Consider the following 57,671-nt stretch of genomic DNA (forward strand, 5'->3'; position numbering starts at 1 on the left):
CACACGATATTGATTTTGTACCTATTTGGCTGCTGCTTGCAGTATCTCCTAAATATTTCTTTTCTTCATCAATATTTACTTGTATTACATTTGCTTCATCTTTGTTAACATTAAAATATTTAAGCATATCACTCTTCTGTGATTCTGTAAGGTCTCCACCTAAAGTAACAACTTTGTATGCATCTGCATGGACTATATTTCCTGGTACAAGTAACATGGACAACATCATAAATGCTGCCAATAATTTACTCATTAACAATCTAATTTTCATATTTAAAACTTCCTTTCTTATTTTAAATATTGTAAATTTATATCATTAATATAATATACACTACATTAGGCAATAAAAAAAGTCCCAAAATAAATATGTATCAAAAACTTTAAAAATTGTAAGTATATTATCTTTTTTTAAGTCAATATTAAAAATATGGGTATCAAAATTTAAATATTCAAGAAGGTAAAATGCAATGTCAGATGAGTTACTTTTTCAACAAATATATAATAAAGCATATACAATTGCCAATAAATATAGAACTGAATCTATATATTCTGTTCCAATAGCACTTCAACTAATAAATTTTTTTGGGAAAGAGAATATTAAATGGTTCTATAAGATATGTAATAGAATCCAGAAACAATATAATTAAAAAGACTATTGCACTAAGAAAGTTTATCTAATACTTACTAAATCTTAATGCAATAGTCTCTTTGTTATTTTATCTTACTACTATAATCCCTTCTCGTAAGCTTCAATCATCTTTTTAACCATTTGGCCTCCAACAGAGCCATTTTGTCTTGAAGTCAAATCACCATTATATCCATTTTTCAGATCAACTCCAACTTCTTTTGCTGATTCCATTTTGAATCTGTTTAATGCTTCCTTAGCTTCTGGCACCACTAATTTATTAGTATTACGTGACATTTTTAATTCCTCCTTTTAAAATTTATATTTTGTAATAACTTATTGTAATAGTAGTTTGTACGTTTATTAAAAAAATACTCAGGAAATTACTTATCATTAATACATATTTGTCCAATCTTTAATTTTTAATTTAAAATCATGCTGCCTTTCTTTCATTTTTCTGTAATTTTACATTATAAACAATAGATGCTATTAAACCAATGATTCCAATTATAAATGCTGCAAATACAGCTCTTGAAAATCCAATAAATAGTGCAGTGCTCTTACTTGCACCCTTTAGCAAAACTACTGTTTTCTCTGCTGACTGAATTCCACCTAATAAAGAAGATCCTATACTAGCTGCTATCTGCATTGAAGTATTTACAATTGCTACACCATGTGCATTCATGTTTGGTTCTAAAGTTGCTAGTGCTGAAGTCTGTGCTGGAGACATCGTAAAAGCAAGTCCCTGATAAATAATAATATGAAATATGACAATAAACAAGAGTTTAGTAGATGAATTACAACACGAAAGTGAAAAAAGTGCAATTGCCGTTACAATAAATCCTGCTGGAAGCATTATTCTTACACCATACTTATCTAATATTTTACCGCTAATATTAGTAGACATGGCATTTAATAATATACCTGGAAGAAGCACCAGAGCAGAAATCATACTAGAACAGTAGAAAGCTCCTTGTAAAAAAGACGGCATAACAGTATTTAAAGAAAAGTTAATTAACATAGCTACAAAAACCATCACAACACCTAATGTAAATCTTGTGTTAAAAAATGGTTTAAAGTTTAATAAGGGTTCTTCTAATCCTTTTTGACGATACACAAATGTCGCTATAATTAAAATACCTATTATTATGCAAGCTATTCCTATAAAATGAGAACTCATAACACAGCTAATTCCATATAAAAGTGCAGCAAGTCCAAGTGTAGACAAAATTACGGATATAATATCAAGATGTGGTCTTGTAAGTTCTGCAATATTATCCAGTACAAAAACTCCAAGGATAATAGAAATTATAACAAGTGCAATAAAAAGTATAAAGACCGCCTTCCATTGAAAAAACTGTATAATAATACCAGATATGCTTGGGGCAAATGCAGGTCCAAGTGTAATACCGCAGACACACAGCGCCATTGCCATTCCAATCTTATTACGTGGTGCAATAATCAAAACAGAATTCATCATAATCGGAATCATCATTCCTGTACCAACTGCCTGTATCATTCTAGATACCAATAATATAGGAAAATCAGAAGCAATAAAACATCCAATACTTCCTATAAAAATAATACCCAATGCTCCTAAAAACAGTTTTCTTGTTGATATACTTTGATATAAAAAAGCTGTAACAGGAACCATAACAGATGTTACAAGCATATATCCAGTTATTAACCATTGAACCGTTGCAGATGAAACAGCCATATCATGTGCAATAGGAATCAATGCCACATTTAAAATGGTTTCATTAAATGTAGCTACAAATGCACTAAAAACCAGTACACCTACGCTTATCCATGGATTTTTCTTTTTTGTTTCCTTCAAAATAATTGCCTCCTCGATTGAAAATAATTTTGAAAAATTGTTGGCCTAGCCAACATTAAAAATATCACTAATTATTAAAAATGTCAATATAAAATCTAAAAACCCAGGTTTACAAAGTATAAACTTGGGTTTATAATAATATAATAATAGGAAATATTGTTTTAACACCAACAATTTTGAGGAAGGTTTTATTATGAATATCTTGAAGGAAATATCATTATTACATCGTAAAATGGATATGGTTTTAAATCTTCGTATAAAAAAATATGGACTTTCTATTTCTCAATACATATTTCTTCAATGTATATATGACACAGGAGAAATGACTCAAATTGATTTATGTAAAAACCTTGATTTAGATAAAAGCACAGTTGCTAAATCTTTAGCCAGACTTGAGAAAAATGGATTAGTTAGTAAAAAAGTTAATCCCGCAGATATACGTTCAGTTCTGGTTTCTCTTACTCCATCAGCAAATGCTCTTATTCCTGAAATACAAAAAATATGTAATAAATGGATAGATGATGTCACTTCAGATATGACGGAAATAGAAAAAGATGTCTTTTTAAAATTAATCTGTAAGGCATCTAATAGAGCATGTAAATTATATGAACAATCTACTTATTCATCTCTTGACTTTGAATGATTATATGCATTGTCTTTATCTGATATTAAAACATCATCTTCAAGCTTATTATCCTTTATATCTGTAATTTCAGATTGAGTCAACAATTCCAAACACCTAGATACTTTGTTATTGACTATTTTCACTGATAATAATAAGATTACCATTCCACCATATATTGCAATTGGCTCAAATATACCAGGAAGCAGCTGTGAAGATAGTAGTTGTGTGATAACAGTATACGCTGGGTATCCCTGAGCAACATATTGTTTTACAGTTTCGGAAAACAAATAAACATTATTTGAAATAGATGCCACCATAAGAATTGCAACAATTGCAGCTGCAAGATTCAAACTTTTTGAAAGAGACCATTTTTTTGATTTCCTCGATTCATTCTTTTTTTTAATTTTCATAATAAAAATCTCCAATTCTGTATTTTAATTTTAGGTTTATTGATTTATAATTTCTTTTGAAACCCAATCTATTTATTAAGTATATTACCCAAAGATTGTTTCATTGAGATGGCAATATTGTTAACAATTTATTACTATTACATTTTATAAATTTAAGATATAACTAATAATATATTTTTATCCTTAAGATTGCACCCATGCTGGGCGCACACAAAAAATGACTTTATTTTTACATAAAGTCATTTTCGTTTCGACAAAAATTAGGGGAATATTAATTTATAGAGAAACATTTTTTATTCACATTTCATCTACTTTATTATTATATGGTTTTATTTTTAATTTATTCACAAGTGCTTTGTTTTTTAATATATTTTTAAATATAAAATATCCAATCACCATAACAAAAAGCTCTCCTATCGCTTGCATAAAAAATGTATATAAAAAAGGTGTTTTATATAAAATATAAAGTTCCAGGTCAACAAAAATTGTTCCAAAAACAGGCCATATAATTGCAACAGCCATATTCTTTGTTTTCCACATTGCATACGTTGCTAAAAGTGTCGCAAAACTTCCAACAAAAACATCAACTATACTAAAGCTATAGAAATTAGCAATCGCACATCCAAGTGTAAGTGAAATTATATAAAATGGATCTACAAATGCTAAAAAGTTTAAAATTTCACTTATCCTAAATCCTATAGGTCCAAAGTAAGAAAATTGCCCCAGTGCAATAGTTGAAACTATGTATAGTGCAGCAACTAAAGATATTTTCACAAGTTTACTAGTCTTATTCACTTAATTTGCCTCCAACTCCATCTAAATCTGAATTACATCTTATATCTATATCATCTAATACCTCAACTCTATCGTAATAACTTGTTTGAATTAATTTGAAAAGTTCACTTTCATAAAACTTTTCTATAAGGGAATTATTTCTCTTTACTTTTGTAGTATTTTCGCAGAATATATTTATTGTAACACGTTCAAAATAATCCAATGCTAAATATAAATCCTTTCTAAGTCCTTCTACAGTTTGATTTTCCATACCAAATAATAAGTTTACCCAATCAAAATTTTCAAAGTTGCATGCTCTTCTATTTCCAATGCCTTTATTCAATACGTTCTCCCTATATTTTATATTAAAGCTCTCAGCCCCAACTATAAATTTCAAATCTGTAGGTGCAAAATATTTTCTAAATAAATTTATATCATTTTCATACTTTACATGGCTTTCCATAATAAGTTGTTTTATGTTTTTATTCCTACATAATTTTATGAGTTCAAATATAGTTGCAACATCTAATTCACTTGCACTTCCAGAGTTCATCACTTGAAGAACTCCATATTTTCCAGTAACCTTTGAAAGTATTTCATGATTCAATTTATGATTTCGAAATGCACTTACATCTCGATCTAGATGATAATCACAAAACACACACCTTCCCCAACAACACCCGCTTCCTCTGAGAAGCACCACTTCTCTTGGCAGCCTCTTAATCACTTCTCCATATCTCTTTAATTTAGGTAAATTCTCCATATTTCCTCCCGATATTGTATGATTAAATTTTAAAATACATCAATATAAAATATATAAAACAAGACATGGAACTACCCTGATATGTAAAATAGATTTTTAACACAAAATAAAAAGGCAGTAAAATTACCACCTTTGAATTACAAAATAGACTATTTTCATAGTCAATCCATAGTTTTATTTATAGACAGGATGGTTCCGAACTGTCATTTATGTAATTTTATATATTATAGAACCAAGTAGTAACTCATTTTACACTATCCAATTTAAATAGTTACATATTTAATATTATTTTGATTTTGCTCTATTAGCTTTTTTAAGTCTTCAAAAGAGATCCAAACCGTTGCAGTATTATCATTAGGATGAACTCCAAGCTTATCTTTACCTATAAGAGTCTTATCAAATACTACTTCTACGGAGGCATTTATATCATTTATTACTCCAAGTGGTGTTACTTCCCCTTTCTTAAGCTTCAAATATTTATCAAGTCTTTCAGCTGATGCAAAACTAAGCCTTGTGGAACCCAATTGCTTTTGAAGACTTTTTAAATCAGCTTTCTTATCTTTATCTAAAACTACAAGAAAATGTCTTTTACCTTTTTCATCTCTAAGAAATAAATTTTTACATACATCTCCTTTGTCAGTAATCCCCAAATCATCCATTTCCTCTATTGTAAAAACAGCCGGATGGTTTGTAACTTCATATTTAATATTTAATTCATTTAATTTCTCAAAAACTTTTTCTTGCTCACTCATTAATATTTCCTCCTATTATTTAAAATTATATTTAAATTAATCGATAATGTAAATTTGTCATCTTATATTCAAATTTTATGTATATATTTCCGTATAAAATATAGGGTTTGTAATTCCAAGCTTAGGTTATACGTAAGCTTTCATTTATAAACCCTATACCTATTTATAGGTTTTACAATACCTTGATTAGATATCCATTTTATATACATATTCGACACTTATAAAAAAAGACCTTCTTTAATTATATTTATTATTTCTAGCCAGTAGCTTTTCATTAATAACCAGCAGCAAAATTCATACTAATCACAAAACAAATTACTCAATAAGAATAAATACAGGTAATAGTATTAATTTTATTAGTAACACTTCTGATGTAATCATCCTATTGTTTCTTATATCGTCTTTTATATAGTTACGAATCTTTGATTAGCTGTTGATGATTTCCTTTATACTACAATAATTATTGTAAATTTAGATTTTTTATAAAATATTCGTTTATATTAATCCTCCTTATATTATATTGATTGACATTTAATTATTCAAATGGTAATATTGTGTTATGATATCATCGTAATACGAGGTACTTTAATTATGAATAAACAAATTATGAAAGGAAGTATCGATATACTTATTCTTATTTTAATAAACAAAAAGGATTTATATGGATATAAAATTTCAAAAATTATTAAAGAAAAAAGTAATATGACTTACTCTATGGGTGAAGGGACATTATATCCTGCTTTAAAAAGATTAGAGGGTAAAAATCTAATTAAATCCTATTGGCAGAATAACAATTCAACTTATAAGCGAAAATATTATTCAATCACACCATTAGGTAAAAAAATTCTACAAGAGAGTCTAAATGAGTGGAACAAAATAACCAAATTAATAAATAATTGTATGGAGGATTAACTAATCATGTTGGATTTTAAACAATTTGTAGAAGACATTATTGATAAAAGAGGTATTAATGAGAATGATAGTTTAGAATTAAAAGATGAAATCCTATCACATCTTTCATTACTAAAAGATGAATATTTAGAAAAAAGCTATAACGAAGAGGAAGCCATTAAATTGTCAATTAAAAATTTTGGTAATTCTAATTTGATAGGTAATAATCTGAAATCAAATCTTCCTTCTAAAAATAAATATTATAAATTTAACTTTAAGAATATGATTAAGCTTATTTGTAATATGATTTTACTTTATTTAATTCTTGTATTCTTTTTTGCATGCATTATAAGTAAAAATATAAATTCTAAATATTTCTCAATAGTAATTCCTTTTATACTAACTATTTTTTCTTTTTTATATATAAACATAAAAATAAATAATACTAAAAGTGCTATAAAAAGCATTATCATATGTAATATATCTTCATTTATAATCATAAAATTACTTTCAACTTTTATTTTATTTATTGCGGTAGTATTATTTGGTAGTCCATTTAATAGATCACTTTTATGGTCATTATTTTCGTATTTAATTATTCATATATTTATTTCATTTATGCCATTTGTTACATTTACTATATCTTCAATAATATTTACAAAATTATCTAATAAGATTATTTTTTCTAAAATTAGGAACATATATGAAACTAAACTTACTTCCGTTTTGTTTTTTTTCTTATCAATAGTATTATTAATAAGTTTTTACATGCTTCCAAATAGTAATTTAATACTAAAAGGAATATTAATGAATTTAACAAACTCAAAAATCATACAATTTCATAAAAATATATTATATTTGGTTGTTAATGAAAATATATTAATTCCTAATATTGGTTTAATCTTCTTATTATTTTTACTAATCAAGCTTTTTATGTTAATTTATAAAAAAGGTATTAAAAGCATATTTTAATTTGACTAACTTATTGTAAATATTATTAAAATATAAATGTTTTTAAGTATAAATATTACGAAGTGCACTGTAAATAAGCATACTAGAAATTAAAAATCTCAAAAAAAGTATTGGAGGAAATCAAATAATAAAAAATGTAAACCTGAGTATAGATGAAGGTGAAATTTTAGATTTATTAGGTGAAAATAAAGACCATTCATTTTTTCGAGTGGTCTTATTTCTGATATTTGTTCTTTTTGCAAGAAATCTGAGCCCATGGATTCCAAAGCAAATATTCATACAAGTATTTAGGATGTACTCCAAATTGGACACTAGAATTGATAATAGTAGTTTATAATCTTCTTATCAATTCCCATATCCATATCATGATCTCATGTGGAATAAATTTAGCTGCTATTCTATGAATGAAACATACTGGTCCTGGAGTTGATACCGGAAGTCCTATTCTACTGTCATTAAGTGCCATAGCTGCCACACTTTTTACTTTACTTGAAAATATGAAATTTCTTATCTTTCCTTCACCCTCACTATGTTTTGCCTTAGGAATAAATTCAGTATCCTTAATCCAGTAAGGACAAACTGCTGTTACATGTATACCTCTCGGAAGCAATTCTATTCTGAGTGCTCTGCTGTACCTGTAAAGAAATGCCTTGGTAGCTGCATATATGTTTAAATATTGAAAAGGCTGGAAGGCAGCTGTAGAACAGATTTCCATAATACGGCTTTTCTTTTTCATGTATGGTAATACCGCTATAGTGACATCAACAGCAGCACGACAATTTAAATCTATCATATTATCACTGTCCTGGCGGCTTATATCCTTATAACTCCCTATTTTACCGAAACCTGCTGAATTTACCAGCATATCTACCTGCGGTTTTCGAGTTTCCAAACATTCAATTAAATAATCAATACTTTCTTTTTTAGTAAGATCAAGAGATAAAATCTGAATTGGAATACTAACTCTGTCAGCCAATTCTTTAAGACGTTCTTCTCTTCTAGCAATAACCCAAATTTCACTGATATTTTCTTCTTTAGAAGCAATCTGACAAACAAACTCTTTACCAAGCCCACTTGAAGCACCAGTTACTATAGCAATTCCCATTTTAATCCTCCTCATGATTTATGGGTTTGTAATTCCAGGCTTACGTATAACTTAAGCTTTCATTTATAAACCCTATAAACACTTTTCTATGACTTTATATATTATTATACTCCTCTTATCTATTTGTATTAAAAAAACTCCAACTTAAGCTTAGTTGGAGTTTATTTGCAATATTTTAATATTAATCTAGAAGCGGTACTTTGTGAGATATTTAAATATCTAGCTACTTTATAAGAACTCTTATATATTTTTCTTGCTTTTTTTATAATTTCCGCTTTATAATTGTCCATAGTTTCATTCAAATCATATACTTCATATAGCATAGAATCAGTTTGTTCTATAATATCTATCTTTGTATTCTCCCCATCAATTTTAGGCAATTCTATAACATTACCAGATAAATTTTCTAAATCTTTTTTAGAAATTATATAATCAGGAAAAGGCGCGCCTATTACTGATATCTCCAAAAAATGCTCAAGTTCCCTTATATTTCCGGGCCAGTAATAATTACTTAGCACTGCTTTAGAATACTCAGATAATTTGATTCTAGTATCATATTTATTATTAAATAAATTTAAATAGTAGTTAAGAAGCACATCTATGTCTTCTCTTCTCTCCCTAAGAGGTGGAATTCTCACTACTCCAAGAGCCAATCTGTAATACAGATCTTCCCTGAACCTCCCTTTCTTTACTAATTGGAGCAAATCCTTATTTGTAGCTGCAATTATTCTGATATCTATTTTTTTTGGATGGATTGCTCCTACAGGAATATATGTTTTTTCTTGAACCAGCTGCAGCAATTTTGCCTGTACTGTAAAAGGAAGTTCTCCAATTTCATCTAAAAAAAGTGTACCTGAATTAGCCTGTTCTACAAGACCTTCTTTCCCACTTGAAGACGCCCCTGTAAAACTTCCTTTTTCATACCCAAATAGTTCTGATTCTATTAATTCCTCCGGTATGGTAGTACAATTTATAGTCACGAAAGGCCTATTCTTCCTTAAGCTTAAGTCATGTATCCTATTTGCCAGGAATGTTTTTCCTGTGCCTGATTCTCCAAGCAGCAGCAAATTTACATCTCTAATAGATAGTTTATCTATACTAACCAGCAGCTCTTTTATTTTTTCGCTTCTAAATTCCATTGAATTTACTGAGTTTGTGGTATTGAAATATTCATTCTTCTTTTTAAATTTTCTAACTTTACGGTTTATTGACTGAATTGAATTTTTAAGTTGGGTGGCTTCACTTATATCCCTGCAATTTTCAACTACATATATAACCTCATGGTTTTCATTTAATATGGGCTTAAGAGTATTTAATATGGTCTTTTCAGTTGCAGTATGCTGTTCAAAACTTATAGTCTCCTTTGATTCAATGACTCTGTGGACCATAACCCTGTCAACTAATCCTTGCTTTTCAAGAAAACTTGCATCTTTCCCTAATATATCTTTTCTATCAACACCATAGTGTTCTTCAAAAGCCCTATTGCAATAAATTGCAATTCCTTTTCCATCCGTGACAAAAATTTCATCAAAGGAGTTTTCCAGTACATATTCAAGAAATCCATTTGTTTTTCCATCCAATCTAATAATATAAACCTTACAGTCTGAACATTCAGTTACATATAATTTTCCTTGATCTATAATTCCAAGATAATCTTTAATGTTTTTTCCTTTAAGCTGCGAATTCTTTAAAATGCTTTCAGCTAAAGTATTAAAATCTCGAATTACTCCATTTAAATCTGTTATGATCAGTCCTGAAGAATAAATATTCAATACCAACAAATATCACTCCTTCGCAAATATATATAATTTCAAAAACAATTTAACATTCCAAATTAAAATATACCTTTTTTCTTCATATTTTCATATTCGTCTTCACTTAAATTAAATATTTCTTTATTGTGCTGTCCTAGTAACGGAGCTGGAAAATCAACGTTTCCAGGGGTTCCTGACAGCTTAATTGTTACTCCTTGAAATTTTGTTTTACCCATAGTTGGATGTTCAATTTCAACCATCATATTTCTCGCCTTTATCTGGGGCTGCTCAATAGCTTCTTTCATATCAAGTACAGGTCCACAGGGAAGTCCTGCACTATCAAAAAGCTCCTCTATATATTTTCTCTTTTTGGTAGACGCCCACTTTCTTATAACATTTTGTAAATCTCCCACATAATTTTTACATCTCAGATCATTAGTCTTAAATTTTGGATTCTCTAAAAGTTCTCTGTGTCCTATGGTTTCACAAAATATATTAAATAACTTATCATTGCCTACTCCAATAGCTACATATCCATCTTCTGCCTTAAAAATATCAAAAGGTGCAATAGAAGGATCTATATTCCCCTGTCTCTGAGGTATTTCACCTCCGACAGTGTAGTTAACAATTCCATTCTCAAGCAAACTGAAAATAGTGTCAAGCATGGCAACATCAATCTGCTGTCCCTTGCCTGTCTTTTCTCTTGAATAAAGTGCCATTAAAACCCCTAAACACAAAAATACTCCTGTTACATTATCTGCAATTGAGGGTCCAACCTTAGTTGGTGGTCCATCAGGAAATCCTGTCATATTTACCATTCCACCCATTGATTGTGCTACTATATCATAGCAAGGTCTATTTGAAAGTGGTCCTGTCTGCCCGAAACCAGAACTAGAGCCATATATGATTCGTGGATTTATTTTTTTAAGCGTATCATAATCTACTTTTAATTTTTTTGCCACCCCGCCTCTATAATTTTCGATAACAACATCTGCATCTTTCACCAGATCATAAAACATTTTAAGGGCCTCTTCATTCTTCAAATTCAGAGTTATTCCTTTTTTATTTCTATTTACAAAAGCAAAAAAACCGCTTTCACCACTTTTTTTATCAAAAGGCCCCCAAGTCCTGCATTGATCTCCACGGGGAGATTCAATTTTTAAAACTTGAGCCCCATGATCTGCCAACATCATTCCACAAAAAGGTCCGTTATAAGCATGGCACAATTCCAGTACCTTAATTCCATCAAGAGCTTTAGTCATTTTTATCCTTCCTTCTAAAATGATTTAAAATTTATAGGTTCACGATTTGCCTTATAAAGGCAAATCGTGATTTTTTTACAAGTATTATATATTATCAATCTAATTTAGAGGGCTTATCTTGAGGTCCTCTCTGAAATTCTTTCTCATACAAAACTACAGATTTTCATTATTCTCTTTATTCTCCTTGCTTTCCTTTCCAGCTGCTGAAAAAAGTAAACTTCCAGATTTATCACATGCAAGACCTAAAAATATTCCAATTAATATCGAAGGAATAATGTAAAGATTTCCTCCTGCAGCAAAGGTTGAAAAAGATCCGAAGAAAGCTCCAGGTATATAAGATAATATTTTTATCTTGCTCTGTATACACATAAGAAAAGTTATCGCAGTAGTTAGAAGTACAAAAACAGCTGTAGAATCAAATATACTACATAGTTTTATTGATATAAGCGCATATAAGGCTCCTGTCATAGTAGTGCAGATACAGGATTTTACAGCTTCTTTGCCTTTCTCAGGATTTGCAAAATAAGATGTACAGCCTGCAAATCCTCCCCATACCAATAAGTTTGCAAATCCTGCAACCAAGCCCCACAATCCACACAACAAAGCTGTCATAAGGCTTAATGAAAATATATAACTCATTAACTCACCTCATCATTCATAACAGTGTTTAACAACTACATTATGAGATTTTCTGCCCTCTTTCCATTTTACTTCTCCTGGAAGTATACAATCTTGAACAGGACAAACATTCATGCATAAATGGCAGCCTACACAGTTATCCTTTATAGTAGGTTTTCTTTTTTCACTATCCCAGTCTATAGCTTGATGTGATCCATCAGAGCAGGAAATATAGCATCTTCCACATCCAATACATTTATTCTCATCTATATGTGGCACTATCTGAAAATCACGATCCAATTCTTCCGCAGGGATTATCTTTGGAATAGCATTTCCAACTAATTCCGAAAGACTCTTTATACCTTTTTCCTCCATGAAATATCCAAGACCGCTTATCATATCTTCAACAATTCTGTAACCATACTGCATTACTGATGTAGTAACCTGTACATTTTCACAGCCTAAAAGTATAAACTCCAGTGCATCTCTCCAGGTTTCAATTCCTCCAATACCCGATACCGCTATATGTCTTATTTCACTATCTTGCTTTAGATTTGCTATAAATCTCAGAGCTATAGGTTTTATAGCTGCACCAGAATATCCGGATATAGAAGATTTTCCATCTACTACAGGCATTCCGGTATAATTTTCAAGGTCTATGTTTGTAATCGATTTCACTGTATTGATAGCAGAAATTCCTTTAGCCCCAGCTTTTACTGCTGCCCTTGCAGGTATCTCCATTGAGGTTATATTAGGTGTCATTTTAGCTATAACAGGAATTTTTGTACTCTCTACTACAGCCTTCGTATATTTATATACCAAATCAGGATTTGTGCCTACATCTGATCCCATAGAATGGGAAGTCATTTGTGGACATGAAAAATTGCATTCTATTAGATCTGCTCCAGCATCTGTAACATTTTTAGCCAGCGTTTTCCATTCATCGCTGTTTTCCCCCATAATACTAATTGCCATAATTTTATTAGGATACTTTTTTTTGAGTTTTCTTATATCCTCACAATTTTCCTCCATAGACTTTTCAGATATCTGCTCCATATTTTTAAAACCTGTCCATGCAGAAGTATTTCCGTTTATATCAAATCGTGGTGAACACTCATCTGCTATAAAAATACCAACAGTTTTGAAGAATACCCCTCCCCATCCTGCTTCAAAAGCTTTGGAAATCATCTCATAATTACCTGCAACGGGTGAAGAAGATAGGAAAAATGGATTTTCACAGTTTACTCCAAGGAAATTTATAGATAAATCTTTTTTCATGATTATCTTCCCTCCTTTTTAGAGACGTCGAAATATTCAATAATTTCATTTGCTGCCTCTTTTCCCTCTTTTACAGCTTGCACCACAGTAGCTCCGCCATTTTTAAAGTCTCCTGCAATAAAAACATTTTCCCCAAACTTAGTCTCTCTAAATCCCTTTTCACAGGTCTGGCCTATAGCAAATATAATCTCATCTGCTTTTATCTTCATTTCAGAATATCCATCTCTTGATTTACACTTTAGAGCCTCTACTTTTCCATCTTTTCCGAGGATCTCTTCAGGTGCAAATTCTGTAATTATTGGTATTCCCATATCTTGAGCATACTTAAGTTCAATAATGCCTGCTGGTGCCTCCTCAATACTTCTTCTGTATACTATAGTCACCTTTCCATCTGTAAGTTGCCTTGCAGTTGTAGCACAATCCAGTGAAACATCTCCAAGCCCTATAACTACAACATTATTTCCAAGTTTTATTTTTCCTCTATTTATTCTGGCATCTTCTAAAAATTCTAGTGCTCCTTTAACTCCTTTAAGATTACTTCCTTTAATTTCTGGGATCTTTGTTTTAGAAAGACCTATTCCTATAACTACAGCATCGAATTTTTTCGAAAGCTCATTTATTTCCTTAGGTTCCACATGTCTATTAAATACAATTTCTACTCCCAAGTCTGTCAAGCACTTAATATCCTGATTCACAACTTCCTGGGGAAGTCTGGATGGAGTTATCCCATGAGATAACATACCACCAGGTATACTCTTTTCTTCAAGAATAGTAACATTGTATCCTTCAAGCGCCATCTTTGCAGCACAAGCTATTGATGCGGGTCCGGAACCTATACAAACAATTTTTTCCTTTTTGGAGGCCTTACAGGGTTCTAAAATTTTCATATCATACAGTTTCTCATATCCAATAGCAAATTTCTGCAGATCTCCTATTTGTATAGGCTTGTCTATTCCTGTACGACTGCAGGCACTTTCACATAATTTATCATAGGGACATACCATGGCACAGGTGGCACCTAAAATATTATTTTTTCTTATAGTTTCAGCGGCACCCTTGAAGTTTTTAAATCGTATGGAGCGTATAAATTTACCAGGATCCGTTTTTGCCGGGCATTCTCTGCTGCAAGGTGCATCCTCGCAGAGCATACACCTCCCCGCTTCTTCTAAAGCTGCCCTAACATTATATTCTTTCTTGTACTGTTCTTCATAATCTAATTTAACCACTTCAGTCATACTTTTCCCTCCAATTATAATAAATATCTTTTCTTAAATTACAGTGCATTTTCCTCTTCTTAAGAACTCTCCTCTTCCTTCTTTTCCTGTATATTCTCCGTCTTCTGCAATAACTTCTCCTCTTGAAAGTGTCATAACTGGATAACCGCTTAATTCAAATCCTTCAAAAGGTGTATAATCAACATTTTCATGGAGCATGTTAACTGTTACCTTCATTTTTTTATCAGGATCATAAATAAACATATCTGCATCTGATCCTACAGCTATAGTTCCCTTCTTAGGATACATTCCATATATTTTTGCAGGATTTGAAGCTGTGACTTCAACTATCTTTTCGAAACTCAATCCATTTTTAGGACCATATGTTAACATAAGTGGCATTCTAAGTTCTATTCCTGGAGCTCCATTTGGTATTTTACTGAAATCATTTATACCCAATTCTTTCTGTTTCATAAAGAATGGACAGTGGTCTGTTGATACAGTTTGCAGATCTCCTTCTCTAACAGCCCTCCATAATTCACTCCAATTGGATTTATTCCTAATAGGTGGTGACATTACATATTTTGAACCTCCAAAATTCTCTTCATGGTAACATTCCTCAGAAAGGAGCAAATACTGTGGACATGTTTCTCCCATTACCGGAAGTCCTTTGGCTCTGGCTGCCCTGATTTCCTCTACAGATTCTTTACAGCTGCTATGAACAACCATGAGAGGAGCTTTTGCTATCTCTGAAAGAACAATTGCCCTGTTAGCTGCCTCTCCTTCAATTACAGCAGGTCTTGAAAGAGGATGATATTCCGGTCCTATTTTCCCTTCTTTTAAGAATTTTTCCGTCAAATATTTTATTACATAATAGTTCTCACAGTGTACTCCTATTATAGCTCCTTCATTAGATGCAGTTTTAAGTATTTTTATCAGATCATCATCTTCAACCCTCATATTATCATATACCATAAATACCTTGTAACTACTGTATCCTGCCTGCACCATTTTAGGTATCTCTTCGAGAGTTTTACCTTTTGTATCAGTTACTGCAATATGAATTCCATAATCAATGCAAGCTTTACCATCAGCTTTTTCTCTCCATATCTTAGCTGTATTTTCCAAGGTATCTCCAATAGGCTGAATTGCATAATCTATAACAGAAGTTGTTCCACCTACAGCAGCTGCCCTTGTTCCTGTTAAAAAATTATCACTGGAGAAGGTGCCTCCAAAAGGCATATCCAAATGTGTATGTGCATCAATTCCTCCCGGGAAAACATATTTTCCCTCTGCATCAATTACCTTTTTCGCATCTGAATCTGCCATTTTTAAAGATATCTCTTCTATCTTGCCATCCTTTATTCCTATATCTCCTTTATATCTGTCAGAAGCTGTAACTATAATCCCATTTTTAATTAAGGTATCAAATTTTCCCATTTACATATCTCCCCTTTTAATAAAGTTTTACTGTGCATCTATATTTAAAATAGCATTAAGCAGTACATTAGCTCCCTTTAAACAGTTCTCAACCGGAGTGTATTCGATTTCACAATGACTATGCCCATCAATACTAGGTACAAATATCATACTTGTAGGCACTACATCTGCTGCGTATTGTGCATCATGTCCTGGGCCACTATACATTCTCTTGCTCGAATATCCAAGATCGTCTACAGCCTTCGCAACTGCTTCAACATTGTTTTTATTGAATACCACTGTGTTACGACCCCAAAGTTCTTCATAAGAAACCTCACATTTGCTAATTTCTTTCGGAATTTTATTTATTATATCAACTACTTGACTTATCACCTTAGGATCCTGATGTCTTGCATCCAGAGTAAATTTCACATCATCTGGTATTATTGTATGGATATTTGGCGAACAAGTTATTCTTCCGGTAGTGTATACCAATTTACTATCCAATTTATCTAACTCATTGTGAAGCCATATTATAGCGTTAGAAGCTGCAAATAGAGCATCCTTTCTGTAACTCATAGGAGTTGTACCTGCATGGTCTGCCTGCCCTTTAAATGAAAATTCATAATTTACCATGCCACATACACCTTCAACTATACCTATATCTTTCTTCTCTGCATCAAGTACTGGTCCTTGTTCTATATGCAATTCAAATAATGCCTTCACATTTTTAGGATCCATTCTATTTTTAATGTCACCCTTATATCCACTTGCCTCAAGTGCCTCTTTAAATGCAGTTCCTTTTGTATCTTTAGATTGAAGCATTTTCTCTTTCTCAAATTTTCCTGTTATAACGCCTGATGACATCATTGCAGGATCAAAACGAGCTCCTTCCTCATTGGTCCATACTATTACAGTTATTGGATGTCTGTGAGGTATTTTTTCAGTAGTTATTGTTTCAACAGCTTCCATAGCAGTTAAAACTCCAAGTACTCCATCATAGTTACCTCCCTGGATAACTGAGTCCAAATGAGATCCTGTCATAATCCATGGTAATTTCTCATCTCCAGGAATGGTAGCATATATATTTGCCATATCATCAGTTACAATATGAGCACCCATTTTTTTCATTCTATTGCAAAATTCAGTTCTGGCTTCAAGTGCAGCAGGTGACAAAGATAATCTTGTAATTCCACCTCTTCCAGTAGCTCCAAACGTGCTAAAAGTTTTAATTTTTTCCTCAAGCCTTTTTTCATTACATTTAAACATAATCATCTCTCCTTTAAATAATATTTATTTAATAAACAATCTATTTACAATATCTTGATATTAATCTGTGGACAGTACTCTGTGAAATATTTAAATATTTAGCCACTTCATAGGAACTCTTATATACCTTTTTCGCCCTTCTCACAATTTCCGCCTTATACCTGTCTATGATTTCATTCAAGTCATATATTCCATGTGTATAGAATTAGTCTGTTCTATAATATCAAAGTTATTCTTTTTAAAGGTCCGGTAATACTTCCCGTCAGAACTTCCTTAGGAATTATATAATTGGGAAAAGGTGCACTTATAACTAAAATCTCTAAAAGATATTCAAGTTCTCTTATGTTGCCAGGCCAAGAGTAATTATTCAATATTGTTTTTGAATATTCAGATAAATTTATCATGATATTGTATTTAATGTTAAACAAGTTTAAATAGTAATTAAGCAGTATGTCTATGTCTTCTCTCCCTAAGAGGTGGAATTTTAACTACTCCAAGGGCCAATCTGTAATACAGGTCTTCCCTGAACCTGCCTTTCTTTACTAATTGGAGCAAATCCTTATTTGTAGCTGCAATTATTCTGATATCTATTTTTTTTGGATGGATTGCTCCTACAGGAATATATGTTTTTTCTTGAACTAGCTGCAGCAATTTTGCCTGTAATGTAAAAGGAAGTTCTCCAATTTCGTCTAAAAAAGGTGTACCTAAATTAGCCTGTTCTACAATTTATAGTCACGAAAGGTTTGTTCTTCCTTAAGCTTAAGTCATATATCCTATTTGCCAGGAATGTTTTTCCTGTGCCTGATTCTCCAAGCAGCAGCAAATTTATGTCTCTAATAGATAGCTTACCTATACTAACCAGCAGTTCTTTCATTTTTTTACTTTTAAATTTTACTGAATTTACTGAGTTTGTGGTATTGAAATACCCATTCTTCTTTTTTAATTTTCTGACTTTACGATTTATTGATTGAATTGTATTTTTTAGTTGAGTGGCTTCACTTATATCTCTGCAATTTTCAACTACATATATAACCTCATGGCTTTCATTAATGTTCTTCAAAAGCCCCCATTGCAATAAATTGCAATTCCTTTTCCATCCGTGATAAAGATTTCATCAAAGGAGTTTTCCAGCACATATTCAAGAAATCCATTTATTCTCTTACCTAATATAATAACACAAATCTTATAATCTGTACATTCGGTTACATACAATTTCTCCAGATCCATATACATGCTTTCAAGAAAAGTAACTTTATTTTCTGGATTCATATTTAAATATAGCGACTATAGATAAAATAGGATTTTCTAAAACATCCACAGAACTTTCAAAAGGAGCGTCTTCAGGTTTAGTAATTACAATGTAAGATCTACACTCAATAGTTATTTCATTTTCTTTACTTTCAATTATTCTTCCGACAAATTCCATATAATCTCCCGCATGAACAGGATAAAACAGTCTTACATTCGGTACGGCCTTACATCTTCCTATATTTCCAAACTTTTTTGAAGCTATACTATCAGCCAAATCTCCCATAAGTGTTATTGATCTGGAACCATTTACAATGCCGCCGCCATAGAATTCATCCTTTGAAGACATTCTATACCTAAAAGAGTATGTCTTAATACTTTCCATGTTTTTTCCTCCCTAATTAAACATTGACTGCATATTTTACAGTTTAACTTCTCTCCAGGGGTCCCTTATAATCCCATCAGGTTGTTCTCCCCTCTGTAATTCTTTTTTCACTACTAAAATACTTGTGGCTTCAGCAATTAATTTAGGCTTCTCAAAATATGTCATAAGTTCTTTCGGCACATTGCCCTTATTTATTCTCCATGTAGGAGTTGCAATTTTATACGTCTCAAGTCTTATGGTTCTTGAAGTGTTCCCGGACTTAATTAATGTAGCTTTGAATTCCAAGTAATCTCCCAAATATACATCCTCATAAAATTCAGCATTATGATATCCAAGACAAAGGGATTCATCTCCAAAACATAGAATCATAATTTCAGTTTCTACATCTCCCCAGTAGTCAAATTGTCTGGTGACATTTATAATTCCCCGATCATTTGCAAAATCTTCAGTTGAAATTTTTTTATTTAATACAGCTGTTTCTCTCATAATTACCTCCAAAAATCTAAAATATACCTTCCTTCCTCATATCCATATTCTTATTCACTTAAATTAAACAATTTCTCATCATATTGTCATGTTGTCCTAAAAGAGAAACTGTAAAATCATGTTTCCCGAATTTCCCCATCATTTTAAACCTCATTTTATACATGGTCGATTATAAGAAATTCGGGATTTACACACTCACAAGCTAATTCTAATAAATACTAGTCTATTTTAAATGCTTTATCTTGAACCCCTCTCTGAAACTCTTTCTTAACTACCAGAGTTCCTGTTGCTCTACCACAAAGAAGTGGTTTTTCCAGCACATTTGCTGCCGATATAGCCATGTTTTCATCTCTTGTAAGTTCAATATATTTGTATGCCTCAAACTTACAAGTTCTGGAACTTTTTCCTTCTTCCTCTATCCATCCTACATATTCCATGAAATCTCCTGCATAAACAGGTGCTGTAAATTCAATATCCTTATAACCTGCAAACAAGCTTTCATCTCCATCATTTCTTATCATCAATTCTGTTCCTACATCTCCCCAGAAATCCACTATATGTGATCCATTTACTAATTCTCCTGCATAATGTGCCTCTCCTGCAGACATTCTAACTTTTAAACTTACCTTTTTACCTATCATTTTAAATCCCCCTTAAATATAAATTTTATTTAAAAATGCTTCCACTTACTACCAGTTGTTGAATTTCATTAGTTCCTTCATAAATCTGAGTTATCTTTGCATCTCTCATCATTCTTTCCACATTGTAACCTTTCATGTATCCATTCCCACCAAGCATCTGTACAGCTTCAGTTGTAACTTCCATTGCAGTATTCGTACAAGCATATTTTGCCATAGCAGCAGGAACAGTATATGATCTTCCATTATCCTTTTCATAAGCTGCTTTATATAAAAGCAGTTTCGCTTGCTCAATTTTTATTTTTAATTCTGCCATTTTAAATCCCAGATACTGATTTTTATACAAAGGCTTGCCAAACTGCTCTCTTTCCATTAAATACTTTCTTGCAATTTCAAATGCTCCTTCTGCAATTCCTATTCCTTGGGCTGCGACTCCCATTCTTCCTCCATCAAGAGCATTCATAGCTATTTTAAATCCTTTACCTTCTTCTCCTATTAAATTCTCTTTTGGTATCTTAACGTTTTCAAAGAAAACCTCTGAAACTTTTGCAGAACGTATACCCATTTTATTCTCTATTCTTCCAATTCTTATTCCTGGCGTATTCATTTCAACAATAAATGCAGATAATCCCTTAGTTTTAGCTTCCGGATTAGTAGAGGCAAATACAATACAGTAATCTGCTAAAGGCCCATTTGTAGTAAAACACTTTGATCCATTTAAAATGTAATAATCATTTTCTCTTTTTGCCTTCGTTATAACTCCTGATGCATCCGAACCTGCATTTGGCTCTGTAAGACCAAATGATCCTAGAGACTTTCCTGAAAAAACTAGAGGTAGATATTTTTTCTTCTGCATTTCTGAGCCAAAATTATTTATACAGCCTCCATACAAGGATGTACATACAGAATATGAAATTCCCATAGATGCATCAACTTTAGATATTTCCTCAATAGCAAGCACATATTCCATATATCCTGCACCGGATCCACCATATTCTTCAGCATACGGCAAACCAATTAACCCTGTCCTACCTAACTCTCTATATGCTTCTATAGGATATTCACTATTTTCATCTCTTTCTAAAACACCTGGAAGCAAATAATCTTCTGTTAGTTTTTTAACTGTATCAACGACTTGCTTTTGCTGAGCCGTTAATTCAAAGTTCATTAAAAACACCCCTTTCTAAGAATTCTTTGTTTTTAAATATGTTCATCTACATATTAGAGCAACTTATGTGCCAATCATAATTTTGTGTAATTCAAATACAGTCTTTTATATGTAGAATCAATAATAGCAATTATCCTTAAATAAAAAAGTTATTAGAAAGCAGTGTTATATTAATCTATATAAGTCAATGTTGAATTATTTATGCAACCCAATACTGAATTTTTAAGTCATAAATGAATTGTTTTATTTATAAATTAATTTTTGATAAGACCACTGATATAAAAATTACTATACATCCAATAATCATCTTTTTAGTGAATACTTCTCCTAATAAAAGTACAGACAATAACAGACCAAATACTGATTCCAGTGATATGAGTATTGATGTATGTGTATCAGAAGTATATTTTTGTGCAACATTTTGAATTGAAAATGCAATAGTAGTATTAAATATTACAAGATATAATATTCCAATAACAGCTTTATTATCTATCACGTCAATATTAGGTTCAAATATTAAGGCACTTATAAGCGTAAGTAATCCTGCAGTTACTAATTGAATGGTAGTCAATTGTATTGGATCAATATCTTTAACATAAATACCTATAAACACTATTTGAAAGGCAAACACCAAAGCATATAATAACGTTAGACCATCTCCATAAGCTATAGAAAAATCTTGTTGTAAACTTAAAAAACCAATTCCAATTAACATCATAAAACCTGCTAATATAGAATTAATAGTCGGCTTTTTTTTAGTTAATATCCATGAAATAAATGGGACCAATACAGTATATGAGGCTATTAAAAATGCTTGTTTTCCTGCTGTAGTATATTTAAGACCCACAGTCTGAAGTGTTTGTCCAACGTACAAGAATATTCCGATAATAACGCCCGCCGATATGGTTTTTCTACCTATCTTTCTTATTTTATTAAAAAATATTATCATAATAAGTAATCCAGAACACAAAAATCTAAACGATAATAGATACAATGGGGTAATACTTGATAAAGCTATTTTGGCAGCTATAAAGCCTCCTCCCCATATAACAGCAACTAATAACAGAGAAATATCTGCAATTAAAGATTTTTTCTTCATTGATAAATTTTTCATTTCTATGCTCCTTTGTCTATTACATAATAAAAAGTCTACTATAATATATTAATAGTTATATAATATCAATTCCAATAGTTTTTCTCAATATAAGGTGCAAAATGCAATATAATACTACTTTATAAAATCTGTTTGACATGGTAAAAATTTTATGTTAGTGTATAAAAGTAATGGTGATGGAGTTCACCATAATTGCGGATGCGCTAATGACTCCTGTTTTAAATTATTAAGACAGGAGTTTAATTATTTTTTGATAAATTGTATCTTAAGTTTATACACAATAATTAAAATAATAATCAAGGAGAAAAATAAATGAGAAAGTACATTTTTATTGGATTGGGTGGTTTTTTTGGCGCAATACTAAGAAGTTTCATAAAAAATACTAATATTTTAAATCACAACACACTAATACCGTTTGATACATTATTTATAAATATTAGTGGAAGTTTTATGTTAGCTTTTATCCTTACAACAGTAATTAAATACTTAAAAATCGATGAAAATATACAGCTTGGAATTTCAACAGGATTTGTAGGAACATATACAACATTTTCTACATTATGTAAAGAAATGGTAGCCTTAATAACTAATAAATTCTACTACGCCGCAATATCTTATGTTATTATCTCACTATTAATTGGTTTTACTGCTGTATACCTTGGCATATTTGCTGCAAATAAATTTAATTCAGCAATGAAGAAATTTCAGAATAAATCAGATAATGAAAAAAATATTCAAGATATAGATGATATAATTTAAATTTTAGGGGGATATAACATGAATTATTTACTAGTTGGCGCAGGTGGCATACTAGGAAGTATTACAAGATATCAACTCGGGAAAGCAATATCCGGACACACTAATACTAAATTCCCTTTTGGAACATTTATAATAAATATAACCGGCGCCATTATACTTGGTATTTTGACCTCTGCTCACCTCGGAACCAATATGTACTCCTTTCTGGGAGATGGATTTTTAGGTGCATATACAACCTTTTCTACGTTTATGTATGAAGGTTTCAACTTATTCAAGTATAACGAAAAATTAAATGCACTTGTATATATTTTAATATCCATTCTGCTGGGAATAACTGGATTCCTAATAGGACTAAAAATACATTGAATATAAACCAAACAAAAAGACCACATAATTAGAAGTTTTCTAACTATGTGGATATTTTAAGCAGAGATTGCCTTGAATTAACTCTTCTCAGCAGCCTCTGCATCCTGTTTAGTAATGTGAATTGTACCATATGGGTGTTCAGGGGGTGCATAAATCGAATACAATTTAAGCGATTTATTACCTGTATTAATGACATTATGCCATGTACCTGATGGTACCATTATAGCGTAACCATCATAAACCCTTCTTTCAAAATCCAAGTTATGTTTGCTTTTACCCATTTTAACAGTCCCTTGTCCTTCTTCTATACGCAAAAATTGATCAACATTAGGATGAACTTCTAGACCAATATCATCACCAGGATTGATACTCATTAAAGTAACCTGAAGGTGTTTACCCGTCCATATAGCAGTTCTGAAATTATTATTTCTTTCAGTTGCATCATCAATATTTACTACAAAAGGTTCTGATCCATGATCTTTTAATTCTTTAATATTTTGTTCATTTGAAGCTCTTAGGAAATTAAAATTCGGATCTTTTTCGAGCTCATGATCAAATGGAATATATCTATCACTGGATTGTTTAAGATAAGGGCACCTATAAGCATTATATCCGCGGTACATTGCCATATTCTTTAGGTATTCACATGGATAATTATTGTACATAATTAAACCTCTCTTTAATATTATTACAGATTTATAATATGCGTTAGGACCTTGAAGTGTTACGAATTAGAAATTTACATTAGAAAATATTATGTTAAAATAAATTATATTCTAAATTTATATAAATATAAAAAAGGGGGTTACAACATATGTACAGTTTTAGAAATGATTATAGTGAAATTGCACATCCAAAAATATTAGATGCTCTTATAGGATCAAATCTTATTCAATCGGATGGATATGGAGAGGATGAATACACTAAAGAAGCCATCAAATTATTAAAATATAAACTACAGGGAAATAATATAGACATACATTTTTTGGTTGGTGGAACACAGACAAATTTAGTTGCCATTTCGGCATTTTTAAGGCCGTATGAGGCAGCAATTGCCGCAAATACAGGCCATATTCTTTCACATGAAACTGGTGCCATTGAAGCAACAGGTCATAAAATCATATCTGTTAAATCTGAAAATGGAAAACTGAATCCGGAAAATATTCAATCTGTCTTAGATAAACATACTGATGAACATACGGTAAAACCAAAACTAGTTTACATTTCAAATTCTACGGAAATAGGCTCTATATATACAAAAGAAGACCTCAAGGCTCTAAATACATTCTGTAGAAATAAAAATCTCATTCTTTACATGGACGGAGCACGCCTGAGTTCAGCTTTATGCTCAAATAAAAACGACATAGAATTTTCTGATCTAACTAAACTATTAGATGCTTTTTATATAGGAGGGACAAAGAATGGTGCATTAATTGGGGAAGCACTTGTAATTTGCAAAGATTCCCTAAAAGAAAATTTTAGATTTAATATAAAACAAAAAGGTGCGCTGCTTGCAAAAGGACAAATATTAGGTCTGCAGTTCCTTGAACTTTTTAAAGATAATCTGTACTTCACTTTGGCAGCTCATGCTAATAATATGGCCTATATCTTACACGATGCCATAAAAGAAGAAGGATTTAGTTTTTTTTCTGATTCTTATACAAATCAGATTTTCCCAATTATGCCTGATAAAATTATAAACAAACTTCAAAAAAAGTATGCATTTAATATATGGGATAAAATTGACAAAGACACTTCCATTATTAGACTCGTAACTTCTTGGGCAACAGACAAAGACAAGGTATCAGAATTTATCTGTGATTTAAAGGAAAGCAGAATTTAATATAAAAAACTGACTGCTAAAAAATTAAAGCAGTCAGTCCTTCTCAACATCGAATTATATTTGCTCTAGTTAATCTCATTCTAAGCTTGGGCCCCAGAATCACAGCAATTATAATCTTTATAATATCACCTGGTATAAACGGAATTACACCTAATAAAAATGCCGAACTTGCCGATATATGTGCTTGATATGCCAGCCATATGCTTCCAAATATGTAACACACTACTGTACCAAGTATCATACCAATAAAACATAAATACCATTTATTTATAAAATTATCAATAAATAATCCTGAAATAACAGCCATAAATATAAAACCTATTATATATCCTCCAGTTAGTCCAAAAAGTTTTGTTGCTCCACCCGAAAAATTTGAAAATACAGGTAATCCGACTAATCCAAGAAGCATATATATTACATAGCTTGTAACTCCCTTTTTCATTCCAAGTATATATATTGCAATATATATTGCAAAATTCGTAAATGAAATAGGTACAGGACCAATCGGAATTGATAAAGGTCCAAGAATACATATAACCGCAGCCATAACCCCTATTAAAGCCATATTATGTATATTTTGTCTATTATTCATATAATCAAGCTCCTATCTTTATTTTGATATATCAAATCCTAAATCTGTAAGCATTTTTTTATCCTGTAAAACATTATTTCCTACAGTTGTGAGCATATCTCCAGTAATTGTTGCATTGGCACCAGACAAAAATATTTTACTCATATCCTTTTTGAAATAATTCCTTCCTGCAGCCATACGAATATATTTGGTTGGATTTATATATCTGAAAATAGCAATTGTCCTTAAAATTTCTTCTTCTTTAAGTGGCTTTAAATTCTGAAAGCAAGTACCCTTAATTGGCATAAGTACATTTATTGGAATAGAATCCACATCCAATTCTGATAAACTTAAAGCCATATCTATACGATCTTTCCATGTTTCTCCCATACCAATAATTCCTCCGGAGCATATTTTAAGACCTGCCTTTTCTGCTAGATTAATCTCATTAATTTTATCTTCATATGTATGGGTCGTACACACATTCGGAAAATTACGTCTTGATGTTTCTATATTGGTATGATACATAGAAACACCTGCCTCTTTTAATTGTAAAAATTCTTTTTCTGATAAAAGACCATGTGATGCACAAAGTTTTATATCACATTCCTTATTCATTTTTCTATATGCCTCAATTGCTCTATCAAAATCTTTCCCATTTAAGCTTCTCCCGGCAGTAACAATAGAATATCTATGCACTCCCATGAGTTCATTCTTTTTGCAGTCTTTAACAATTACATCCGGGTCTAAAAATTCGTATTCATTAATTCCTGTATGGTGATATGATGATTGTGCGCAAAACTTACAGTTTTCACTGCATCTGCCACTTCGACCATTTACAATCGTACAGAGATCAACCTTATTACCACACAGCTTTCTACGAATCATATCTGCACCTTTAAGTAATTCATCAATATCTACTAATAAAAAATAATTAAAGCTTTCCCCTCTCTTCAGACGTCTCCCATTTATAATTTCTTCTGCTAAATGTTCCATAAAATTTCCTCCACTTAATTTCAATTTAAAGTTATATAGCAATATTTATTAAATTATATATTAATAAATATTCATTGTCAACTATAATATAGCTATTAGTTTACAATGAAAATTTATTTAGTATATTGGTATAAGTATGCTCCCAAAAGGTCCGATAATATAGTCTACATTTCAATATTATAAATAAAATGGAGGGATTTTAATTGAAAATGAAAAATATGCAAAATAAATACAAAGCATGGTTGACTCATTAAATAAAATATCAAATATCTCTAAAGAGTCCTCTGACAATATTCAAAGTATAGCGGCAGCTTCAGAAGAACAAATGGCAATAATGAAGGAAGTAGCTGAGGTAGCTGAAAATATGTCTAATATGGCTATGAAACTAGATTCTGATATAAGTATCTTTAAGATATAGTTCTACTATTAACTTAGGCTTGTAAACACTATGCTTTCTAAAAAATAAAATAATATTATTTATATTGAAAATTGTGATACATAAGGGTATAATAAAAGTATACTAAATAAGTATACTTTTAGATTTACTCTTTAAATATAATTCACTTACTGATATATTATGATTAGGAGGTATCGTTTATGTTTTTTAAAACCACAGAGCAACATGAAAAATTAAGAGCAAAAATAAGACAATTTGCTGAAGAAGAGGTAAAACCTATTGCATTTATGCTGGATCAAGAGAATAAATTTCCATCTGACGCAATTGATAAATTGGCTAAAATGGGGATGATGGGGATACCATATCCCAAAAAATACGGTGGTGCTGAACTCGATGTAATAAGTTATGCAATTGCTGTAGAAGAATTATCCAGAGTGGATGGTGGCACAGGTGTAATTCTTTCTGCACATACATCTTTAGGAACATATCCTATAGCTGCTTACGGTACAGAAGAGCAAAAGAAAAAATATCTGCTTCCATTATCAAAAGGTGAAAAACTTGGTGCATTTGGTCTTACAGAAGAAAATGCCGGAAGCGATGCAGGTGGCACAGAAACAACTGCTGTTTTAGAAGATGATCATTATATACTAAATGGTGAGAAAATATTTATAACTAATGGTGGAGAAGCTGATATATATGTAATTTTCGCAATTACCACTCCTAACATCGGTACTCATGGTATTAGCGCATTTATCGTTGAAAAAGGTATGGAAGGATTTACATTTGGGAAACATTATGATAAAATGGGTATTCGTTCTTCCATTACTTCAGAATTAATTTTTAATGATGTAAAAGTACCAAAAGAAAATCTATTAGGTAAAGAAGGCGAAGGTTTCAAAATTGCCATGTCTACATTGGATGGCGGCCGCATAGGTATAGCCGCTCAAGCTCTTGGAATTGCTCAAGGTGCTTACGAACATGCACTGGAATATTCAAAAGAGAGAATTCAATTTGGAAAACCAATCTGCAAACAACAGGTAATTTCCTTTAAACTTGCGGATATGGCTACAAAATTAAGGGCAGCAAGATTTCTAATATACAGTGCCGCTGAACTTAAAAGCAATCATGAACCTTACAGCATGGAAGCTGCTATGGCAAAGCAATATGCCTCTGATACATGCCTTGAAATCGTAAATGATGCACTTCAGATATTTGGTGGAAGTGGATATCTAAAAGGTATGGAGGTTGAACGTGCATATAGAGATGCTAAAATTTGCACAATATATGAAGGGACTAATGAAATTCAACGTGTCGTTATTGCTGCTCACATCATAGGTAAAACACCAAAAACACAGCAAAATACAGGTGGAACATTTAAAGCTCAGCCTGCAACAGGGTATCGTAAAAAAATCATTTTCAAAGATGGATCTCTTAAAGAAAAGGTAGACTCTCTCGTAGAGGCTCTTAAGTCAGACGGATATGATTTTTCAGTTGGTATACCTATAGACACTCCTATTCCAAAGGCTGAAAGAGTTGTCAGTGTTGGTCTTGGTGTAGGAGAAAAGAAAAATATGAAACTTATAAAGGATCTTGCTATTCAGGCGGGTGCAGCAATAGGTTCTTCACGTCCTGTAGCAGAAACACTTAAATATGTTCCTCTTGACCGTTATGTTGGTATGTCCGGTCAAAAGTTTAAGGGTAATCTTTATATTGCTTGTGGTATTTCAGGTGCAGGTCAACACTTAAAAGGTATAAAAGATGCATCAACCATTGTTGCAATAAATATTGATCCACATGCTAAAATATTTAAAAATGCCGATTATGGAATTGTCGGTGATATGTGTGAAGTATTACCTCTTCTTACTGCCGCTTTAGACAATGGAGAACCAAAAAAGCCAGCTCCTCCAATGAAGAAAATGAAGAGAACAATTCCAAAAAAAGTAGTTCCAAATTGGAAACATTATGTATGCAACGGATGCGGATATGAATATGACCCAGCACTGGGTGATATGGAAGGCGATATAGCCCCAGGTACATTATTTGAAAATATACCTGATGAATGGTCTTGCCCTGCTTGTGGTGAGGATAAAGACATGTTTGTAGAAATTTGATTATTATTTAATTATTATAAATAAACTTAAGGGAGGATTAACTGTATGTATTGTGTTAGAAAAGTAACTGATGATCTCTACTGGGTAGGTGGAAATGACAATCGACTCTCATTGTTTGAGAATATTCATCCTATTCCAAGAGGTGTTTCTTATAACTCATATTTACTTTTAGATGAAAAAACAGTCCTTTTTGATACTGTGGATTGGTCTGTCTGCCATCAATTCTTTGATAATATTGAGGCTGTTTTAGGTGATAGGACTTTAGACTATCTAATAATAAATCATGTTGAGCCTGATCATGCGGCTTGTATTGAAGAAATTATTCTTCACTATCCAGATGTAAAAATTATAAGCAGTAAAAAGGCAGATTTATTCATGCATCAATTTGGTTTTTGTACGGATAACAGAATAACTGAAGTAAAAGAAGGAGATACTGCTTCCTTCGGCAAACACGAAGTTACATTTGTATCAGCTCCAATGGTACATTGGCCAGAAGCAATGGTAACCTATGATACTACTAATGGAGCATTATTCTCAGCTGATGCTTTTGGAACCTTTGGTTCATTAAATGGTAAATTATTTAATGATGAGATGGATTTTGACCGTGATTGGATCGACGATGCTAGAAGGTACTATACAAATATTGTTGGAAAATATGGTCTTCAAGTTCAAGCACTTTTAAAAAAGGCAAGTAAACTTGATATAAAATTCATTTGTCCACTTCATGGTCCAGTATGGCGTAACAATTTAGGCTACTTTTTAGATAAATATGATAAATGGAGCAGCTATGAACCAGAAGAAAAAGGTGTACTCATAGTCTATGGATCAATGTATGGCAATACAGAAAATGCTGCCACAATTTTAGCTGCAAAATTGATTGAAAAAGGCATAACTAATGTTAAAATGTATGATGTTTCAAAAACTCATGTCTCATACTTGATTTCTGAATCATTTAAGTACAGCCATATAGTTCTTGCTTGTCCAACCTATAACTTGAACATATACCCTCCAATGCTCGACTATCTGATGGATATGAAGGCATTGAATCTCCAAAAACGTACATTTGCCATTTTAGGAAATGGTACATGGGCTCCTCAATCTGCAAAATTAATACACGAATTCCTTGACAATATGAAAGAAATGGATGTATTAGAAGATGATATGATAGTTACTTCTTCTGTAAAGGATAATAACATTGATTCAATTAATGTTATTGCTGACAACATTATAAAGTCAATTAACTGATTTATAAAAGCAGAGCCAATCTTAGGCTCTGCTTTATTTACTATTTATCTATATTATATATTGGATAATTGCTTGAAACCATGCATTCCACAGGTTTCCACATACCACTTTCTTGATACTTATAATATGTTATAAAACTCGCTATAATATCATCGCGGTTTGCCCCTGATATATCCTGGTATATTCCTAATTCATTAACTCCATCACTATCTACATCACAAGTTAAAAACCTCGGTCCGTGTCCCACATAAGGATAAATTTTTAAAGATTTATCTGCATCATTAATGTACTTGTCACTACTCAAATCTACTGTGTATCTTTTTTTAGATATATTCGAATATATGTTTAACGAATTACGGTTCAAAAGTGAAAAAGTCAAATCATCTTCCTGCATTGGAAAATACGTTGTCTCATTCATGTTAGTCCCTAAAAATGTTAGCTTCTGGTTTTTAAAGGTTTCTATGTCACATGCCTGCATAAGTGCACTCCCACCATATTCCATAGTAACAATTATATCTTTAACCTTATCACCGTTCATATCACTCAACTCAATTTTGCCTTTAGGTGGAAAATAATCATTATATGCCTTCTTAAATAATATACTGCCAGTTTTAGAATCTTGAATTATGAGTTTACTTACATTATGCTCATCATTTGTTAGTATAACATTTTGGTCACTACCATTTCCGATTACATCTCCAATTTTATAATCAACTATTATACTGTTATAATCTTTGCCAAATTTACTTCCTATATTTAAATTTTCCCCTTTGAAGCTATCTTCTATAGTTGAACTTACAGATGTATTTCCACCAAGTATAAATATCCTATTGTACTTAACAGAATCTATATATCCTTTTTGCTTTTCTGCATCTTCTCCATCAATTAATATTATAGGTGAATTTAATTTAGCAGCCAGAGCACTTCCAGACAATGCATCAGGAAAATTGGTTCCATTTGCTAATACTACTGAATTTGAATCAAGATTAAAATACCGGCATATATTTAGTGATGTCTCATATCTATCATCTCCATATATCCTTACAATATCATCTTGCCCTGTATAATCTAGTATATTTTGCACTTGATTCCTAACTTGATCTGATACTACTGAGTTTCCTCCTATTATATATACTTTAGATGGCTTTATAATTGATAATTCTTGTCCAATTTTATCGGGTAAATTATCTTTGTTACTCATAAGTATAGGATATCCTCTTAAAGCTGCTACGCTGGATATACTAAGTGCATCAGGAAAGTTTTCTTCACTTACTATTATAACAGGAGTACCAGTTTTAACTTGCATTTCATCCACTATACTTATATTTGTATCAAACCTATCTTTCCCCCCTAATCTTATAAAATTATAATTCCCGGTTTTTTTAAGTTGGCTTACATAAGCTGGGCTTACAGATGCCTCTCCACCTAATAAATATATATTTCCACCTTTACTCAAATGATTATAAATGTAGTCTTGTAAATATTTATTATTATCAAAATTACTATTATCAACAAGCAGTATAGGGGCATTAAACTTTTTTGACAGGACACTTCCCGATAATGCATCAGGAAAATTTTCACCATTCGCCAATATAACATTATCAACCATACTGTCATCAAAATTTTCAGCTATGTTAAATGATGTTTCATATCTATTTTGTCCATATATCCTCGTTGTAACATAATACTTATCAGATGCTGAAGCCCTCTGAAAGGGGGTTAGTGACAACACACATATAATTAATATTAATACCTTTAAACTCCTTTTTGTCATATTATAATCCTACTTTCTTTATAAATAATTTATAGTAATGCAATAATTATATCACCTGCAGTCATAATATTTCCATAACATTTTACTATTAAAGGAATATTTTCTTGCAATCAAATTACTGCAGGCAATTTAAAAAGGCTAATAATTAATCATGTTAAACTCTCAAAGCTTCCATGCATAACCGCCTTATAATTATCAACCATAATTCTTCCTTTTGATATTACAGCATATATTTTAAAATTTTTATCGACAAGAAGTATATCAGCATCACAGCCTTCCTTTATATTGCCTTTACCGTGTAATTTTAAACGTTTTGCAGGTGTCGAGGTTAATGGTAGTATCGCCTCTTCTATTGGCATTCCATTGGATATACACATTTTTATAGTTTCCATATCTGTATCTGGCAAACCAGTTTTCAAAGACATTAGCTTGCCATTCTGATCAAATATAGGCAGACTTCCTCCCGCATCTGAACTCATAGTTATATGATCTGGTGAAATTTTCTCTTTTAATAGCGTCTCATAAACCTCTGCAGCATACACTGCTGTATCTCCTTCTGGTTTTATACTCGTCGTTATATCAACATATCCTCCATTTTTTGCATATTCTATAGACTGTTTATATACAAGTGTATTTCTATTTATATGTGTTGGAAGTAAATTTTCATAAGGTATATCTGATCTATCTATAACCTCAAATATTGGTTCAAAACCTCGTTTACCATCTCCGAGATGCATATGAAGTATGCCGCATTTTCCTGAAAGCATTCCACCTACCCTGCATTCACTTGCAAGATGTATCAAATCATCAGCCGACGGATTGCTCCCTCTGTGGTCTGATACTGCAATTTCACCAACACCTATTATCTTATCGACAAATATTATGTCACTTCTTGCATCATCTGTAATAGTCCTTGTTGGTATCTCATAACATCCCGTCCATGAATATGTAGTTAAACCTTCCTCTTCAAGTCCTCTAAGCTTTGCGAGTAAATTCCCCATACTCCTTGTACTTCCATCTGTACCAAGCAAACCAACACAGGTAGTAACTCCATTTAGAGTCATATTTGTAAGAACTAGATCCGGTGTCCTTGTTTTAAATCCACCTTCTCCTCCGCCTCCCGCTACATGCACATGAAGATCTATTATTCCCGGCATCGCAATAAGTCCATCTGCATCTATTACATCTATATCTCCATACAATTTATCCTTAGTAATGATATTATTTGAAATATAAGCTATCTTATCAAAGGATATAAGTATATCTTTTCTGCCAATATGAGCCGGAGAATATATTTCCGCATTCTTTATCAAAATCAAAGCTATCGCCTCTCTCTAAATAAATTTATTAATCTCATATAGTTTTTGTAAAAATACACTCTTTTATTCTTTAATTAAGACACATATCCATTTAATCCTCTTATTGAAATTTCTCCAGATACAATTTTTTCAACATTTCCATCCTCCATTTTAACAATTAGTTCTCCACCTTTATCCAAACCTAAAACTTCTCCAATTCTTTCATGTTTTGCATTTATTATTCTAACCTTTTTACCAATAAGTATTGAACTTTTCATACAAACATCCAATGCCTCACTTATATCACCATTTAATATAAACTTACTATACATTTTTTCAAAGTTATTCAGCACACATGCTACTAAATCTTTTCTGACAATCTCCTTATTTGTTTCTATTAATAAAGAAGTCGCCTTACTACGAATTTCCTCCGGGAACTCATAATAAGAAATATTTGCATTTATGCCTATTCCCATAACAACATAATTTATTTTATTTAATTCACCGCTCATTTCAGTTAATACTCCGCATAACTTTTTATTATTCAATATTATATCATTAGGCCATTTTATATATGTATCTATTTTTAATGACTTAAATGCAAGCACAAGTGCTGCCGCCCCTATTTGAGTTATTTTAGGCACCTCTGCAGGTTCAAGTTCAGGTCTTAAAATTACAGACATAAATATTCCCTTATATTTGGGTAGACACGTCCAGGTTCTCCCAAGTCTTCCTCTTCCCATCGTCTGCTCCTCACTTATTACAAGTGTACCATCAGAGGCTCCATTTAATGCAAGCTCCTTAGCTTTTGTATTAGTTGAATCTATGCTATCAAAATAAACTATATTTCTGCCAATGAACCCAGTATTCAATTTAGGATCTATTTCTTCTTTATTAAGTATATCTGGACATACTTTCAGTTTATATCCTTTCCTTGATACAGATTCAATTAAGTAACCTTCAGATTTTAAAATATTTATATATTTCCAAACTGCTGCACGCGTAACTCCAAGTTTTTCACTTATAAACTGTCCTGATATGAAACCATCACCATTCTTTTTTAAAAGATGAAGAATTTTATCCTTCATAATCATCACTCCTAACTTCGTAAATATATTATACTATATAGTAGTAAATTAAAGTTATATAATTATATAATAGTAAAAAAACTGTTAAAAGAACTTATTGGTTATTTGTAAATTACTTAAAAAGCATTATAATAAACCTATAAATAAATGTGAATAATTATTAATGCTAAGTTCATATACTTATATACATTGATACAGAAATTTAATGATTATTAGGGGGTTTTCGTATGTTAAATGGTAAGAAAATTCGTGATATGAGGCTGAGTCTCGGCTATACAACCTTAGATATTCAAAATCTCACGAAAAATCCAAAATATGGAACTTCAATTTCTAAATCCTATTTAGAAGAACTTGAAAGGGGAGAAAAGAAAAATCCCAGCTTCAATAAAGTAGTAGTTTTAGCAGAAGTGCTGAGATGTACAGTGGATGAACTTATATTAAGTGCGTAAACTAATAAATTATTAACATATAGTTTGAAACTACAGACTTTAATTCTGTAGTTTCTTAATTTTATATATATTCAAATTTGACTTGGAGGAATTTTGATGATAAAAATAGATAATAAAACAATTTTCATAAAAAAGGGCAACATAACAGATGAAATTTCAGATGCTATAGTAAATCCTGCAAATGGCACATTACAGCATGGAGGTGGTGCTGCACTCTCAATAGTTAAAGCTGGCGGCTTTAAGATTCAAGATGACAGCAATAAACTAATCTCAAAGCTTGGTATACTTTCCACATCAAAGGCTGTAATAACATATGCCTATAAATTGCCATGTAAATTCATAATACATACTGTTGGTCCACATATGGGAGAAGGAAATGAAGACTATAAGCTTAATCTTGCAATAATAAATACACTTAATCTCGCAAATATATATAATTTAAAGTCACTGTCAATACCAGCTATAAGTTCAGGTATATTTGGATTTCCAAAAAAAAGATGTGCACATATACTTATTAAAAATTCTATTGAATTTTTAAAAAATAAAGATACGACCTTAGAGAATATAATAATGTGCAATAATGATTCTGAAACTTATAATATATTTCTAGAAGAAGAAAGAAATTTCATTTTAAAAAAAGAGGTGATATAAATGCATGAAACAATAATGGTTGTAGATGATGAAGAAAGAATGAGAAATCTTATAAAGATATATTTAAAAAAAGAGGGCTTTAACATAATTGAAGCGGATAATGGTAAAACAGCTTTAGAACTAATCAAAAAGAATTCCATACATCTTTTAATATTAGATGTAATGATGCCAATAATGGATGGTTGGGATAGTTGCAAGGAAATACGAAAATTTTCAAATGTTCCCATTATAATGTTAACCGCTAAGGCTGAAGATGAAGACCAACTTCTAGGTTTTGAACTTGGAATAGACGATTACATAACTAAACCTTTTAGTCCCAAAATATTAGTTGCAAAGGTAAATGCATTAATAAGAAGAATTTATTCAGATAAATCAAATGATGATTATACAAATAACAGTTATGATGGCCTATATATAAATGAAGAATACCATGAGGTTAAAATAAATGGAGAAGATATATATTTATCTCCTAAGGAATTTGAACTTTTAAGTTATTTTATAAAAAATAAAGATATAGTTCTAAGCAGAGAAAAAATATTAAACACAATATGGGGTATTGATTACGAAGGAGATTCCAGAACCGTTGACACACACATAAAACGTTTAAGGGAGAAATTATCAGAAAAAGCCTATCTTATAACTACTGTAAGAGGCGCTGGTTATAAATTTACACTAAAGGGATTGGATTAATTATATGAATATAATATCTAAAATAAAAAAAAGTGTAACACGGCAGCTATTTACGATTACATTTTTAGTATTCATAATATTTATAACGTGTACAACAGCTATTCAATCTATATTCTTTGGTCGTTTTTACATTGATAAGAAAAAAAGTGATTTAGAACAAACAATGATAAAGTTTAAAACAAATTATGATAAAACAGATGATCCTGATAAAATCAAAGAAATTATGTCTAGTATTGAAGATTCTCATAATGTTAAATTAGCTATACTGGATAAATATGGAAAGTTAAAATTTATAGTAAGCTATGATAATGAAAAATTGGATGAAAGTAGAATAAGAGCAATAAATTCAGCAATTAAAAGTTCTAACATTGACCCTACAATGACAAGTAAAACTATTAATAATGGAAAACCGTTAGTTTTTATATCTGATAAGCCAAAAGACCCCATTAAAGACATTATAAGTGTTGATTTTGATAAAAAAAAGGGGGAAATACTGTTTGCCATATCATCTCTTCAGCCTGTTAATGAAGCTTCATCTGTAATAAAGGAATTCTACATTTACTTTCTTATAATCGCTATATTTGTAATTTTGATACTTTCGTTATTTTACTCACATGCAATCACAAAACCACTTGTAATTTTAAATAAATCTGCTTTAAAAATGGCAGATCTTGATTTTTCACAAAAATCCAATATTAAAAGAGATGATGAAATTGGCAGTTTATCGAACACTTTAAATTTTTTATCAGAGAATTTATTTAAATCTCTTAATTCTTTAAGATCAGCAAACTTAAAATTGGAAAAGGATATAGAAAAGGAAAGAGAACTTGAAAAAATGAGAAAAGAATTTGTGGCAGCGGCTTCACATGAATTAAAAACTCCAATAAGTTTAATAGAGGGTTATGCTGAAGCCATAAAAGATGGTGTATTCTCTGATTCAAAAGAACACGATTATTATCTTGATGTTATAATAGATGAGTCAAAAATAATGGGTAACTTAGTGTATGATATGCTTCAAATATCTCAACTAGAATCAGGAAGATTAATTTTAAATAAGGAGAATTTCTACCTTGATAAAATGCTTGATGACATAATCAGCAAATTTTCAACATTAATAAATCAAAAGAATATAGAGCTTCATGCGAAGATTGATAAAAGTGTAAAAATAAATGCTGATTGGAATAAGATAGAACAGGTCATAAATAATTTTCTCACGAATGCAATTAGATATACAAATAAAAATGAAATCATAAATATATACTTAAAATATGATAACCCATATTTTACATTTTCAATAGAGAATAGCAGTAATCCAATGTCAGATGAACAATTAAGCAAAATATGGGATAGATTTTACAAAGTAGATAAATCCGGAAATAGAAAACTTGGCGGTACAGGACTTGGACTTACTATAGTAAAAAATATTCTCATTCTGCACAAATTTGATTTTGGTGTTAGAAATACAGCTTTAGGAATTGAATTTTACTTTTCAAATGCTCCTTCAAACTCAGATATTTTATAAATGTAACATATGTTACATACCTATGATGATTATTTTAATATAATATACTCATAAATTAATTATTAGGAGGAATACTTATGAAAAGAAAAATTGTTAATATAAATAGTGAAAAATGCAATGGCTGTGGATTATGTGTAAATGCATGTCATGAAGGTGCCATCAAGCTAAAGGATGGCAAAGCCTACCTGATTTCAGATGAATATTGTGACGGACTTGGCGACTGTCTTCCTGAGTGTCCTACTGGTGCTATTTCAATCATGGAAAGGGAAAGCAAACCTTATGATGAAAAATTAGTAAAGAAAACTCTCTTAAATAAAACAAAATTACAGGAAAAAGAAAAGCTGCCATGTGGATGTCCTGGAACTGCTGCAAAGAAAATATCGAGGAAACCTGTTGAGGCTTTAAATACTAAAGATGAAAAAAGCTATGATGTACAATCAGAACTTATGCAGTGGCCCGTTCAGCTAAAACTCGTTAGCTCTGGTGCCCCATATTTTAAAAATGCTGATCTACTTATAGCAGCAGATTGTACAGCATATGCATATGCTGGCTTTCATAAAGAATTTATAAAGAACCATATAACAGTAATAGGCTGTCCTAAATTGGATGACATTGAATATTACAAAGAAAAAATAAAAGAGATATTATCGCGAAATGAAATCAAAAGTATAACTGTAGTTAGAATGGAAGTTCCCTGCTGCTCAGGAATTGTAAACGCAGTAAAGGCTGCAATGCTCGATTCTAAAACTATAGTTCCTTATAAAGAAGTAATAATTGGAACAGAGGGTTCAATACTATAAAATAAATACAAGCTTTTTACCTCACAAAATAATTTGTGAGGTAAAAAGCTTAAACAAAGCAGTCTTATAATTTTTGGGCAATCTTATTTAGGTCCTCTGCCATCTTTGTTATCTCTTCAATACTTGCCGTTACTTCTTCAGTTGCAGCTGCTTGTTCCTGACTGGATGACAGCGAACTCTGGCTTTTTTTACTGGATTCATCTATTTTTGATTTAATATTGTCCGTAAGTTCTTTTATCTTTGGAACCGTTCCCTTTGACTGATCTGATAAGTTTCTTATCTCCTGTGCAACAACTCCAAAACCTTTTCCAACTTCTCCTGCCCTAGCTGCTTCAATAGCAGCATTTAAACCAAGCATTTTCGTTTCATCAGCTATATCTTTTATAAATGATGATACTTCATTTATTTCTTCCGACAATCCTATTACCTGTTTTATCTCATTATTTAAGTTTTGTTCATTTAAATGTATCTCCGATGCTGATGCGGCAAGTTCCTGAATTGCAGATGATATCCCGGATATTCCCTGCGAAAGATCACCCGACAGCTCACGTAAATTAACTGCTGCTTCTCTAGGTGTTATTATGCTAAATGTACCTACAACTTCATCTTCATCAAATAATGGATTACACTCCACCATAACAGGAACTCCATATTTAGATGTATCAAATTCCTGCGACATTCCCTTCTTCGTTCTTATAACCTCTTTTGAAATTGATTTATCCGGTATCTTATCACCAACATTTATACTAGATACATTAAACTTTTCTGAACCTTGGGTTACTAATACTTCTTTCAGTCCTGTCACATACATAAAAACTCCCTCTTGAAATGCCCTTGAAAGAATTGGAGCAAAATCTCCAAATGAACTTAGAATTACATGTTTCCACAGAAACACCATAGAAAAAGATACATTAGCAGCACCATTGTCATCTACAATCGGAATCGATGTTATAGTAAATCTAATGCCATATACAGAACGTGGTACCTTCCGGGTAATAGTTTTATTCTTCTTTTGAGCAAGCACTGTTGTACTATCCTGACCTAACTTTTGCCCTTCGTAGAATATTTTACTAGTAATGTCTTTGGATGATACAACCCATGTAAGCACATCACCTTCAGCTATTGCAAAGATTACACCGGGCATAATATCAGCTTGTACTGATGCAAGCTCTTTTAATATATCTATTGATTTTATAGAAATCATATAATCACTCCTCAGTCATAATATTTCTATCAATATTATCGTATTAATTGTTATTATATTTAACAATTTAATGAGATATTTAACAAAAACTCCACATAAATTAATGTAAAAAATGACTGAACCCATAGCTTTTGAATTCAGTCATTTTTTATACTACTGCAATTTACTAATTATAAGTTCCCTTGCAAGTTTAGGATTAGCCTTTCCCTTACTAGCTTTCATTACCTGTCCAACCAAATATCCGGCAGCCTGTGTTTTTCCAGCCTTATAGTCTTCTACCGATTTAGGATTTTCGCCTAATACTTTTTGGATAATTTCATCTAAAACATCCGATGAACTTATCTGAGTAAGTCCTTTTTCCTTTACAATATCTTCCGGGTCTTTACCGCTTTCAAACATATCATCAAATACTTCTTTCGCAGCCGTAGCACTTATCTTTCCTTCTGAAACTATTTTAATAAGCTTATATAATTTTTCTGGTTCAAGGTTCATTGAACTTGAATCCATTTCTTTTTCCTTTAATATTCTTAGTACATCTACTAAAATCCAGTTAGCAGTCGTTTTTGGATCTGCACCACATTTAACTGTAGCTTCAAAAAACTCTCCAAGCCTTTTATCATCAATAAGTATATCTACTTCCTTATTTCCAAGCTTATAATCTCTAATAAATCTTGCTTTCTTAGCTTTAGGAAGTTCCGGTATACTCTCTTCTATCTTCTCTATTTGATTATCTCTAATTATTATAGGAGCCAAATCTGGATCTGGAAAATATCTGTAGTCATTTGCATCTTCTTTACTTCTCATTGCCACAGTTTTACCTTTTCCAGCATCCCATCTTCTAGTTTCCTGTTTTATTTTAAATTCTTCTCCAAAGTTATAGAGTTCTCTCTGGCGTTTCTCCTCTTTTTCGAGAGCTTTTTGAAGTTCTCTAAACGAACTTATATTTTTTATTTCAACCTTACAGTTAAGCTTATCACTGCCAACTTCTCTCATAGATATATTAGCATCACATCTAAGTGAACCCTGTTCCATTCTGCAGTCTGAAATTCCACCATATTGCAGCATTGATCTAAGTGTTTTCATAAATGTTACAGCTTCTTTAGGTGACCTAAGATCAGGTTCTGTAACTATTTCCGCAAGTGGCACCCCTACACGATTGTAGTCTATAAGTGACACTGGTTCATCTGCAAGATGGACTAATTTTCCTGCATCCTCTTCAATATGTATTCTGTTTAGACTAACCTTTCTTTTAACACCATCAAGTTCGAATTCTAATGATCCGCCACTGCATATTGGCAGATCAAATTGAGATATCTGATATGCTTTTGGAAGATCCGGATAAAAATAATTCTTTCTATCCATTTTATTCACCTTATTTATCTTGCATCCTAAAATTTTTCCTGCCTTTATGGCAAGTTTTATAACTTCTTTATTTAAAACTGGAAGTGTTCCAGGCAAACCCATACATACAGGACATGTATGGGCATTTGGTTCTGCACCAAATTCCGTGGAACAATTACAGAATATCTTTGTCTTTGTATTTAACTCTGCATGTATTTCTAATCCTATTATAGTCTCGTAACTTTTCATAATTTATTTCTCCTTTCCATCCTCTTTTATTTGAGTTTCTATTTAATTGCCAAAGTATCTATTTTCAATTCCTTCTCAAGCGCTGATGCAAGTTTGAATATTTTGCTTTCTCCAAAATGCGGTCCTATAATCTGTATTCCTATCGGAAGTTTATCCTGACTAAAACCACAAGGTATAGAAATTGATGGTACTCCTGCCAAATTTATATTAACGGTGTATATATCTGCAAGATACATCTCTAGAGGATTATCCTTTTTTTCTCCCTTTAAGAATGGAAGTACAGGGGAAGTAGGACTTAATATTAGATCATATTCTTCAAAAGTCTCTTTAAATTGTTCTCTTATTTTTTTTCTAAGCTTTTGTGCTCTATTATAATATGCATCATAGTATCCAGATGAAAGTGCATAAGTTCCAAGCATTATTCTTCTTTTTACCTCGGATCCAAAGCTTTCTGTTCTTGACATTTCCATAAGTTCATCTACACTTTCATAGTCCTTAGTTCTATATCCATATCTTATACCATCATATCTCGCAAGATTCGAACTTGCCTCTGCAGAAGATATTATATAATATGAAGAAAGTCCTTCTTCCGTTATAGGCAGTGATATATAGCTAACTTCTGCTCCCATATTCTTAAGTTTTTCTATAACATTTTTTAATGTTTCCTCTATTTCTTTATTTAATCCCTTTCCAAAGAACTCTTTTGGAACCCCTATTTTCATACCTTTAATATCACCATTTAAACAAGTTAAATAATCAATGTCTGGTATTTTCTTTGAGCTTGTGCTGTCCATTTTATCATGGCCGGATATTACATTAAGCATAAGAGCACAATCCTCTACTGTTTTTCCAAAAGGTCCTATCTGATCAAGAGATGACGCAAAGGCTATAAGTCCAAATCTTGAAACTAAACCATAAGTAGGTTTTAACCCGACAACTCCACAAAAAGATGCTGGCTGACGTATTGATCCACCCGTATCGGAGCCAAGCGATACGGGTGCAATGCCAGATGCAACTACAGCGGCTGATCCACCTGAAGAACCACCTGGAACCCTATCTAAATCCCATGGATTTTTAGTCACCATAAATGCTGAATTCTCAGTAGAAGATCCCATTGCAAATTCATCCATATTTGTCTTTCCAATTATAACAGCATCTTCATCCTTCAATTTTTTGATTACTGTTGCATCATAAGGAGGAATAAAATCATAAAGCATCTTAGATGCACATGTAGTTCTAATTCCATCTGTACATATATTATCTTTTATAGCTATAGGAACCCCTGCAAGTTTCCCTAATTTTTCACCGTTTTCTACTTTTACATCTACTTCTCTAGCTTTTTTAATTGCCTCTTCTTCACATAAAGTTATATATCCATTGACTTTGGGATCAACTTTTTTTATTTTTTTAAAAATCTCTTTAACAATTTCTTCTGAAGTAAACTTCTTTTCTTCTATACCCTTTTTTATTTCATAAGCCGTCATAGACTGTACTTTCATTTCCAAAACCTCCTTTTTATCCTAAAAGCTACTCAATAATTTTAGGAACTTCAATATAAGTTTCTCTCCTGCTCTTTATATTAGAAAATAATTTTTCTTTATCATTAAATACCTTTACTTTATCTTCTCTTACCACTGATTCTAAGTCATCATCATACTTATTCAAATTAACATCATTTAAATCAAACTTATCTATAGTCTTAAAATATCCCAAAATAGCTTCAAACTCCTTTGCCATTTTCTGAGCTTCTTCATCTTTAAATTTTAGCTTTGCAAGTTTAGCTATATACTTAACTTCATTTACACTTACCATACTTATCCTCCTAACATAGATCAATTTATAAATAATATACGAATTTCCCGTAAACTATAATTACTAAATTAAGGTTCTATTCTCTTCATATCTCTAGGGAATGTAGAGGCCTCTCTTACATTTTGAAGATTCAATATTTTTATTGTTATTCTTTCAAGTCCTATAGCAAATCCACCGTGTGGAGGCATTCCATATCTAAAACTTTCAAGATAGAAGCCATAATCATCTGGATTAAATCCAAATTTCTTTATATTTTCTCTTAACATTTCATAATCGTTAATTCTCTGTCCTCCAGTTGTTATTTCAAGTCCTTTAAATATCAAATCGAAACTCCTGGTATTTCCTTTTCCGTCAGGCATGGTATACATAGGTCTTTTAGCTATTGGATATTCTGTTAAGAATACAAAATCAGTATCATAAGTTTCTTTTACATATTTTGAAATAAGCACTTCACCTTCAGCATCTATATTTCCAACTGGTGATCTCTTCCCATACTTATCAAGCAAAATTTTATGAGCCTCTGCAAGTGGTATTCTTGGTATTTTAACTTCATCTGCAAGATCTACATCATACATTTCAAGTTCCTTTTTACAAGTTTTCTTAAGATGTGAAAATAAATAGTTTATGAACCCTTCTTCTAAATCCATTATATCATTTTCATCTTTTATAAAGCCCATTTCTGCGTCTAAACTTACATATTCATTTAAATGTCTCCATGTATTATGAAGTTCTGCCCTATATGCATGACCTATCTCAAATACTTTTTCAAATCCGGCACCCACCATCATTTGTTTATAGAACTGAGGACTTTGTGCTAAAAATGCTCTGTGATCAAAGTAATTTACAGTAAATAATTCGGAACCACCCTCTGTACCTGATGCTATTATTTTAGGTGTATATATCTCTGAGAAGTGATTTTCCTTCAAATAATTTCTAAAAGCTGTTGTTATCTCCTCTTGAACCTTAAATACTGCATTTACTCTTGGTGCCCTCAAACTTATATATCTGTAATCAAGCTCAGTTTCAAGATGTGCTGAATTTTTGTATTCATTGACTGGAATAGGAAGCATATCATAATAAGTTTTTCCTAAAATCTTAATACTTTTAACTTTAATTTCAATTCCGCCAATTGCTTTTTTATTTTCAACTTTAGTTCCAACAGCTTCGATAGTCATCTCAAGTCTTAATCCCTTTAGCTCATCCTTGCAAACAACAAGCTGTATTATTCCTGTTTTATCTCTCAATTGTACAAATCCAAAATCTTTAAATTCCGTTATTTTGTGTACCCATCCCTTTAATAAAACCTCATCCTCTTTAAATCCTTTAACGTCTTCTACATACATTCTTTTCATTTAGATTTACCTCCTACTAAAATATTTTTAAAATAAAAAACGCCCCTATATCATTTCTGACATAGGGACGAATACAATCTCGTGGTGCCACCCAAATTAACTCAAAACCCAATTTAGAATATAAAAAAGTCCCTATACCATTCTCTGGTACAGGGACGGAAAATTCCGCGCTACCACCCTAAATTAGCTTTTAAAGCTCTCTCAAATCGGTACAAATAAAACAAAATACCTATCCATTTTAACGTATGGAAATCGTCTAAGCCTACTCTTTTAATAAAATTTCGATTAGCCGCTTCAGGGCGTTCTTCAATACAATAATCATATCTGGTTTACACCATACCAGACTCTCTATAAATCTTAACTGTATTTACTCTCCCTTTCATCACTATTTTTAATTAATAATTATGAATTCATTATAGATATCATATAATCAAAAGTCAATAGTTAATTGTAAAAAAATTAATAAGTTTTTCTAATATATTCATCTATCCTAGCTATTGCTTCCTGTAAGTTTTCATCCGAATTAGCAAATACCAAACGTAAATAACCTTCACCCATCTTGCCAAATGCAGAACCTGGTACTACTACTACTCTAGCTCCCCGCACAAGTTCTTCTGCAAATTCCTGTGAACCTTTACCAAAAGATTTTATATTAGGGAATGCATAAAAGCTTCCAGGAGATTTTTTACAAGTTATGCCTGGAATATTATTTAATCCATCTATTAAAATATCACGGCGGCGTGCATAATCTGCGATCATATTCTTGACTGCATCCTGAGATCCATTCAAAGCCTCTATTCCTGCTTTTTGTATAAAGGTTGGTACACAAGAAACCATTCCCTCCTGCAATTTAGGCATATTTGATATTATATTTTTATCCGCAACTATATATCCAAGTCTCCAACCTGTCATTGCATATGATTTAGAAAAACTGTTAATTACAATAACTCTGTTACGAACTCCCGGGATTTCGGCCATACTGAAACTATTGCAATCATCATAAACAATTTTGTCATATACCTCATCAGAGTATACCAGTAAATCATATTTTTCAGCAATTTTAGCTATTGCTTCTATATCTGATTTATTCAATACCGAACCAAGAGGATTACTAGGAGAATTAAGTACAATTGCTTTTGTTTTTGGTGTTATTGCCTTTTCAATATCTTCAGCCCTTATTTTAAAATCGTTTTCTTCATAAATCGGAACGGGCACAGGTTTTCCTCCAGCCATCATTACTTGTCCTTCATAGTTTGGGAAACCAGGGTCTGGAATTATAACTTCATCTCCGGAATTTATAGTAGTAAACAAACTCAATGTAAGTGCTTCTAATCCACCTACCGTTATCATTACATTTTCAAAAGTATAATCTTTTGAATACTTTTTATAATAGTTAGCTACTGCCTGACGTAGTTCATCCATCCCGGCATTGGGAGAATAATGAGTATACCCTTCATCAACAGCTTTTTTAACCGCTTCTTTAATATTAACAGGCGTATCAAAATTTGGTTCTCCAAGGGTAAGTTTTATTACATCATCATATTGTTCAGCCAGATCAAACATTTTTCTAATTCCCGATGCAGGGTAATTTATAGCTAATTCAGATAAATGTTCCATATAAAAGCCTCCTTATAAAATATAGTTTCTTGATATTATAAAATATGGCAACACAGTTTAAAATTTTTGTCGTAAAGCCTTTAATATTTCATTCACTATTTTCTCAAATGATACAGGTAAATAATTTACCGAGTCACTAGTAACAATAACCAGTGGGCCGTCAAACTCCGGACGGGTGGCACAGCCCACTGGACAGCTATTTAGCAAAAGTAAAATATCATATTTATTTTTTTCCCAGCAGACAAATTTCATATCTCTGGAAGAATTTTTTAACTGTTCTAATAAAAAGGCTGTATTTATATGCGGATTACAATTACCACAAAATTTTACTCCTACTCTTTTAATCAACCTTTTTATCTTCTTTTTCCTCTGTCCCAATTCCCGCAATATTCAATGCACATAGCTTCTTATGCTCCAAATTAGATAATTTAGAATACATAACTTTTTGGGCCTGCGGTGAGCCTGCACCGTGCATGCTTTCCACTAGTGCCGTTCCCCCGGTCATATTTTCTATTAATCTTGCAATTTTCATACGATCTTCTGCAGGAACAGAAGATACCCCTTTTAGATACTTTCTTATATATTTTCCAATCTCAGGATCATTAAGATCAGACTCAGATGGCATTGTAGCTACAATACCTCCTGCTATATCCTGAGCAAGTCTGTCAATATCATATATTAACTTTGTTACATTATGCTTACTAACATTTGCAAGCAATGGGTCTACAAAATATGCACCAGAAGCAGTAGGCTTTCCTTCGGCAGAACAAGCTATAGAACATGCATAAAGTGTTTCAGCCATGTGAATCATTTCATTAATTTTTTCCTTAATATGACCAGCTTTGCTATATCCGCTGTAATCGGCCATAACTGCAGATGCACCTATTACAACATCAGACACTCCACCTTTACAGCCTCCGTAATTTTGACGATGATAACAAGCAAATCTTTCAACTAAAGCTCCCGAAAATTCAGTTTCTCCACACATAAATACGCTATTCCAGGGGACAAAAACATCTTCAAGTACAGTAAGACATTCACCACCAACAATACCATATTTTGCATTACCCTGATCTATATCGCCTTCACATTTTCTGTCATCATTTGTCTGTCTTCCGAAAATATGAATGATACCTGGCGCATCTACCGGAACAGCACAGCATACTGCATAGTCCTTATCTTCTTTTTTCATTCCCATAGTAGGCATGATTAACATTTCATGAGAATTGACCATACCTGTCATATGCGCTTTAGCTCCTCTAATTATTATACCTTTGTCATCTTTGCTTACAACATGGACAAAAAGATCTGGATCTGCCTGTTGTGACGGACGTAAACTACGATCTCCTTTAGGATCCGTCATTGCACCTGCAACCATTATATCAGTATCTTGTACATGAAGAAGAAATTCTTTGAAACGTTCATGATAATTAGTCCCCAACTTTTTATCCATTTCATAAGTTACAGAATACGTTGCATTCATAGCATCGAAGCCAACACATCTTTGATAACAGGTACCTGTCTTCTGTGAAATCATTCTTAACATTTTTACTTTTTTAACTAAATCATCCACACTTTGATGAATGTGAGTAAAACGGTTAATCTTTTTACCAGTCAAATGTGAAGTCACTGTCATTAAATCCTCATACATCGGATCATTTGCAAGATCATAAGTTAATGCCGCTGCATTAACATGTCCACGTATAAATGGATGGTCAATTACCTCATTACTTTTTAATAACTTTCCTTTAATATAAACTTTAATATTACGTTTTCTTAAACTATCTTTATATTCCTGTCCAGTCATCATTTTAATCACTCCTTTTTAGCTACTTTATCCAATTTGTCCTGATTTTTTGCCATTTTGCATCACGCTGCTCTGTGATAATTTCAATGTCCTCTTCAGTTAAATGCGAAAAACGTCCCTGTTTTTTTAAATAATCTTTTACAGGAGTAAATTTCTCCGGATTTTTATTAACAGTAAATTCACCATTTTCATATTCTGCTAAAAACCACAAACCGCAGTCAACAGCATCTTTAGCTAAATCAATTGTTACATCAGATGGAGTTCCCCAACCAGTTGGACATGGAGTAAAAATATGAATATATGAAGTTTCAGTACAATTCTTTGCTCTCTCCAATTTGCTTAAAAGGTCTTCCGGATAACCCACACTTGCTGTTGCAGCATATGCAATATCGTGGGCCGCCATTATCTCAAACATATTTTTCTTTGTGGTCATGCAGCCATGAATATTTTTACCTACAGGGGTATTTGTAGTCTTAGATCCATAAGGAGTAAGTCCACTTTTTTGAACACCTGTATTCATATATGCCTCATTATCATAGCAGATGTAAGTTATTTTTTCCTTTCGGTCAACAACTCCCGATAAAGACTGCAGTCCTATATCTGCAGTTCCACCATCTCCAGCAAATCCAATCACATTATAGTCTTTAAGTCCAAGAGCCTTGGCACCAGCTAGTATGCCAGACATAACTGACCCGGTTGCCGCAAAAGGAGGAATTATAGCATTACAAAAGAATGGGAAATTAGGATATATAAAACCAACAGTTGACATACAATTAGGCGGTACTGCAGCAAAGGTTCTTTTTCCAAAAATCTTTAGAGCTAATCGTATTGCCAAACTTGCTCCACAGCCACCACAAGCTTTATGACCATAAAAATATTCCTCATTAGTTAAACTTTTTGCATTAACAGCCATAATTTTCACACCTCAACTTTATAAATTCTACATTATCTGTTTTATTTTTATTGCTTTTTTGAAGAAGTTTTTCAAATATCTCTTTTATGTCGCCCTTCGAAATATCACGTCCTCCAAGTCCACCAATAAAGTTATAAGTTTTAGGTACCTTGTCAAGAGTCGTTAGAGATGAATTCAAATCTGAAAAAACTGCTCCCTCATAACCAAAACTAATATCTTTTTCAAGCACTCCTACTGCTTTTGCATTACGCAGTATATCGACTACTTCTTTTTTTGGAAATGGTCTTATACATCGCAATTTAAGCAGTCCAACTTTCTGGCCATTCTTGTTCATCTCATCTACCACAATTCTTGCAGTTCCAGTGACACTTCCCAAAGTAACCAGGATAACATCTGCACCATCACATTTGTAATCTTCAACCAATCCACCATATGAACGTCCAAATTTTTTTTCAAATTCGGCATCAGTACATCTTATCTTTTCAATCGCACTCAGCATTGCACAATTTTGTTGATAGCGGAATTCTGTATTCCAATCTGGTCCTGCCGTAAAACATGTGCTCTTAGGATTATCAATATCCATTTTATTAACATAATCCTGATAAGGTATAAAACTATCTACATCAATTTGTTCCGGAATATCAACAAGTTCATAAGTATGAGTTAATACAAATCCATCAAGATTTATCATAACCGGAGTCATTACTTCAGGATCTTCTGCTATACGGTATGCTTGAATAACTGTATCCAAAGCCTCCTGGGCATCCTCGACATAAAATTGAATCCACCCGGACTCAAGCTGGGAAAGAGAATCTCTCTGATCTCCATATATATTCCAGGGAGTTGCCGTAGATCTATTAGCATTCATCATGACAATCGGCAAACGGGATCCACTAGCATAATGAAGACACTCACACATATAGAGAAGTCCTTGAGAAGATGTAGCTGTAAAAGTTCTGGCACCAACTGAACTTGCTCCTATACATGATGACATTGCACTGTGTTCTGATTCAACATATAGATACTCGGAATTCAAGGATCCATCTTCCACAAAATCAGATAATCTTTCAACAACAATTGTTTGGGGTGTGATTGGATATGCTGAAATAACCTGTGGTTTAGCTAATTTAGCTCCAACAGCAACTGCCTCATCACCAGATATAAATTGTTTATTACTCATATTTTGCCTCCTCTTCCATACTTACTGCATTTAATTTACATACCTTTGCGCAGATACCACAACCCTTGCAGTAATCATAATCAATTTCTAAAACATCTCCCGATTTATCTATTGCACCATCAGGGCAAAGCATAAAACATCTTAAGCATTTTACACATTTATCATTGTCTATTACAGCACGAAAAGTTCTCATTCCAGAGCTTACTTCTGTTAAATGTCCTGAATAGGATGAAGGTCCTAATGGATATTCACTTATTTTTTTAGGTGGATTAAATGTTTCCACTTTTGGTTTATTCAATTTACGCTTCCTCCTTTACAGAATTATATGCCTCAAGCAATACCTTTTTATTTTTTTCTCTTATAGCCGGTGACAACCCAGAATCAATTGACTCATATGCGGCATCTAAATTTGTAAGTCCAGATGCTGCTATAAGTGCACCAAGCATAGGAACATTCGTTATAGGTCTCTTTAAAGTTTTTAAGGATAATTCAGTAGCATCAATAGTTATCACCTTAAATCCATGCCCGGCAAATTCTGAAGGATTTTTTTTAGAGTTTATAACTAATATTCCATTATTTTTTAAACCTTTTATAACCGATGGGCCATATAATGTTTCATCTAAAACTACTACATAATCACATTTCTCAACTTGACTCCTGTCAGAAATTTTATTGTCACTAATTCTTGTAAATGCTAAAACAGGAGCTCCCCTCCTCTCGGGTCCGAAAGATGGAAATGCCTGAGCATATTTACCATCGTGAATTGATACAGCATGTCCCAGCAGTCTTGCAGCAGTAAATGCTCCTTGTCCTCCTCTTCCATGCCAGCGAATTTCAATCATAAAATATCCCCTTTCTTATGTCATGTATATCAAAAAAACATCTCTTATAAATAAGACACAACATTTATATTTAATTCCGTTATACAGAATTTATAATTCCATATTAACATAAGTGACATATTTTTTCCATACCTTTTATACTTTTTATTTAATATTTTTGAATATATACATAAATATAAATATTAAATAAAAAGCATAGATATATACCAATGATATGATAACTATCTATGCTTATTATGTTATATAAAAATTCAATATATCCTTTATATGCATATACTTATGCACTATTAAAGTCTAATCTTTCTGTTAATCGTTTGCATCTTCTTCAGTAGCATATCTTCTTGCCACTTTTGCCCTATCTCCTGCTATTGCATTTACTACCCAGATATTATTAGGTGGACACCCCATTACATGTGTACCATATTTCTCTAAATGTTTTGTACACTTTCCAAGGAGTATTAAATCTTCCTTTTTTATATCTTTAGGAATTTTTTCTTCACTCACCGGCCCTAATACAATTGTCTTGCCCTCAAGCAAATGTTCTATATGATCATTTTTCATGTCCATAATCGCACTTATAAGCGTATTTTTACAGCCCGTACATGCCGCTGCATCTTCAATCTTTGTAAAAGGAGGGACACCTTCTAATTCAGTTTCAGAGGCACGCTTGAAACGATGCTTTACATCTTCTATAGATTCACCTTTAATATCTATCTTATCAAGGTTAATTTCTCCCAGACCACGCTCATATGCAATTTTAGTTATTTTTATATCTTTTGGATCATAACCCATAATGGCACTTCCTACTGAATCCGCTGCTACGGGGTCTTTTGACGCAATAATCAATCCTAATTTAACCGGATTCCCAAATATAGGTCCAAGTCCCTCTTGACCTACTATCCCATCAACTATAGTTAACTTTGGTTTGAGACATTGATTTATATCTACTACTCCCTGCATAACCCCGAGTTGATGGAATTTCTTCTTTTGGCTATCATGAATTAACCCTTTCAAATTCTTAATTCCAAGAGTGACCTCAGTTTGATCATGAGTTTTCATGACCGGTACACTTATAATAACATCTGCTTTAGCTACTAATTCCCAAGATTCTAATGCTTGTACAATCATACCGTTTTTGCATTCGATTTTCTGACGAGCTGATCTCTTAAGGTCAACTACCTTATATCCCTTTTCTCTGAGCTTATCGTATCCTGCAAATTCTATAACTTTTTCAGTATCTACTCCGGCCGCAGAAGATTCTGCGATAACAGGTTCTGCTCCCAACTCCTTTACTATATCTGCAATGGCTTTACATACCTCATAACGGGTAACTGCACCTGATAATCTATCTTTTCCTGGTGCCACCAAGTTTGGATTAATTAAAACCATATTCTGTGGTTTTATTATATCTTTCAAACCACCAATCATCTCTACGGACTTTCTCACAGCGATATCAATGTCTTTTTCAGTATTACCATTAGTTTTAACAATAGATACTGTACTCATAACACTCACTCCTTTATTATCATTTTATCCTATTTTAAATTCGCTTCTATAACAACATAAAATTTAAATATAATTATTGACATTATTTATTATAATTTCATTTTTAGGAATTGTCAATTCTTTATTATAGAATTTCACAATAGTATTATATAATAAATTGAATTTTTTCAGAATTGTATTGAAAAATAAAATAAAGTATTCCATAATAGTATATGAAAAAGATTATAATTATATCTTTTTTGCCAATAAAATCAAAACCGATTTAAAGGAGGACCAAAGTGGAAATAGAAAATGATACTTCATATGTTAAATCCGTAATTAAAACCTTATTAATCTTAGATCAATTTAGCAGTCCAGATGAAAAAGGTATTATAGAACTTAGTGAAAATACACATCTTCCGGCGAGTACTGTACAACGTATTGTAAATACTTTAGAATTAAAAAACTACTTAATGCAAAATCCTAAAACCCATAAATATCGCCTTGGTATTGCTCTTTATAATATAAGCAAAAACTATTCAAAAAATTTAGAATGGATAGATGGAGCAAAAATCTATATGGAAAAACTAGTTGAAAAACATGGTGAAACAGTTAACTTAGCTATACTTCAAGGGAAAAAAATAATTTATCTTACTAAGGTAGATTCACCAAATATACTCAGGCCAAATTTTGAAATTGGAGTAGAGTATCCTGCTTTATGTACCTCTCTTGGAAGGAGTATATTAGCTTTTCAGCCCCCGGAAATTTTAAACAAGATTATTATACCATCTAATATTGAACATAATACCGACAAAACTATTACTGATACCAAGGATATATGGAAAGAACTATCAAAAATAAAAGAAGACGGCTATGCTATTGAAGATGAGGAATTTCAAACTGGATTATTTTGTATAGGTGTTCCGATTATTGATTATAAAGGCAGGAGCACAGCTGCTATAAGTACCACAATACCTAAATATAGAGTAGACCTCAAAAAAATTCCTGATATAGTAAAGGATATGCTTGATGCCGCAAAAAACATTTCGGATGAGTTAACTAAAGCATATTAAAGCATACTATAGGTTTGCAACAGAAAAGTTAAGCTTTCAGTTACAAACCCTATATTTTCCCTTAAGATACCATCCTGTATTTAATTTCATCAATAAGAGTATTTACATCGTTGGAACAAATCACCTCTAGTTTCTCAAGCTTATCACTAACATCAACAGCAAGTCCGCCGCCGTCCATATTCTCATTGAGTAAACCTCCCATGAAGAATGTAGGTTTCAGCTTATTTTGTTTAAAAAGTTCACATAGATTTTTAGCATAAGATAGTGCAATACCATTAAATGTACTCATAACCACAAACTTACTTTCAGTTTCAATTATAGTATCTATTATCTCCTGTGGGTCTACACTTGAACCTAAATCAAATACTTTCGCTCCCGCTTTAAGAAGAACTGATTTGACTATCTCTTTACCAAATTCATGAACATCAGTTGCACCTAGTACTATTTTTACACCTTCTAATGATTTTTCCAGATTCTTAATATTTTCACTGATTTTTTTCTCTTTATTATTTATTGTCCAGACGATATCTGTTGGTCTTAATGGAATACGCCCTCTCATGGCATAAGGATCTTTTTTTCCTACTCCAAAGTATTCTTCTAATCTGGCAGCTCCAATTTCTTTCAAAGCCATAAATAATTCACAAGGATTTTTAATATCTATACCTATATCCTCAAGTCCATTCATAACACGTTCAAAAAATATCTGTCCACCCATTACAAGTTTGTCTTTTTCACATGATATTTTTTCCCAATCCATAAATAAAGAATAATGTTTTGCTTTTTCTTCAAGCATATTTGAAATTACATGAGCCTGAACTATTTCATCTGGAGAAGGAACACGTACTGCTTCAGTTATGGGAATAGGGGTTACAGCATGTCCAGTAGGCCTATACATTTGTGCAGCCATATCAGCTATCTGAAATGATGAAAGTGCCCCATAATTCTTATCATAATCATTGGAAAAATCTATAGTATTTCCATATAACATTGAACCTAATGAATTTTTATCGTTGATTTCATCCATAGTAAGAAGAAATATCATCCTTAAGGTAGGATCACTAAATAAATTACCGAAACAATGTGACAAGCTTCCTCCAATTAAATCTTCAACTATATATCTTTCAAGCATAGCCCATCCTGTAAGATTTGCAAGATCATGAAATTGTGCTCCAAATCCATCATCAAGATTTGCATGAATAAGTGCCCCTTTATCCTTAAACTCCGCCATAATTCCTATTGCTTTAACCATTCCTATTACCCGGCTGCTTTTATCCATTAACCCTGGATATTCATAAGTATAAAATTGGGAAACATTTCCCATAGTTGTAACACCAGCTTCGAGTGCTAATTTAACATTTTCAACCGAATTTAAAGATCCTATCATATGATCACCAAAATGCGGCTGAATAGGAACAATCTGACCTACCTGTTTCCATTCTTCAGGGGTATCAAATATAAGCCCTGTCCCTTTATTGACCTTGTAACGAAGTTCTTTGGGAACACCCATTACCCAGTCAAGACATACTCCAAACCTGTCTAGTGTCAAACCACGCTTAGTAAGTTCATCATAAATATATTTAAATCCTTTAGCAGTTTCTTCCCATGAATTCCAGCCTATATGGGCATGGCGCATAATTTTACCTTCTTTTATACATTTTAATTTATATTCAGCTTCAGATTTCACTCCATATTTTTTCATAAAAAGAGTTTCTCCAATAGTTATACTATTTGAGATTTTTTTTATTTCCCCCATAAGATCCTTAAGCTGGGGCAATTCTTCAGGTATTAAATCTTTCTTAGTCAACATATTCATAGCCAATTCCTCCCTTTAAAAGAAATTTCTTATATCATACTTTCTTTGTTAATTGTCTAGTTTTACTAAATTGTCTTTTAAGACTTTAAATGCGATGTTTTTATCAATCTGTGATAATAATCCAGCTGCATAAAGAATATATTTTTTATCCAATAAAAATTCTGACTTTTTCGGCAGCAAAATATTAGCCTCAATATTAGAATCACTTAATGCCGATTTTAATATTGATTTTGAATTTAGCCCATTAATAATTGGACCCCCGGTGCCTATTATAAATTCAACATTTTTAAGATCCTTTCCTTTCTGAATCATATTTACTTTATTACTATACCCTGAAAAGAACTGACCTGCATGCCTACGGGTAGCAATCCTCACAGCTTCTTTGGCAAGAAAAAACTCAATATTTTTTTCAACATCAGTATCTGCCAATATAGATGTATCTGCAATTCTTCGCCTAATAGCCTTCTCAATGTACTCTCTCGTTATTCTAAAATCGTCAAATAACTTGCTGCAATCTGCAGCTTCAAGTAGTGAATTCGAAGATTCGCGAATTCCTAAATCTCCTTCTACTGTTCTTTTCGCATAGGGTTCTGGTGCACCTACAACTCTTATATCTGAATGTTTCTTTTGGGGAGAAAAGGAATGTACATCCGTAGTGGCTCCTCCAACATCAACTATCATAATTTCTCCAAGTCCTGGATATTTCTCTGTCCCCTGAGCCAATATCTTCCCTGCAGTAAGCACTGCAGCTGGAGTTGGCATAACCACATTCCCCACATATTCCTTAACTTTGTCAAAGCCTTTCATATTAACTATCTTTTCCATAAAGATTCCTCTAATAGTTTCAATTGCTGATTCAACATCTAAAGTTCCTACATCCGGTATAATATTCTTTGCTATCAAACATTCTTTTTGTTGATTTAAAAAGATAGCCCTTATTTCATTTGAAATCTTGCTATTACCTGCATATACAATTGGGGAATGGATATTAAAAGATTGAGCCAATTTATTAGCATTATCTATCGACCAATTTACATTTCCGCCTTCATATCCACCACATAATAAAATTATTTCTGGATTTATCTTTTCAATTTCACTTATATCATTATCAGTTAGTTTATGTGAAAAAGCTTTTATTACCTTGGCACCTGCTCCAAAAGCAGCATTTTTGCCTGCCATCATGCTTAATGAATTAGTCAAGCCTACAACAACCATCCGAAGTCCTCCTGCTGCACTACTAGATGCCAACCGAACAGCACTATCAAAACTTTCGTTCCCTATATTATTTCTAATTCTATCAAGACATATTTTTAAACCAATTCTGGCATCACTTTTAACCGTAGATGGTGTCTGAGTTGTGAAAATTAATTCTTCTTTCTCAAGAGAAACAACTGCTGCTTTGGTAAAGGTACTTCCAAAATCAACTAATATCGCAAAACTCATTTTTTAATTTCCTCTCAAATTTTTTATTTTTATTTGCTTAAACTCTAAACATAAGAAACTATTACATAATTAACTATTGAATTATTTATGTAATAGCATCTTATTTTAAATCTTTCTAAGACTACTTAACACGTATGAGCTGTCCTAGCAATAACATTTTCCTGAACTTCCTTATCAAGTTCAATAAAATATGCTGAATATCCGGCAACTCTGACCATAAGATTTTTATAATCATTTGGATTCTTCTGGGCATTTCTTAATGTCTTTTCATCGACAACATTTATTTGTATATGCTCTCCATATATATCAAAATATGATGTTATTAGGTTTTCTAAAATATCTAAACCCTTTTCACCTTTAACGATATTGGGAT

At 32.0% G+C, this 57,671-nt stretch carries 61 protein-coding genes, 1 pseudogene, 1 riboswitch and 1 other annotated feature (2 of these 64 only partly in view); of the genes and pseudogenes, 16 read left to right on the plus strand and 46 right to left on the minus strand.

Annotated elements, in window-relative coordinates; genetic code table 11:
• Positions 1-271 carry the start of a DUF1002 domain-containing protein gene (locus tag D4Z93_RS08020; protein WP_119972268.1) on the minus strand. Its footprint begins 596 nt before the window's first position, so 271 of the gene's 867 nt are visible here — the first part of the coding sequence; it begins with the start codon at positions 269-271; its stop codon lies off the left edge, out of view.
• A gap of 196 nt (positions 272-467) precedes the next feature.
• Here D4Z93_RS08020 and D4Z93_RS08025 point away from each other — a divergent pair, with 196 nt between their 5' ends.
• Complete coding sequence (locus tag D4Z93_RS08025; RefSeq protein WP_119972271.1) at positions 468-647, plus strand: hypothetical protein; 180 nt, start codon at positions 468-470, stop codon at positions 645-647.
• An 80-nt stretch (positions 648-727) separates the two neighbouring features.
• Here the strand turns inward: D4Z93_RS08025 and D4Z93_RS08030 are convergent, their stop codons facing one another.
• Positions 728-922, minus strand: coding sequence for an alpha/beta-type small acid-soluble spore protein (locus tag D4Z93_RS08030; RefSeq protein WP_119972273.1), 195 nt, complete (start codon positions 920-922; stop codon positions 728-730).
• A gap of 136 nt (positions 923-1,058) precedes the next feature.
• A complete protein-coding gene (locus tag D4Z93_RS08035; RefSeq protein WP_162920277.1) occupies positions 1,059-2,462 on the minus strand; it encodes a DHA2 family efflux MFS transporter permease subunit in 1,404 nt (467 codons plus the stop codon).
• Positions 2,463-2,655: 193 nt separating this feature from the next.
• Here D4Z93_RS08035 and D4Z93_RS08040 point away from each other — a divergent pair, with 193 nt between their 5' ends.
• On the plus strand, positions 2,656-3,105 hold the full coding sequence (locus D4Z93_RS08040; RefSeq protein ID WP_119972278.1) for a MarR family winged helix-turn-helix transcriptional regulator: 450 nt from the start codon (positions 2,656-2,658) through the stop codon (positions 3,103-3,105).
• Here the strand turns inward: D4Z93_RS08040 and D4Z93_RS08045 are convergent.
• The 4 genes from D4Z93_RS08045 to D4Z93_RS08060 form a co-directional block, all read right to left on the minus strand.
• Positions 3,081-3,497, minus strand: a complete 417-nt coding sequence (locus D4Z93_RS08045; RefSeq protein WP_199798384.1) for a hypothetical protein — start codon at positions 3,495-3,497, stop codon at positions 3,081-3,083. The two genes, D4Z93_RS08040 and D4Z93_RS08045, sit on opposite strands and share 25 nt — an antisense overlap.
• Positions 3,498-3,794: 297 nt before the next feature.
• A complete protein-coding gene (locus tag D4Z93_RS08050; RefSeq protein WP_119972281.1) occupies positions 3,795-4,292 on the minus strand; it encodes a QueT transporter family protein in 498 nt (165 codons plus the stop codon).
• Complete coding sequence (locus tag D4Z93_RS08055; RefSeq protein WP_119972283.1) at positions 4,285-5,034, minus strand: hypothetical protein; 750 nt, start codon at positions 5,032-5,034, stop codon at positions 4,285-4,287. The genes D4Z93_RS08050 and D4Z93_RS08055 overlap by 8 nt, the downstream gene beginning before the upstream one ends.
• Positions 5,035-5,297: 263 nt before the next feature.
• Positions 5,298-5,786 carry a prolyl-tRNA synthetase associated domain-containing protein gene (locus D4Z93_RS08060; protein WP_119972286.1) on the minus strand — a complete coding sequence of 163 codons (489 nt, stop codon included), beginning with the start codon at positions 5,784-5,786 and terminating at the stop codon, positions 5,298-5,300.
• Positions 5,787-6,377: 591 nt separating this feature from the next.
• Here D4Z93_RS08060 and D4Z93_RS08065 point away from each other — a divergent pair.
• Positions 6,378-6,698, plus strand: a complete 321-nt coding sequence (locus D4Z93_RS08065; protein WP_119972289.1) for a PadR family transcriptional regulator — start codon at positions 6,378-6,380, stop codon at positions 6,696-6,698.
• A 6-nt stretch (positions 6,699-6,704) separates the two neighbouring features.
• Positions 6,705-7,649, plus strand: coding sequence for a permease prefix domain 1-containing protein (locus tag D4Z93_RS08070; protein ID WP_119972292.1), 945 nt, complete (start codon positions 6,705-6,707; stop codon positions 7,647-7,649).
• A gap of 331 nt (positions 7,650-7,980) precedes the next feature.
• Here the strand turns inward: D4Z93_RS08070 and D4Z93_RS08080 are convergent, their stop codons facing one another.
• The 17 genes and pseudogenes from D4Z93_RS08080 to D4Z93_RS08160 form a co-directional block, all read right to left on the minus strand.
• Positions 7,981-8,754 carry an SDR family NAD(P)-dependent oxidoreductase gene (locus tag D4Z93_RS08080; protein ID WP_119972295.1) on the minus strand — a complete coding sequence of 258 codons (774 nt, stop codon included), beginning with the start codon at positions 8,752-8,754 and terminating at the stop codon, positions 7,981-7,983.
• Between the two features lie 161 nt (positions 8,755-8,915).
• Positions 8,916-10,532: a sigma-54 interaction domain-containing protein gene (locus tag D4Z93_RS08085; protein ID WP_162920278.1), complete on the minus strand. Its 1,617-nt coding sequence runs from the start codon at positions 10,530-10,532 to the stop codon at positions 8,916-8,918.
• A gap of 56 nt (positions 10,533-10,588) precedes the next feature.
• Positions 10,589-11,770, minus strand: coding sequence for a CaiB/BaiF CoA transferase family protein (locus D4Z93_RS08090; RefSeq protein ID WP_119972299.1), 1,182 nt, complete (start codon positions 11,768-11,770; stop codon positions 10,589-10,591).
• 153 nt (positions 11,771-11,923) lie between these two features.
• A complete protein-coding gene (locus tag D4Z93_RS08095) occupies positions 11,924-12,409 on the minus strand; it encodes a DUF1097 domain-containing protein (RefSeq protein WP_119972302.1) in 486 nt (161 codons plus the stop codon).
• A 12-nt stretch (positions 12,410-12,421) separates the two neighbouring features.
• Positions 12,422-13,669, minus strand: coding sequence for an NAD-dependent dihydropyrimidine dehydrogenase subunit PreA (preA, locus tag D4Z93_RS08100; RefSeq protein WP_341466788.1), 1,248 nt, complete (start codon positions 13,667-13,669; stop codon positions 12,422-12,424).
• Positions 13,669-14,901 carry an FAD-dependent oxidoreductase gene (locus D4Z93_RS08105; protein ID WP_119972307.1) on the minus strand — a complete coding sequence of 411 codons (1,233 nt, stop codon included), beginning with the start codon at positions 14,899-14,901 and terminating at the stop codon, positions 13,669-13,671. Before D4Z93_RS08105 ends, preA begins: the two co-directional genes overlap by 1 nt.
• Before the next feature lie 33 nt (positions 14,902-14,934).
• Positions 14,935-16,320, minus strand: coding sequence for a dihydropyrimidinase (gene hydA, locus D4Z93_RS08110; protein ID WP_119972310.1), 1,386 nt, complete (start codon positions 16,318-16,320; stop codon positions 14,935-14,937).
• Positions 16,321-16,347: 27 nt separating this feature from the next.
• A complete protein-coding gene (locus tag D4Z93_RS08115; protein WP_119972313.1) occupies positions 16,348-17,568 on the minus strand; it encodes a Zn-dependent hydrolase in 1,221 nt (406 codons plus the stop codon).
• A 40-nt stretch (positions 17,569-17,608) separates the two neighbouring features.
• Positions 17,609-17,749, minus strand: coding sequence for a helix-turn-helix domain-containing protein (locus tag D4Z93_RS13685; RefSeq protein WP_423243029.1), 141 nt, complete (start codon positions 17,747-17,749; stop codon positions 17,609-17,611).
• Positions 17,750-17,783: 34 nt separating this feature from the next.
• Positions 17,784-17,996, minus strand: coding sequence for an AAA-type ATPase lid domain-containing protein (locus tag D4Z93_RS13710; RefSeq protein WP_456064440.1), 213 nt, complete (start codon positions 17,994-17,996; stop codon positions 17,784-17,786).
• 13 nt (positions 17,997-18,009) lie between these two features.
• A pseudogene (locus tag D4Z93_RS08125) lies at positions 18,010-18,442 on the minus strand (sigma 54-interacting transcriptional regulator).
• Positions 18,443-18,624: 182 nt separating this feature from the next.
• Positions 18,625-18,795, minus strand: coding sequence for a hypothetical protein (locus D4Z93_RS08135; RefSeq protein ID WP_162920280.1), 171 nt, complete (start codon positions 18,793-18,795; stop codon positions 18,625-18,627).
• Positions 18,796-18,820: 25 nt separating this feature from the next.
• Positions 18,821-19,201 (minus strand): acyl-CoA hydrolase, encoded by a 381-nt coding sequence (locus tag D4Z93_RS08140; protein ID WP_119972325.1) that lies wholly within the window; start codon positions 19,199-19,201, stop codon positions 18,821-18,823.
• A gap of 36 nt (positions 19,202-19,237) precedes the next feature.
• Positions 19,238-19,687, minus strand: coding sequence for a beta-alanyl-CoA:ammonia lyase (locus D4Z93_RS08145; RefSeq protein ID WP_119972328.1), 450 nt, complete (start codon positions 19,685-19,687; stop codon positions 19,238-19,240).
• A gap of 218 nt (positions 19,688-19,905) precedes the next feature.
• On the minus strand, positions 19,906-20,328 hold the full coding sequence (locus tag D4Z93_RS08150) for a hotdog fold domain-containing protein (protein ID WP_119972331.1): 423 nt from the start codon (positions 20,326-20,328) through the stop codon (positions 19,906-19,908).
• A 25-nt stretch (positions 20,329-20,353) separates the two neighbouring features.
• Entirely contained in the window at positions 20,354-21,493 is a 1,140-nt protein-coding gene (locus tag D4Z93_RS08155; RefSeq protein ID WP_119972334.1) for an acyl-CoA dehydrogenase family protein, read from the minus strand.
• Positions 21,494-21,740: 247 nt separating this feature from the next.
• The gene (locus tag D4Z93_RS08160) at positions 21,741-22,607 is read right to left on the minus strand and encodes a DMT family transporter (protein ID WP_119972337.1); all 867 of its coding nucleotides are present in this window, start codon (positions 22,605-22,607) and stop codon (positions 21,741-21,743) included.
• Between the two features lie 163 nt (positions 22,608-22,770).
• Positions 22,771-22,830: riboswitch (Fluoride riboswitch) on the plus strand.
• Between the two features lie 89 nt (positions 22,831-22,919).
• Between D4Z93_RS08160 and D4Z93_RS08165 the strand changes: the two genes are divergently transcribed.
• Together D4Z93_RS08165 and crcB are read left to right on the plus strand one after the other, a co-directional pair.
• Positions 22,920-23,366, plus strand: coding sequence for a fluoride efflux transporter FluC (locus tag D4Z93_RS08165; RefSeq protein WP_119972340.1), 447 nt, complete (start codon positions 22,920-22,922; stop codon positions 23,364-23,366).
• 18 nt (positions 23,367-23,384) lie between these two features.
• Complete coding sequence (gene crcB / locus D4Z93_RS08170; RefSeq protein ID WP_119972343.1) at positions 23,385-23,732, plus strand: fluoride efflux transporter CrcB; 348 nt, start codon at positions 23,385-23,387, stop codon at positions 23,730-23,732.
• A 77-nt stretch (positions 23,733-23,809) separates the two neighbouring features.
• On the opposite strand, the gene D4Z93_RS08175 is transcribed toward crcB, so the two are convergent.
• Complete coding sequence (locus D4Z93_RS08175) at positions 23,810-24,397, minus strand: cupin domain-containing protein (RefSeq protein WP_119972346.1); 588 nt, start codon at positions 24,395-24,397, stop codon at positions 23,810-23,812.
• Positions 24,398-24,546: 149 nt separating this feature from the next.
• Between D4Z93_RS08175 and D4Z93_RS08180 the strand changes: the two genes are divergently transcribed.
• Complete coding sequence (locus tag D4Z93_RS08180) at positions 24,547-25,575, plus strand: threonine aldolase family protein (protein ID WP_119972348.1); 1,029 nt, start codon at positions 24,547-24,549, stop codon at positions 25,573-25,575.
• Positions 25,576-25,618: 43 nt separating this feature from the next.
• On the opposite strand, the gene D4Z93_RS08185 is transcribed toward D4Z93_RS08180, so the two are convergent.
• Together D4Z93_RS08185 and bioB are read right to left on the minus strand one after the other, a co-directional pair.
• The gene (locus D4Z93_RS08185; RefSeq protein ID WP_119972351.1) at positions 25,619-26,167 is read right to left on the minus strand and encodes a biotin transporter BioY; all 549 of its coding nucleotides are present in this window, start codon (positions 26,165-26,167) and stop codon (positions 25,619-25,621) included.
• 18 nt (positions 26,168-26,185) lie between these two features.
• Positions 26,186-27,142 (minus strand): biotin synthase BioB, encoded by a 957-nt coding sequence (gene bioB, locus D4Z93_RS08190; protein ID WP_119972354.1) that lies wholly within the window; start codon positions 27,140-27,142, stop codon positions 26,186-26,188.
• Positions 27,143-27,380: 238 nt separating this feature from the next.
• Here bioB and D4Z93_RS08195 point away from each other — a divergent pair, with 238 nt between their 5' ends.
• The 3 genes from D4Z93_RS08195 (at position 27,381) to D4Z93_RS08205 (ending at position 30,895) form a co-directional block, all read left to right on the plus strand.
• Positions 27,381-27,560, plus strand: a complete 180-nt coding sequence (locus tag D4Z93_RS08195) for a hypothetical protein (RefSeq protein WP_199798385.1) — start codon at positions 27,381-27,383, stop codon at positions 27,558-27,560.
• A gap of 179 nt (positions 27,561-27,739) precedes the next feature.
• Positions 27,740-29,650: an acyl-CoA dehydrogenase family protein gene (locus D4Z93_RS08200; RefSeq protein WP_119972357.1), complete on the plus strand. Its 1,911-nt coding sequence runs from the start codon at positions 27,740-27,742 to the stop codon at positions 29,648-29,650.
• A 45-nt stretch (positions 29,651-29,695) separates the two neighbouring features.
• Positions 29,696-30,895 (plus strand): FprA family A-type flavoprotein, encoded by a 1,200-nt coding sequence (locus D4Z93_RS08205; protein WP_119972360.1) that lies wholly within the window; start codon positions 29,696-29,698, stop codon positions 30,893-30,895.
• 40 nt (positions 30,896-30,935) lie between these two features.
• On the opposite strand, the gene D4Z93_RS08210 is transcribed toward D4Z93_RS08205, so the two are convergent.
• The 3 genes from D4Z93_RS08210 to D4Z93_RS08220 all read right to left on the minus strand — a co-directional run bounded on the left by D4Z93_RS08210 (position 30,936) and on the right by D4Z93_RS08220 (position 35,055).
• Entirely contained in the window at positions 30,936-32,669 is a 1,734-nt protein-coding gene (locus tag D4Z93_RS08210) for a cell wall-binding repeat-containing protein (RefSeq protein ID WP_119972361.1), read from the minus strand.
• 149 nt (positions 32,670-32,818) lie between these two features.
• Positions 32,819-33,988: a beta-aspartyl-peptidase gene (gene iadA / locus D4Z93_RS08215; protein WP_119972362.1), complete on the minus strand. Its 1,170-nt coding sequence runs from the start codon at positions 33,986-33,988 to the stop codon at positions 32,819-32,821.
• 74 nt (positions 33,989-34,062) lie between these two features.
• A complete protein-coding gene (locus D4Z93_RS08220; RefSeq protein ID WP_119972363.1) occupies positions 34,063-35,055 on the minus strand; it encodes a biotin--[acetyl-CoA-carboxylase] ligase in 993 nt (330 codons plus the stop codon).
• Between the two features lie 227 nt (positions 35,056-35,282).
• Here D4Z93_RS08220 and D4Z93_RS08225 point away from each other — a divergent pair, with 227 nt between their 5' ends.
• The 5 genes from D4Z93_RS08225 to D4Z93_RS08245 all read left to right on the plus strand — a co-directional run bounded on the left by D4Z93_RS08225 (position 35,283) and on the right by D4Z93_RS08245 (position 39,167).
• The gene (locus tag D4Z93_RS08225; RefSeq protein WP_119972364.1) at positions 35,283-35,504 is read left to right on the plus strand and encodes a helix-turn-helix domain-containing protein; all 222 of its coding nucleotides are present in this window, start codon (positions 35,283-35,285) and stop codon (positions 35,502-35,504) included.
• Between the two features lie 96 nt (positions 35,505-35,600).
• Complete coding sequence (locus D4Z93_RS08230) at positions 35,601-36,155, plus strand: macro domain-containing protein (RefSeq protein WP_119972366.1); 555 nt, start codon at positions 35,601-35,603, stop codon at positions 36,153-36,155.
• Complete coding sequence (locus D4Z93_RS08235; RefSeq protein WP_119972368.1) at positions 36,156-36,845, plus strand: response regulator transcription factor; 690 nt, start codon at positions 36,156-36,158, stop codon at positions 36,843-36,845.
• Positions 36,846-36,849: 4 nt separating this feature from the next.
• Positions 36,850-38,367, plus strand: a complete 1,518-nt coding sequence (locus D4Z93_RS08240; RefSeq protein WP_119972369.1) for a sensor histidine kinase — start codon at positions 36,850-36,852, stop codon at positions 38,365-38,367.
• A 77-nt stretch (positions 38,368-38,444) separates the two neighbouring features.
• On the plus strand, positions 38,445-39,167 hold the full coding sequence (locus D4Z93_RS08245) for an ATP-binding protein (RefSeq protein ID WP_119972371.1): 723 nt from the start codon (positions 38,445-38,447) through the stop codon (positions 39,165-39,167).
• A gap of 64 nt (positions 39,168-39,231) precedes the next feature.
• Here the strand turns inward: D4Z93_RS08245 and D4Z93_RS08250 are convergent, their stop codons facing one another.
• The 13 genes from D4Z93_RS08250 to D4Z93_RS08310 all read right to left on the minus strand — a co-directional run bounded on the left by D4Z93_RS08250 (position 39,232) and on the right by D4Z93_RS08310 (position 52,990).
• Entirely contained in the window at positions 39,232-40,371 is a 1,140-nt protein-coding gene (locus D4Z93_RS08250; protein ID WP_119972373.1) for a methyl-accepting chemotaxis protein, read from the minus strand.
• A 153-nt stretch (positions 40,372-40,524) separates the two neighbouring features.
• Positions 40,525-41,961 carry an Asp-tRNA(Asn)/Glu-tRNA(Gln) amidotransferase subunit GatB gene (gene gatB / locus D4Z93_RS08255; RefSeq protein WP_119972376.1) on the minus strand — a complete coding sequence of 479 codons (1,437 nt, stop codon included), beginning with the start codon at positions 41,959-41,961 and terminating at the stop codon, positions 40,525-40,527.
• A 38-nt stretch (positions 41,962-41,999) separates the two neighbouring features.
• Entirely contained in the window at positions 42,000-43,460 is a 1,461-nt protein-coding gene (gene gatA, locus D4Z93_RS08260) for an Asp-tRNA(Asn)/Glu-tRNA(Gln) amidotransferase subunit GatA (protein ID WP_119972378.1), read from the minus strand.
• 28 nt (positions 43,461-43,488) lie between these two features.
• Positions 43,489-43,773 carry an Asp-tRNA(Asn)/Glu-tRNA(Gln) amidotransferase subunit GatC gene (gene gatC, locus D4Z93_RS08265; RefSeq protein ID WP_119972381.1) on the minus strand — a complete coding sequence of 95 codons (285 nt, stop codon included), beginning with the start codon at positions 43,771-43,773 and terminating at the stop codon, positions 43,489-43,491.
• Positions 43,774-43,841: 68 nt separating this feature from the next.
• Positions 43,842-45,125 carry an aspartate--tRNA(Asn) ligase gene (aspS, locus tag D4Z93_RS08270; RefSeq protein ID WP_119972383.1) on the minus strand — a complete coding sequence of 428 codons (1,284 nt, stop codon included), beginning with the start codon at positions 45,123-45,125 and terminating at the stop codon, positions 43,842-43,844.
• A 148-nt stretch (positions 45,126-45,273) separates the two neighbouring features.
• Positions 45,274-45,517, minus strand: a binding site (T-box leader).
• Positions 45,518-45,584: 67 nt separating this feature from the next.
• Positions 45,585-46,742, minus strand: a complete 1,158-nt coding sequence (locus D4Z93_RS08275; RefSeq protein ID WP_119972385.1) for a pyridoxal phosphate-dependent aminotransferase — start codon at positions 46,740-46,742, stop codon at positions 45,585-45,587.
• Positions 46,743-46,799: 57 nt separating this feature from the next.
• Positions 46,800-47,090 carry a hypothetical protein gene (locus D4Z93_RS08280; RefSeq protein WP_119972388.1) on the minus strand — a complete coding sequence of 97 codons (291 nt, stop codon included), beginning with the start codon at positions 47,088-47,090 and terminating at the stop codon, positions 46,800-46,802.
• Positions 47,083-48,552, minus strand: coding sequence for a 4-hydroxyphenylacetate 3-hydroxylase family protein (locus tag D4Z93_RS08285; RefSeq protein WP_119972391.1), 1,470 nt, complete (start codon positions 48,550-48,552; stop codon positions 47,083-47,085). Before D4Z93_RS08285 ends, D4Z93_RS08280 begins: the two co-directional genes overlap by 8 nt.
• A 19-nt stretch (positions 48,553-48,571) precedes the next feature.
• The gene (locus tag D4Z93_RS08290; protein ID WP_119972393.1) at positions 48,572-49,462 is read right to left on the minus strand and encodes a thiamine pyrophosphate-dependent enzyme; all 891 of its coding nucleotides are present in this window, start codon (positions 49,460-49,462) and stop codon (positions 48,572-48,574) included.
• Positions 49,452-50,642 carry a transketolase C-terminal domain-containing protein gene (locus tag D4Z93_RS08295; RefSeq protein ID WP_119972396.1) on the minus strand — a complete coding sequence of 397 codons (1,191 nt, stop codon included), beginning with the start codon at positions 50,640-50,642 and terminating at the stop codon, positions 49,452-49,454. The genes D4Z93_RS08290 and D4Z93_RS08295 overlap by 11 nt, the downstream gene beginning before the upstream one ends.
• Positions 50,635-50,940 carry a 4Fe-4S binding protein gene (locus D4Z93_RS08300; protein ID WP_119972399.1) on the minus strand — a complete coding sequence of 102 codons (306 nt, stop codon included), beginning with the start codon at positions 50,938-50,940 and terminating at the stop codon, positions 50,635-50,637. Before D4Z93_RS08300 ends, D4Z93_RS08295 begins: the two co-directional genes overlap by 8 nt.
• 1 nt (position 50,941) lies before the next feature.
• Positions 50,942-51,484: a 2-oxoacid:acceptor oxidoreductase family protein gene (locus D4Z93_RS08305; RefSeq protein WP_119972402.1), complete on the minus strand. Its 543-nt coding sequence runs from the start codon at positions 51,482-51,484 to the stop codon at positions 50,942-50,944.
• A gap of 306 nt (positions 51,485-51,790) precedes the next feature.
• Positions 51,791-52,990, minus strand: a complete 1,200-nt coding sequence (locus D4Z93_RS08310; protein WP_119972406.1) for a DUF362 domain-containing protein — start codon at positions 52,988-52,990, stop codon at positions 51,791-51,793.
• A gap of 278 nt (positions 52,991-53,268) precedes the next feature.
• On the opposite strand from D4Z93_RS08310, the gene D4Z93_RS08315 reads away from it, so the two are divergent.
• A complete protein-coding gene (locus D4Z93_RS08315) occupies positions 53,269-54,042 on the plus strand; it encodes an IclR family transcriptional regulator (protein ID WP_119972409.1) in 774 nt (257 codons plus the stop codon).
• A 61-nt stretch (positions 54,043-54,103) separates the two neighbouring features.
• Here D4Z93_RS08315 and D4Z93_RS08320 read toward each other — a convergent pair whose 3' ends face one another.
• From D4Z93_RS08320 to D4Z93_RS08330, 3 genes are all read right to left on the minus strand, one after another.
• Positions 54,104-55,855 carry a cobalamin-dependent protein gene (locus D4Z93_RS08320; RefSeq protein WP_119972412.1) on the minus strand — a complete coding sequence of 584 codons (1,752 nt, stop codon included), beginning with the start codon at positions 55,853-55,855 and terminating at the stop codon, positions 54,104-54,106.
• A 48-nt stretch (positions 55,856-55,903) separates the two neighbouring features.
• On the minus strand, positions 55,904-57,298 hold the full coding sequence (gene glmL, locus D4Z93_RS08325) for a methylaspartate mutase accessory protein GlmL (RefSeq protein ID WP_119972415.1): 1,395 nt from the start codon (positions 57,296-57,298) through the stop codon (positions 55,904-55,906).
• 125 nt (positions 57,299-57,423) lie between these two features.
• Positions 57,424-57,671: the end of a glycyl radical protein gene (locus tag D4Z93_RS08330; RefSeq protein WP_119972418.1), read on the minus strand. It continues 2,110 nt past the right edge of the window; the window shows 248 of its 2,358 coding nt (coding positions 2,111-2,358); the start codon falls outside the window, past its right edge; its stop codon occupies positions 57,424-57,426.

It is taken from the genome of Clostridium fermenticellae, assembly GCF_003600355.1.
Taxonomy (GTDB): domain Bacteria; phylum Bacillota; class Clostridia; order Clostridiales; family Clostridiaceae; genus Clostridium_AV; species Clostridium_AV fermenticellae.

Excerpts from the sequence above, each read along its gene's own strand:
- D4Z93_RS08025 (WP_119972271.1), top strand. The coding sequence starts at position 468 with ATGTCAGATGAGTTACTTTTTCAACAAATATATAATAAAGCATATACA.
- D4Z93_RS08030 (WP_119972273.1), bottom strand. The coding sequence starts at position 922 with ATGTCACGTAATACTAATAAATTAGTGGTGCCAGAAGCTAAGGAAGCA.
- D4Z93_RS08040 (WP_119972278.1), top strand. The coding sequence starts at position 2,656 with ATGAATATCTTGAAGGAAATATCATTATTACATCGTAAAATGGATATG.
- D4Z93_RS08045 (WP_199798384.1), bottom strand. The coding sequence starts at position 3,497 with ATGAAAATTAAAAAAAAGAATGAATCGAGGAAATCAAAAAAATGGTCT.
- D4Z93_RS08055 (WP_119972283.1), bottom strand. The coding sequence starts at position 5,034 with ATGGAGAATTTACCTAAATTAAAGAGATATGGAGAAGTGATTAAGAGG.
- D4Z93_RS08060 (WP_119972286.1), bottom strand. The coding sequence starts at position 5,786 with ATGAGTGAGCAAGAAAAAGTTTTTGAGAAATTAAATGAATTAAATATT.
- D4Z93_RS08065 (WP_119972289.1), top strand. The coding sequence starts at position 6,378 with ATGAATAAACAAATTATGAAAGGAAGTATCGATATACTTATTCTTATT.
- D4Z93_RS08070 (WP_119972292.1), top strand. The coding sequence starts at position 6,705 with ATGTTGGATTTTAAACAATTTGTAGAAGACATTATTGATAAAAGAGGT.
- D4Z93_RS08080 (WP_119972295.1), bottom strand. The coding sequence starts at position 8,754 with ATGGGAATTGCTATAGTAACTGGTGCTTCAAGTGGGCTTGGTAAAGAG.
- D4Z93_RS08090 (WP_119972299.1), bottom strand. The coding sequence starts at position 11,770 with ATGACTAAAGCTCTTGATGGAATTAAGGTACTGGAATTGTGCCATGCT.
- D4Z93_RS08095 (WP_119972302.1), bottom strand. The coding sequence starts at position 12,409 with ATGAGTTATATATTTTCATTAAGCCTTATGACAGCTTTGTTGTGTGGA.
- D4Z93_RS08105 (WP_119972307.1), bottom strand. The coding sequence starts at position 14,901 with ATGACTGAAGTGGTTAAATTAGATTATGAAGAACAGTACAAGAAAGAA.
- hydA (WP_119972310.1), bottom strand. The coding sequence starts at position 16,320 with ATGGGAAAATTTGATACCTTAATTAAAAATGGGATTATAGTTACAGCT.
- D4Z93_RS08115 (WP_119972313.1), bottom strand. The coding sequence starts at position 17,568 with ATGTTTAAATGTAATGAAAAAAGGCTTGAGGAAAAAATTAAAACTTTT.
- D4Z93_RS08135 (WP_162920280.1), bottom strand. The coding sequence starts at position 18,795 with ATGGATCTGGAGAAATTGTATGTAACCGAATGTACAGATTATAAGATT.
- D4Z93_RS08140 (WP_119972325.1), bottom strand. The coding sequence starts at position 19,201 with ATGGAAAGTATTAAGACATACTCTTTTAGGTATAGAATGTCTTCAAAG.
- D4Z93_RS08145 (WP_119972328.1), bottom strand. The coding sequence starts at position 19,687 with ATGAGAGAAACAGCTGTATTAAATAAAAAAATTTCAACTGAAGATTTT.
- D4Z93_RS08150 (WP_119972331.1), bottom strand. The coding sequence starts at position 20,328 with ATGATAGGTAAAAAGGTAAGTTTAAAAGTTAGAATGTCTGCAGGAGAG.
- D4Z93_RS08155 (WP_119972334.1), bottom strand. The coding sequence starts at position 21,493 with ATGAACTTTGAATTAACGGCTCAGCAAAAGCAAGTCGTTGATACAGTT.
- D4Z93_RS08160 (WP_119972337.1), bottom strand. The coding sequence starts at position 22,607 with ATGAAAAATTTATCAATGAAGAAAAAATCTTTAATTGCAGATATTTCT.
- D4Z93_RS08165 (WP_119972340.1), top strand. The coding sequence starts at position 22,920 with ATGAGAAAGTACATTTTTATTGGATTGGGTGGTTTTTTTGGCGCAATA.
- crcB (WP_119972343.1), top strand. The coding sequence starts at position 23,385 with ATGAATTATTTACTAGTTGGCGCAGGTGGCATACTAGGAAGTATTACA.
- D4Z93_RS08175 (WP_119972346.1), bottom strand. The coding sequence starts at position 24,397 with ATGTACAATAATTATCCATGTGAATACCTAAAGAATATGGCAATGTAC.
- D4Z93_RS08180 (WP_119972348.1), top strand. The coding sequence starts at position 24,547 with ATGTACAGTTTTAGAAATGATTATAGTGAAATTGCACATCCAAAAATA.
- D4Z93_RS08185 (WP_119972351.1), bottom strand. The coding sequence starts at position 26,167 with ATGAATAATAGACAAAATATACATAATATGGCTTTAATAGGGGTTATG.
- bioB (WP_119972354.1), bottom strand. The coding sequence starts at position 27,142 with ATGGAACATTTAGCAGAAGAAATTATAAATGGGAGACGTCTGAAGAGA.
- D4Z93_RS08195 (WP_199798385.1), top strand. The coding sequence starts at position 27,381 with ATGGTTGACTCATTAAATAAAATATCAAATATCTCTAAAGAGTCCTCT.
- D4Z93_RS08200 (WP_119972357.1), top strand. The coding sequence starts at position 27,740 with ATGTTTTTTAAAACCACAGAGCAACATGAAAAATTAAGAGCAAAAATA.
- D4Z93_RS08205 (WP_119972360.1), top strand. The coding sequence starts at position 29,696 with ATGTATTGTGTTAGAAAAGTAACTGATGATCTCTACTGGGTAGGTGGA.
- D4Z93_RS08210 (WP_119972361.1), bottom strand. The coding sequence starts at position 32,669 with ATGACAAAAAGGAGTTTAAAGGTATTAATATTAATTATATGTGTGTTG.
- D4Z93_RS08220 (WP_119972363.1), bottom strand. The coding sequence starts at position 35,055 with ATGAAGGATAAAATTCTTCATCTTTTAAAAAAGAATGGTGATGGTTTC.
- D4Z93_RS08225 (WP_119972364.1), top strand. The coding sequence starts at position 35,283 with ATGTTAAATGGTAAGAAAATTCGTGATATGAGGCTGAGTCTCGGCTAT.
- D4Z93_RS08230 (WP_119972366.1), top strand. The coding sequence starts at position 35,601 with ATGATAAAAATAGATAATAAAACAATTTTCATAAAAAAGGGCAACATA.
- D4Z93_RS08235 (WP_119972368.1), top strand. The coding sequence starts at position 36,156 with ATGCATGAAACAATAATGGTTGTAGATGATGAAGAAAGAATGAGAAAT.
- D4Z93_RS08240 (WP_119972369.1), top strand. The coding sequence starts at position 36,850 with ATGAATATAATATCTAAAATAAAAAAAAGTGTAACACGGCAGCTATTT.
- D4Z93_RS08245 (WP_119972371.1), top strand. The coding sequence starts at position 38,445 with ATGAAAAGAAAAATTGTTAATATAAATAGTGAAAAATGCAATGGCTGT.
- D4Z93_RS08250 (WP_119972373.1), bottom strand. The coding sequence starts at position 40,371 with ATGATTTCTATAAAATCAATAGATATATTAAAAGAGCTTGCATCAGTA.
- gatB (WP_119972376.1), bottom strand. The coding sequence starts at position 41,961 with ATGAAAAGTTACGAGACTATAATAGGATTAGAAATACATGCAGAGTTA.
- gatA (WP_119972378.1), bottom strand. The coding sequence starts at position 43,460 with ATGAAAGTACAGTCTATGACGGCTTATGAAATAAAAAAGGGTATAGAA.
- gatC (WP_119972381.1), bottom strand. The coding sequence starts at position 43,773 with ATGGTAAGTGTAAATGAAGTTAAGTATATAGCTAAACTTGCAAAGCTA.
- aspS (WP_119972383.1), bottom strand. The coding sequence starts at position 45,125 with ATGAAAAGAATGTATGTAGAAGACGTTAAAGGATTTAAAGAGGATGAG.
- D4Z93_RS08275 (WP_119972385.1), bottom strand. The coding sequence starts at position 46,742 with ATGGAACATTTATCTGAATTAGCTATAAATTACCCTGCATCGGGAATT.
- D4Z93_RS08285 (WP_119972391.1), bottom strand. The coding sequence starts at position 48,552 with ATGATGACTGGACAGGAATATAAAGATAGTTTAAGAAAACGTAATATT.
- D4Z93_RS08290 (WP_119972393.1), bottom strand. The coding sequence starts at position 49,462 with ATGGCTGTTAATGCAAAAAGTTTAACTAATGAGGAATATTTTTATGGT.
- D4Z93_RS08295 (WP_119972396.1), bottom strand. The coding sequence starts at position 50,642 with ATGAGTAATAAACAATTTATATCTGGTGATGAGGCAGTTGCTGTTGGA.
- D4Z93_RS08305 (WP_119972402.1), bottom strand. The coding sequence starts at position 51,484 with ATGATTGAAATTCGCTGGCATGGAAGAGGAGGACAAGGAGCATTTACT.
- D4Z93_RS08310 (WP_119972406.1), bottom strand. The coding sequence starts at position 52,990 with ATGAGTACAGTATCTATTGTTAAAACTAATGGTAATACTGAAAAAGAC.
- D4Z93_RS08320 (WP_119972412.1), bottom strand. The coding sequence starts at position 55,855 with ATGAATATGTTGACTAAGAAAGATTTAATACCTGAAGAATTGCCCCAG.
- glmL (WP_119972415.1), bottom strand. The coding sequence starts at position 57,298 with ATGAGTTTTGCGATATTAGTTGATTTTGGAAGTACCTTTACCAAAGCA.